The sequence below is a fragment of the Geodermatophilus sp. DSM 45219 genome, assembly GCF_900104025.1.
Classification (GTDB): Bacteria; Actinomycetota; Actinomycetes; order Mycobacteriales; family Geodermatophilaceae; genus Geodermatophilus.
In genome coordinates this window covers 280,677-337,677 of record NZ_FNIQ01000001.1, presented here as the reverse complement: position 1 = coordinate 337,677, position 57,001 = coordinate 280,677, and the positions used below count along the sequence as shown (strand labels likewise).

Genomic DNA, 57,001 nt, shown 5'->3' with positions numbered 1-57,001 from the left:
GTCGGCGCTGGCCGATGCGGGCGCCGGGGCGACGTTCTTCGTGCTGCTCACCCGGGTGCGCAGGTACCCCGGCCTCCTCGACGAGGTCGTCGCCGCCGGGCACGAGGTGGCGCTCCACGGCGTCGACCACCGGGCGCTGCCCACGCTGCCCCCGGACGAGGTGGCCCGGCTGGTGCGCGCGGGGAAGGCCGAGCTGGAGGACGCGACGGGGCGGCCGGTGCGCTGGTTCCGCCCGCCGTACGGCCGGCAGACGTTCGCCAACTGGCGCGCGGTGACCGGCGCCGGTCTGGTCCCGGTGCTGTGGGGGCCCACCACCTGGGACTGGCGGGACGTCCCGCCCGCCGAGCGCCTCGCCAAGGCCCAGCAGGGCGTTCGGCCGGGAGCGATCGTCCTGGCCCACGACGGCTTCGCCGGACCGGCGGACGGCGCCTGCGACGGGCCCCCACCGCAGCTGGACCGCGGCGAGCTGATCACCGGGGTGCTCGAGGGCTACGCCGAGCGGGGCCTGGTCGCACGCTCGCTGGAGCAGGCGCTGGTGTCCGGTGACCTGGTCCGGGAGACCTGGTTCCCCGGCTGAGCCGGCCCACCACGGAGGACGATCCTGCCCCCGGCCCCGCGAGGGCCGGGGGCACGATCGTGTCCGGTGCCGGTCAGCCCCGGCGCGCCACCATCTGCCGGCCCCAGGCCACGACGCCGGCCAGATCCCGCCGGACCACCGGCACCAGCGCGGCCAGGCCGTAGGCCGCCAGCCCCGCGAGGAGCCCGGCGGCGAGCCGGCCGGCCGAGGGCCAGCCGGCGGTCAGCTGGGTGGCGGCCAGGCAGGCCGACCCCGCGGTGACCGCGCACGCCGTGACCCGTAGGGCACCCAGGTACAGGTCGCGGACCGGCAGCACCGTGACCCGCGAGAGCCACCACAGCGACAGCGGCCACTCGAGCAGCGCCGCGGTCGCGTAGCCGGCGGCCACCCCGACGACGCCGAACAGGCTGCCGGCGCCGATGCAGGCGGCGCTGAGCACCAGCGTGACCACCGTGTACCGGAAGAGCGCACCGGACAGCCCGCGGGACAGGTAGACCCACAGGCCCACGAAGGAGAGCGTCTGGGCGCTGCCGGCCACGGCGAGCAGCGCCAGCACGGGGGCCACCTGTGCCCAGCGGTCGCCCAGCAGCAGGTCGACGAGGGGGCCGGCCGCACCGGCGGCCAGCGCCATCCCGGCCACCAGGGAGAACCCGAGTGCCAGCTGGCTGCGCCGCAGGTACTCGCCGGACCGCTCGAGGTCGTCCTGGAGCCGGGACAGCACGGGGACGGCGACCGTCGTCGCCGGTGAGCGCAGCTGGTTGAGCGGGGTCATCAGCAACTGGAAACCCCGGTTGTAGATGCCCAGGGCGGCTGGGCCGGCGGTGAGGCCCAGCACCAGGTTGTCCAGGTTGTTGCCGACGTAGTACACCAGCTGGGTGCCGGTGAGGCCGCTGCCGAAGCGCACCAGCGGCCACAGGCCCACACCCCGCCGCGGCCGCCCCGGCACCCAGCGCCCGAGGGCGACCACGAGCACGAGTGCCACGGCACCCTGGGTGAGCTGCTGGGCGACCAGCGCCCAGTACCCGGCGCCGGCCACGGCTGCGGTGACCGCCACGCCGAAGGCGACCAGCTGGGCGCCCAGGTCGACGCCGGCCACGGCCCCGAAACGCAGCTCACGGATCAGGCCGGCGCGGTACTGGGCGGCCAGCCCGTTGAGCAGGAAGGTCGACGACAGCCAGCGGACGATGTCGGCGAGCTCCGGCTCCCCGAAGGCCGCCGCCACCGACCCGGAGGCCAGCAGCGCCACCGCGGCCAGCGCCGTCCCCGCTGCGACGTTGAGCCAGAACAGGCCGTCCCGTTGCCGGGTGGTCAGGTCCGGGGTGCGGATGGCCGCGGTCGACAGGCCCAGGTCGCGGAAGACCTCGCCGATGCCCACGACCACCAGGCCCACCGCGAGCAGGCCGTAGTCCGCGGGACCCAGCAGCCGGGCGAGGACGGCGACCGAGGCCAGCTGCAGCAGGATCCGCGCCCCCTGGCCGGCCAGCGTGACGCCCGCCCCGCGCGCTGCGACCCGGCCCAGGTCGGTCCGCGCGGGCGGGTCAGCGACCGCTGACACGGGACCGCTGCTCGACCGGGGTTCCCGTGGCGACGCGGGCGTACTCGCCGGGGACGAAGCCGACGGCGCCGACGACCAGGCCGGCGTAGGCGGCCAGCGTGCCCACCGCCGCACCGCGCGCGGCGGCGTCCCGGCGGGCTACGGCGACGGCGAGCGCCCCGGCCGCGAGCGCCACGCGCACCGCCGCCTTGGCGAGGATCCCGGCGCGCGTGCGCAGTCGGCCGGCAGCCCCGGCGGCCAGGGACACCTCCGCGCGGCTCCAGGAGCCGGCCGAGCGGAAGCAGCGCCGCAGCACCCACGCGCGCGTGACCCGGTCGGCCGGCACGGACTCGACGGCCTCCGCCTCGTCGCACCAGCGCAGCTCGCCGCCCCGGTGCACCAGCTGGTGGGTGAACAGGGTGTCCTCGCCGCCGGTGAGCCCCAGCCGCTCGTCGAAGGTCAGCCCGAGCTCGCGGACCTGGCGGACGTCGAGCAGCAGGTTCCCCGCGCCTGCCCCGCCCAGCAGCGCGCCGGTGACCTCCCGGCGCCGGTCGAAGACGCCCGTGCCGGCCACCCAGGCGCTCGCCGGGGCCAGCAGCCGCGCCGAGACCGGACCCGCGACGGCGGCGCAGCCCCAGGTGCGCCAGCTGCCGACCAGCTGCGCGAGCCACCCGGCGGAGGGCAGCTCGTCGTCGTCGATGAAGACCAGGACGTCGGCCCCGGAGGCCTCGGCCAGCGCGCGGTTGCGGGCCGCGGAGATGCCCGGCCGGGGCTCGTGCGCGTACCGGACGCCGTGCCCGGCCCAGCGGAGCACGACGCCGGCCGCGCTGCCGTCGGGGTCGTTGTCCACGACGAGCACCTCCGCACGGGGAGCCACGGTCGCGGCCTGGGCCACCAGCTCGGCCAGCAGCGGTGGCAGCAGCTGCGTGCGCCGGTAGGTCAGCACGGCGACGACCGTGCCGCCCCCGGTGCCGTGTCCGGACACGCCCACCTCCCCGTCCTCCGCAGCCGTCACGCCACCCGCTCCACCCGTTGCGCCGGCCGCGACCGGGCGGTCACGTGCGGACCAGCGACGTCTGCGCCCGGCCGGGGTCCGCCGCGGCGTCGGGCGGGCCGTCGTCAGGGCGGGTGACGCGGGGACGGCGCGGCAGCAGGAGGAGCCCCAGGGCCAGGGTGATGGTGTCCGCGTTGCTCGCCATGGGGCCGAAGGCCAGGCCCCAGAGCGCCATCGGCGCGAGGAGGCACGCCAGGCCGGAGGCCTGCCGCCGGCCGAGCCGGTCGGCCAGCCCGACGACCACGAGGGCGCCCATGACGAGCCCCAGGAGGACGCCCGCCGGCCCGAGGGACGCCCACAGGTCGGCGACGATCGCGTGCAGCTCCACCCCGCCCGCGAGCAGGTAGTTCTGGACGTAGCTCTCGGCCGTCGGGATGTTCGTGACCGCGATGCCGGCCCTGGCGACCAGCAGGTCGTCCCCGTTGGGCACGGTCCCGAGCCCGAAGCCGAACGGGTGCGTGTGGGCCAGCGCCCAGGTGACCGTCCACTCCGGACGGCCCCCGAGGAGCAGCGAACCGGACTGCGCGATCTGGGTGGCCGTCCGCTGCTGGATCTCGGTGCCCAGCGCCCCGGCCAGCATCAGCTCGGTGAGCAGCCGGTAGCCGCCGGCGCCCAGCACGCCGATCACGGGCAGGGCGAGCCACCGTCGTCCCCGGTGCACGGGACGGTCCCGCCCGGGGCGCTGCTGCCAGAGGACCAGCGCGGCGGCCACCACGCAGAACCCGAAGGCGCTGCGGGCGTCGTTGGTGACGTTGAGCAGGCCCAGCACGGCCAGGACGGCGACGGTGGGAGCCGGCTTCCCCCAGCGGACGGCGAGCGCCACCCCGATCACCATCAGCGGGGACGACAGCTGGAACTTCCAGACGTTCTCCGCGCCCGACCCCTCGAGGACCTCGGTGGCCAGCATGGCCAGGCCGAAGACCACGCCCAGCACGGGCACCGGCAGCACGCCGCGGGCCCAGAGGAGCACGCCCACCCCACCCACCATGGCCAGGACCGTCGAGGTGGTCGCGGACGCCGTGTGCAGGACGAACCCGTGGTCGTCGGCGAACGACCACGCGAGCAGGGCTCCGGACAGCAGGCCCACGCCGGTCGAGGCGAGCAGCAGCGGCAGGCCCCGGTGCCGGCGGACCAGCGGCAGCCAGAGCGGCAGCAGGGCCACCGCCGCGAGGAGCCCCGTGGTGAGGCCCATCGGGAGCGAGCGGGTGAACCCGACCATGGCGACGGCCAGCACCGCGACGGCCTGGGGAGCCACCGGGGCGCGGCCGGCGGGCGCGGGGACCGAGGTGCCGGTCCGGCTGTCGATCCGCCAGGTCGCGTCCCCGCGGGCACCCGCGACCAGCAGCGCCCGCCACCGGCCCCCCGGAGGCAGCAGCCCGTCGACGGCCACGCCGGCGAGCTGGGCCCCGGACGCGCGGACGGCCGCGAGCGTGGCGGTGAGGTCCGCGGCCGTGGTGCGTCGCCCGTCGGCGACCACGAGCACCCGGTCGAACCCTGCCGCGGAGAGCGCACGGGGCGAGTCGAGGGCGACCACGTCCAGGCCGCGGGCGGTGAGCTCGCCGGCCAGTGACGTCGTGGCTGCGGCCGCGCCGACGAGCGCCACGCGCTGTGCGGCTCCGTCGTCGGAGGCGAGCCGGAGGGTCCACCGCAGCCGGGCCAGCTCCTCGGCCCGCTGGGGGAGGCCGCCGGACAGCCACCGTGCGGGACGGCGCTGCCCGGGCGGGAGGTCGGCGGGCAGCAGCCCGAGCACGGGCGCCGCGGTCAGACGGGCGACGTCGCCGCGCCCACGCACCCGCGGGCGGGCCAGTTCGGTCAGGCCGGCGGCCAGGCCGGCCGCGCCGGCCCCGGCGAGCGCCCCGAGCACGACCAGGACGGAGACCGGACGGGACGCCGGGACGGGCGCGGCGGCGTCGCGCACCGGCGTCACGCGCAGCAGCGACCCGTCGGTGCCGGGGAAGAGCAGGTCGGCGCGGCGCGCCACCTCGGCACCGACCTCCTGGACGACGGCGGCCGCCTCGGCCGGCGTGGCGCGGGTGGCGGAGACCTGCAGCACGCTCGTGCCGCTCCCGGTGGTGACCTCGAGGCCGGCCGCCAGCGCGGCGGGGGAGTCGGCCAGCCCGAGCGTGGCGGCCACCCGGGTGAGCACCGACGAGGACGACGCCAGCTCCGCGACCGAGGGCAGGACCGTCGTGCGCACCTCGGCGGCGGAGGAGGGGTCCTCGGGGTCCTCGACGACCGCGGCGTCGACGTACAGCGCGACACGCGCCTGGTAGGCGGTCGGGGTGAGCAGTCCGGCGGTGGCGGCGAGCAGCAGGCCGACGGCGGCGCCGGCCACCACCCAGACCCAGCGCCCGGTGATCGCCCGGACGTAGTCCCTCAGCTCCACGGTCACCCCCCTCCTGACGTCCGGCGGTCATCTTGACCCCGGCTCGCGGCCATCCGGCCGGTCCGGCGCAGATCGGGGCCCGGGCATGACCCCATCGGGTGGCACCGGCCGGGCAGCACCTTTCCGCGGCCCTCGCCAGCAGCACACTGCCGGTCGAGGAACCCTCGTCCGGCGCACCACCGGACGGGCCGACGTGGTCCCCGGACGGCAGCACCGCTGCGCCCGCGGAGACAGACGAGGAGTGCCAGCCGTGAACACCCGTGGGCCGTTGCAGGTGCTCCGCCGTCGGTGGATCGCGATCCTCGGCGTGACCGTCGTCGGCCTGCTCGGCGGCCTGGTGTACGCGTGGACCGCACCGGTCACCTACCAGTCCACGGCCGGGTCCTTCTTCTCCCTGGTGTCCGGGGACTCGGCCTCGGACCTGGTGCAGGGCTCCACCTACGCGCAGAACCAGGTCGAGTCCTTCGCCCAGCTGGCCGTCACCCCCGAGGTGCTGCAGCCGGTCGTCGACGAGCTCGGCCTGCCCGAGAGCCCGGCCGAGCTGGCCCGCAGGGTGGAGGTCACCGTGCCCACCAGCACGGTCATCGTCGAGGTGACGGTGATCGACGGCTCCGCCGAGCGCAGCGCGACGCTCGCCAACGCGGTGATCTCCTCGCTGGCCGACGTCGTCGAGCGGATCGCCCCGCAGGACGCGGCCGGCAACCCGACCGTCGTCGCCACCACGGTGTCGCCCGCGGAGGTGCCCTCCGGCGCCGCGTCGCCGGACCTGCCGCTGGCCCTGGCGGCCGGGTTGGTCGCCGGCCTGCTCGCCGGGGTCGGCCTGGGCTGGTCGCGCGAGGCCCTCGACACCCACGTCCGCGACGCGGAGGTGGTGGCGGAGCTGACCGACCTCCCCGTCCTCGGCAACGTGCCCGGCTGGCCGGCGGACACCGGTCGGGTCGTGGTGGCCGCCGCGCCGTACAGCCAGGCGGCGGAGAGCTTCCGCCAGCTGCGGACCAACCTGGCGTTCCTCCGCGTCGTCGGTGACACCGCGAGGGACGGCGGCGGCGCCCACGTGGTGGCCGTGACGTCCTCGCTCTCGGGCGAGGGCAAGTCGACGGTCTCGGCCAACCTGGCCACGACCCTGGCCGAGACCGGGGCGCGGGTCCTCCTCGTGGACGCCGACCTGCGCCGCCCGACGGTGGCCGACGTGCTCGGCATCGAGGGCGCCGTCGGCCTGACCACCGTGCTGGCCGGACACGCCGACGTGGACGACGTGGTCCAGGAGTGGGGCGGGGCGGGGCTGTCCGTGCTGCCGTCGGGGCCGGTGCCGCCCAACCCGGCGGAGCTGCTGAGCTCGCCGGCGATGCGCTCCCTGCTGGCCGACCTGCGCACCAGGTACGACCACGTCGTCGTGGACACCACGCCGGTCCTCCCGGTGGCCGACGCCAGCGTCCTGTCCCGGGTCGTCGACGGGGTCGTCGTGGTGGCCGATGTGCGCCGGGTCCGCCGGCGTCAGCTGTCCCAGGGCCTGGGTGACCTGGCTCAGGTCTCCGCCCCCGTGCTCGGCGTGGTCCTCAACCGCGTCCGCCGGGACGAGGAGTCCTACACCTACGGGCGCAGCGAGAGCGTCGCCGACCCGGCCGTCCCCGACGTGCCGGCTCCTCGCGGCCGGTCCGGTGACACCCGGACGGCCGGCGCCCCGCCGGTCGGGTGAGCGGGCCGGTGGCAGCTCCGCTGCTGGTCGTGTGCACCGGCAACATCTGCCGGTCCCCGGCCGCGGAGCTGCTGTTGCGGGCCGGGCTGGGCGACGCGGGGCCGGCCGTGCTCAGCGCCGGGCTGGCCGCCCGGGCCGGGGAGCCCGTCGCGGCACCGATGGCCCGGCTCCTGACCGCACGTGGTGTCGACCCACGGGGCTTCGTGGCCCGTCAGCTGCAGCTGCCGGTGCTGCGCTCGGCCGGGCTGGTGCTGACCATGACGGCGGGCCAGCGCGCGGCAGTGGTCGACCGCGCTCCGGCGGTCGTCCGGCGCACCTTCACGCTGCGGGAGTTCGCCGAGCTGGCCCGCCTGGGCGCCGACCTGCGCACGGAGCGGGACCCGGCCGCCCGGCTCACCGCCCTGGTCGCCGAGGCCCCCCGGCTGCGCGCCCTGCGCACCGGTCCCCGGGAGGACGACGTCGAGGACCCGTACGGGCGGTCCGAGGACGTCTACACCGGCGCGTTCGGCCGGATCGAGGCCGCCGTCGGCACGCTGCTCGACGTGCTCGTCCCGTCATCTGCTCGCTCAGCGTGACCGACCGGCACCGCGTCGGCCCGGCTGGACAGCGGTCACCGAGGAATGACCCCTTCGGGCGATGACGCTCAGTAGTCGCATCTGGTGCACTGGCCGGCGACATCGGCAGCACGGTCCTGCCACGGGGGGATGCACACATGACGCGAGTCGTCGGGTACGCACCAGGCGCCTACGACCTGTTCCACATCGGCCACCTCAACCTGCTCCGGCACGCGGCCGAGCAGTGCGACCACCTCATCGCCGGCGTCGTCTCCGACGAGGTGCTCGTCCTCACCAAGGGCCGCGCGCCGGTGATCCCGCTGGCCGAGCGGATGGAGATCGTCGGCAACCTGCGCATCGTCGACGAGGTCCACGCCGAGGTGGTCCCCGACAAGATCAGCACGTGGCGCGAGGTCGGCTTCGACGTCATCTTCAAGGGCGACGACTGGCGCGGCACGGAGAAGGGCCTGCGGCTGGAGCGGGACTTCGCCGCGGTCGGCGTCGAGGTCCGCTACTTCCCCTACACGGTGCACACGTCGAGCACGGCCCTGCGCCGGGCGCTGCTCGCCCTCGATTCCGGCCCGGCCCGCGACGGCCGCGCGGCGACCCTGGCCGCCGACGGTCGGCGATGAGCGTCCCGACCGGTGCCGCCGAGCACCTCGACGCCGAGGGACGCCGGCGGGTGCGGATCCCGCCGGTGCTCATGTACCACTCGGTGAGCCCGTCCACCGGACCCGACCCGCACCGGGTCCGGGTCTCCCCGGAGCTGCTGGACCGCCACCTCCGCCTGCTGGGCCGGCTCGGCCTGCGTGGGACCTCGCTGGGCGAGCTGCTCGCAGCCCAGGAGCGGGGCGCCGCGTCCGGGCTGGTCGGGCTCACCTTCGACGACGGCTACGCGGACTTCGCCGAGCACGCGCTCCCCGTCCTGGCCCGGCACCGGGCGACCGCCACCCTGTACGTCGTCGCCGGGTTGGTCGGCGGCCGCAACAGCTGGGACGAGGGCCCGCGGCTGGACCTGCTGGACGCCGACGGCGTGCGGGCCGTGGCCGCGGCCGGGCACGAGGTGGGCAGCCACACGCTCACCCACGCCGACCTCCGCGGCCTCGACGCGGCGACCCTGGCCCACGAGGTCGGCGGCAGCCGCGCGGTGCTGCAGGACGTGCTGCAGGCCGACGTCCCCGGCTTCTGCTACCCGTGGGGCCGCTTCGACGCCGCCGCGGCGGACGCGGTCCGGGCGGCCGGCTACGACCACGCCTGCGTCACCGGTGACCGCCTGCCCGGCGACCGCTTCACCCTGCCGCGCGCCTACGTCGCCCCTGGCGACGGGGCAGCGCTGCTGCTGGCCAGGCTCGCCCGCCACCGCTGGTGGATGCGCGGCGTGGACCCCGCCCCCGCCCGGGGAGAGCGGGCCGAGGAGCCGGGCCCGCGCCGGGGCCGGGCGGGAGAGGGTGGACGGTGACCACGGTCGCGACGGCTCGGCCGGCGGTGCGCACGCGCCTGGGGTCCCTGGGGCCGGTCCCGCTGCTGGCGGCGCTGGTGGCGGTGGACCTGGCGCTCGTCGGCGCCTCCGTCGTCCGCCTGGTCACGGCGGGCCCCAGCCCCACCGACCCGTGGCTGCTGGAGTCCGACGGCGGCTGGGCGGAGTACGCCGGCTACGCCCAGCAGGCCGGGCTCGCGGTGCTGCTGCTGGTGCTGTGCCGGGCCACCCGGCACGCGGTCTGGGCGGCCTACGCCGCGGTCTTCCTGTGCGCGCTCGCCGACGACTCCCTGCGGCTGCACGAGAGCAAGGGCGCGTGGCTGGCCGGGCAGCTGGCGGAGGACCTCTGGTTCCCCGCCGACGGGTTCCTGGGCCTGCGGGCGAACGACCTCGGGGAGCTGCTGGTCTGGGGACTGCTCGCCGCCGTCCCGGTGGCCGCCGCGCTGCTCCTGCACCTGCGCAGCGACCGCTGGAACCGCCGCGCCAGCCTCGGCATGGCGGGTCTCATCGCGGCGTACGTCTTCTTCGGCGCAGTCCTGGACCAGGCCCACGTGCTGTTCCTCGGGGGCTGGTTCGGCGACGTCCTCGGCACGCTGGAGGACGGCGGCGAGCTGCTGGTGCTGAGCACCACCGTGGTCTACGTCGTGGGGCGCCTCGTGGCCGTGCGACGGACCGGTGCGCCGGAGGGGGACGGCGCGGCGGAGCCGGCCGGGCGACGGGCGGTCTCCGCGCCGTCCCCGGCCGCCTGAGCCGGAGGGCGGGCTCCGCGACGGCCCCGCCGGTCCGGCGCCGACGGGACTAACCTGGAGGGCCGGCCCCCCGCGCACCCGGCGCGACGCGTGCGGCCGTCAGACCTCGGGAGACCTGCTCGTGACCCTCCGCGGCGTGCTCGACGTCGTCCTCACCGACCCCGGCATGGCCCGCGTCGTCGCCGCCGCCGGGAACGCGGAGCTGGCGGTCACCGCACCACCGTCCGCCCAGCCGCTGGTGGCCGCCGCCCTGGCGGCTGGGGGCGGGTCTGGCGGGTCGGGTGCAGAGCGCGGGGGTGCGGGCGTGCCCGTCCTCGTCGTGACGGCGGGGGAGCGGGACGCCGACGCCGTCGCCGACCAGCTCCGCTGCTTCCTGCCCGACCGGCGCACCGAGGTGTTCCCGGCCTGGGAGACGCTGCCCCACGAGCGGCTGTCCCCGCGCGCGGACACCGTCGGCTGCCGGCTCGCGGTGCTGCGCGACCTGACCCACCCCGGGCAGAACGGCACCATCGACGTGCTGGTCGCGCCGGTGCGCAGCGTGCTGCAGCCGCTGGCCCCGGGCCTGGGCGACCTGGTCCCGGTGGAGCTCGCGCCGGGCGACACCGCCGAGCTCGACGACGTCGCCCGTGCGCTCGCCGACGCCGCCTACACCCGGGTGGAACTGGTGGAGAAGCGCGGCGAGTTCGCCGTCCGCGGCGGGCTCCTCGACGTCTTCCCGCCCACCGAGCCGCACCCGGTCCGGGTGGAGTTCTGGGGCGACGAGGTCGACGAGCTGCGCTACTTCGCAGCGGCCGACCAGCGCTCCCTCGACGAGCGGCCCGACCGGCTGTGGGCCCCGCCGTGCCGCGAGCTGCTGCTCACCGACGAGGTGCGGGAGCGGGCCGCGGCGCTGGCCGTGGGGCACCCCGGGCTGCTGGAGGTCCTGGGCAGGCTCGCCGAGGGCATCGCGGTCGAGGGCATGGAGTCGCTGACCCCGGCGCTCATCGGCGACGTCCACATGCAGCTGCTCACCGACCTCGTGCCGGCCGGCACGCACGTGCTGGTCTTCGACCCCGAGCGGGTGCGCAGCCGCGCCGCGGACCTGGTGCGCACCGCCGAGGAGTTCCTCGCGGCCTCCTGGGCGACGGCCGCGGAGGCCGGGGAGGCGCCGCTGGACCTCGGTGCGTCGTCCTTCCGCGACCTCGCCGACGTCGAGGCCGCCGCCCGCGGCCGCGGCCTGCCGTGGTGGACGACCGGCGCGTTCACCCTCGCCACGGAGGACGACGACACGCACGTCGCCCTCGACGCGACGACCGTCGAGCGCTTCGCCGGCGACGTGCCGCGTGCCATCGACCAGCTGCGCACCTGGTCCCACGACGGCTGGCGCGTCGTCGTCACCTTCGCCGGGCCCGGTCCCGCACAGCGCGCCGCCGACCAGTTCACCGAGGCCGACCTGGGGGCCCGGCTGGTGCCCGACGTCGCCACCGCGCCCGAGCCGCGGATCGCCCACGTCACCCAGGGCAGCCTGGAGGCCGGGTTCGCCTTCCCGGGTGTGGGCCTGGCGCTGCTCACCGAGCACGACCTCACCGGCCAGCGCGGCACCTCGATGCGCGACGCGGTGAAGATGCCCGCGCGCCGGCGCAACGCCGTCGACCTGGTGCAGCTGCAGCCCGGCGACCTCGTCGTCCACGAGCACCACGGCATCGGCCGCTACATCGAGATGGTCAGCCGCACCGTCAACGGCGGGCAGCGCGACTACCTCATCGTCGAGTACGCGCCGTCCAAGCGGAACCAGCCGCCGGACCGGCTGTTCGTGCCCACCGACGCCCTGGACCAGCTGACCCGCTACGTCGGCGGCGAGGCCCCGGCGCTGTCCAAGCTCGGCGGCGCCGACTGGCAGAAGACCAAGGGGCAGGCCCGCAAGGCGGTCAAGCAGATCGCCGCGGAGCTCATCCGGCTGTACTCGGCGCGGATGGCGACCAAGGGGCACGCGTTCGGCCCGGACACCGTCTGGCAGCGCGAGCTGGAGGACGCCTTCCCGTTCCAGGAGACCCCCGACCAGCTGGCCGCGATCGACGAGGTCAAGACCGACATGCAGCACCCGGTCCCGATGGACCGGATCATCTGCGGCGACGTCGGCTACGGGAAGACCGAGATCGCCGTCCGGGCGGCGTTCAAGGCGGTGCAGGACGGCAAGCAGGTCGCCGTCCTGGTGCCGACGACGCTGCTGGCCAACCAGCACTACAAGACCTTCTCCGAGCGGTTCGCGCAGTTCCCGGTGACGGTGGAGGTGCTCTCCCGCTTCCAGTCCGACGCCGAGTCGCGGGAGGTCCTGCGCCGGCTGGCCGCCGGCGAGGTCGACGTCCTCGTGGGCACCCACCGGCTGCTGCAGCCGACCACCCGGTTCAAGGACCTCGGCCTGGTGATCGTCGACGAGGAGCAGCGCTTCGGGGTCGAGCACAAGGAGTACCTGAAGACCATGCGGACGGCGGTCGACGTCCTGTCGATGTCGGCCACCCCGATCCCGCGCACGCTGGAGATGTCGCTGACCGGCATCCGCGAGATGTCGACGATCCTCACGCCCCCGGAGGAGCGGCACCCGGTGCTGACCTACGTCGGTGCCTGGGACGACAAGCAGATGGCCGCCGCGATCCGCCGCGAGCTGCTGCGCGACGGGCAGGTCTTCGTCATCCACAACCGGGTGCAGTCGATCGACAAGGCCGCGGCGAAGATCCGTCAGCTGGTCCCCGAGGCGCGCGTCGCGGTCGGGCACGGGCAGATGAAGGAGCACGAGCTCGAGCGGATCATGGTCGGCTTCTGGGAGAAGGAGTACGACGTCCTGGTCGCGACGACCATCGTCGAGTCCGGCCTGGACATCCCGAACGCCAACACCCTGATCGTCGACCGCGCCGACACCTTCGGCCTCTCCCAGCTGCACCAGATCCGCGGCCGGGTGGGGCGTGGCCGCGAGCGGGCCTACGCCTACTTCACCTACGACCCGTCGCGGCCGCTGACCGAGACCTCGGTCGACCGGCTGACCACCATCGCGCACAACACCGACCTCGGCGCGGGCATGGCCGTGGCGATGAAGGACCTGGAGATCCGCGGCTCGGGCAACCTGCTCGGCGGCGAGCAGTCCGGGCACATCGCCGGCGTCGGGTTCGACCTGTACGTGCGGCTGGTGGGCGAGGCGGTCACCGACTACCGGGCGCAGCTCGACGGCGAGGAGCCGCCGGCCGAGCCGGCCGACGTCCGGGTGGACCTGCCGGTCGACGCGCACCTGCCGCACGACTACGTGCCCGGCGAGCGGCTGCGGATGGAGGCCTATCGGAAGGTGGCCTCGGTGCAGTCCGACGAGCAGGCGCAGGCGGTGCTCGACGAGCTCACCGACCGCTACGGGACCCCGCCGGCGCCGGTGCTCAACCTGCTGGCCGTGGCCCGCTTCCGGGCCGCGGTGCGGCAGTGGGGCATCACCGAGGTGTCGCTGCAGGGCCGGGCGATCCGGATCAGTCCCGTCCCGCTGCCGGAGTCCAAGCAGATGCGGCTGGCCCGGCTCGCCGACGGCGCCACCTACAAGGCCGCGGCCGACACCATCTCGCTCAAGGTGCCCGTCGGCCCGGACCGGCGCACCCCGCTGCGCGACGTGGCGCTGCTGGACCACCTGCAGTCGCTGCTGACCGCCCTGCTGGCCCAGCCGGTCGCTGCCTAGCCGGACCCCTCACCTCATCGCCGCGGAGACGCGGGCGGCGAGCGTGCCCACGTGCTGCTCGCTGAGCATGCCCACCCGGTCGTCGTCGACGTCGCCGTGGTGACCGGGGACGACGACCACGGTCAGGTCCGCCGCGGCCCGCCGCCAGGCGCCCATGGTGCCGCGGACGCCTGCCCGGGACCCCTCGGCCAGGAAGAACGTGACCGGCGCGGCGACCGGCCCGGGCCGGAACGCCTCGCCGACCGCCTCCGACCGGGCGAAGAACGCCAGCTCGGGGTCGGGCACGGCGACCGGCGCCGGTGCGGTGCCGGCGGGCACCCGGCGCAGCCGGCGGCGCAGCGTCCGGAACCGCCACGTCCAGCGCTGGAGGGCGAGCTCCCGCGGGCCGAGCGCGGCCTGCGGCGGGCGGACGTCGAGCAGGCCCAGCCAGGCGACCGGCTCGCCGGCTGCCTCCAGGGACGTCGCCACCGCGGTCGCCACCAGGCCGCCGAAGGAGTAGCCGACCAGGCTGTACGGGCCCTCGGGCTGCACCTCCCGCAGCCGCTCCAGCGCCCGCGCGGCGACCTCCTCGATCGGGACGTGCTCCCCGTCCGGGCCGGTCAGCCGCGGCTGCAGGCCCAGCACCGGCCGGTCGGTCGCCAGCCGGCCCACCAGCCCGGCGTAGAGGTTGAGCTGCCCCCACGCGTCGGCCACCAGCACGACCGGCCGGCCCGTCCCGGCGCGCAGCACCGTTGCGCCCACGTCGTCCGGTGACCCGGCGGCGGCGACCGCCCGGGCCAGCCCGCGCGGGGTCGGCTGCCCGGCGAACACCGGCAGCGGCACGTCGGCGCCCAGGTCCAGCCGCACCCGCCGCAGCAGGCTCAGCACCTGCCGGGACGTCCCGCCCAGGTCGGCGAAGTCGTCGTCCGGGCCGATGCCGCCGGTACGCAGCACCTCGCTCCACAGGGCGGTGACCGCGTGCAGCAGCGGGTCGCCGTCCGTCGTCCCGGTGTCGGCGGGGGTGGTGCCGGCCGCGGCGACGGCGGCCCGGATCGCCTCCAGGCACGCCGGTGAGCGCAACGCGCTGGCGTTGGCCACCGGGTCGCCGTTGACCGCGTCGCGGGCGGCCCGTTCCGACCGCTTGCCGTTGTGGGTCAGCGGCAGCTCCGGGACGGCGGCCACCAGCGCCGGCACGTGGGCGGCGGAGGCCTGCTCGCGCAGCCGGCGGCGGATCGTGCGGTCCAGGCCGCCGTCGAGCGCGGCCCCCTCGCGCAGGACGACGAGCAGCACCATCCGCGTGGCGCCGGGGCGGTCGGGGTCGCGCTGCTCGACGGCCATGGCGTCGGCGACCTCGGGCAGGCCGCGCAGCACGGCGTAGACCTCGCTCGGCCCGATGCGGACGCCGTCGACGTTGAGGACGCCGTCGGAGCGTCCGTGCAGCCGGGCCGAGCCGTCGGCGTCGATGTCGACGAGGTCGCCGTGGGTCCACATCCCCGGGTGCTCGGCGAAGTAGGACGCGGTGAAGCGGGCGCCGTCGGGGTCGCGGAGGAAGCCCACCGGGCGGGAGGGGAACGGGTTGCGGCAGACCAGCTCGCCGACCGCGCCGACGACCTCGGTGCCGTCCTCGGCGACCGCGGCGACGTCCAGCCCCAGGCTGCGGGCCTGCGCGCGGCCGCGGCGCACCGGCTCTCCCGGGCTGCCCAGGACGAAGCAGCCGATGATGTCGGTACCGCCGGAGATCGACTGCAGCGGCACCGGGCCGACGTGCTCGGCGACCCAGTCGAACTGCCAGTCGTGCAGCACCGCGCCGGTCGAGAGCACCGCGCGCAGGCGGGACAGGTCGACCTCGGCGGCCGGTGCGTAGCCGGCGTCCTGGCACAGCTGCAGGTAGGCCGGGCTGGTGCCGAGGACGGTGACGCCGTGGTCGGCGACCAGCCGCCACAGCGTCTCCGGGCCGGTGACCGGGCCGTCGAAGGTGACCACGTGCGCGCCGACCGCGAGCGCGGACAGCTGCCAGTTCCACATCATCCACGCGGTGGTGGTGTGGAAGTAGAGCGTGTCGGCCGGCGTCAGGTCGCCGTGCAGCCGGTGCTCCTTGACGTGCTCGAGCAGCGTGCCGCCCGCGCCGTGGACCATCGCCTTGGGCGGGCCGGTGGTGCCGGAGGAGAACATGACGAACAGCGGGTGGTCGAACGGCCGGCGCTCCCACGCCGGCGCCGGCCCGGCCCCGGCGACCAGGTCGGCGAGCCGGTCGGCGGGCAGCGCGCCGCCGGGCAGCGGCAGGTCGTCCAGGACGACGAGCCGGCGGGCCGTGGGCAGCCCGGCGACCAGCGCCTCCGCCGTCCCCTCGCCCGTGGCGGCGCGGTCGAGGACGAGCAGCGCCGGCTCGACCTGCTCGAAACGGCCCAGCAGGGCCGGGGCGCCCATGTCCGGCGCGGCGGTGGACACCGCGGCGCCCAGGGCCGCCGCGGCCAGGGCCACGACGATCGTGCCCGCCGCGTGCGGGGCGACGAGCACGAGCCGGTCACCGGCCCGCAGGCCCGCCGCGGCCAGGGCGGCCGCGGTCGCCTCGACCTCGGCGCGCAGCTGCCCGCGGGTCAGCGTGTCGGCCGGGCGGCCGGCGTGCACGGCGGTCACCGCGGGGGCGTCGTCGGGGACGCCGGGCAGCGGCCGCAGCAGCGCCTCGGCGTAGTTCAGCCGGACGTCGGGGAAGAAGCGCGCGCTCCGCACGTCGCCCTCGGTGAGCACGACGTCGGCCGAGCCGGACCAGGGGAGCTCCGTCCAGTCCAGCAGCGTGCGCCAGAAGCGCCCGGGCTGCGCGACGGAGTAGGCGTGCAGGGCGCCGGGGGCGTCCAGCGCGACGCCGGCCGCCTCCTCGCAGCGGGCCCGGAACAGCGCGAGCTGGGGGACGGCGGGGGCGAGCGTCATCTGCGGGTCTCCTCGTCGCGGGCCGCCAGGCTGGCCACCCATCCGTCGGGCACGGGCACGTCCCGGACCGGCCAGCCGGCCACCTCGCCCGCGGTCCGCCCGACGACGGTCACGACGGCCGCCGGGTCGTCGCGCAGGCCGGTCCCGCGGGCCTTGAGGACGGCCTCCTTCTGCGTCCAGGCGCGGGCCACCGCGTCCGGGCGGGCGGCGGGTGGCAGGGCGGTCAGCGCGGCCTGCTCGCTGCCTGCCAGCCAGCGCTCGTCGAGGACGTCCGGCGTCCACGGGGCCACCCGCTCCACGTCCACGCCGACCCGGCAGCCGCGGCCCACGGCGACCAGGCCGAGCCGGCCGTCGGCCGAGCAGCTCGCGTCCAGCCCGGTGGCCGCCGGCAGCTGCGGCCGGCCCGCCGCGGTCGCGGTCAGCGGCACCCGCTCCGGGCGGGTGCCCAGCTCCGCGGCGAGCGCGGTGCGCAGGGCGGCCCGCAGCAGCACCCGGCGCCGGTGGACGGCGGGGGTGCCCCGGCGGGCGCGGGCCCGCTCGGCGGGGGTCAGCAGCGCCTCGGCGCGGGCCAGCGCGTCGCCGTCCGCGGTCAGGTCCACGAGCCCGACCGCGACGTCCGGCCGCGGCGCCGGAGGGGGCGCGGGGACGGTCGGCGGCATGGCGCGATGCTGGCAGCCGGGGCCTCCGCGGGGATCCCTCGTCGGGGGGAGGCGACCGGGCGGACACCCCTCCGGGCGACCGGCTCCTGCGCCGTCGGTCACATCCGGTGTGGCACGCTCCGGACCGTGCAGACGCGTCGCCTGACCGCATCGCTGGCCGTCCTGGTCGCGCTCGCCGGGGTGGCCGGCTGCCGCACCGACCCGAGCGTGGCGGCCTACGTCGGCGAGGAGCAGGTGACCGTCGACGAGCTGGAGACCGCGGTCGACTCGCGGCTGGAGGACCCGGCCCTCGCCGAGGCCGCCGCGGGGCGCGAGGACGAGTTCACCCGGCTGGTGCTGACCCGGCTGGTCCAGGCCGAGCTCTACGACCGGTTCGCCGAGCGCTACGGCGTCACGGTGGACGACGGCGACGTGCAGGCCCGGCTCGACGAGCTGCTGGCCGGTGAGGACCCCGAGGCCGTCTACGCGCAGGCCGCCTCGCAGGGCGTCGCGCGCGCCGACGTCCGGGAGACCGTCCGCCAGCAGCTGCTGCGCCAGCGGGTCGCCGAGTCCCAGGGACTGGCCGGTGCGGCTTCCGAGGAGCAGCTGCGGGCCGCCTACGAGGAGCAGCTGCCCGCGCTGTCGCAGGTGAGCCTGGGCTACGTCAACGTGCCCGACCAGGCCGCCGCCGACGCCGCCGTCGCCGCGCTGCAGGCGGACCCGGCCGCGTATCCGGCGATCGCCGCGCAGTACCCCGGCGAGGCCACGCTGCCGGAGGTGGCGCCGCGGTCGGCGGAGCTGGTGCCGCCGCCGCTGGCCGACGCGGTCGCCTCGGCCGCGCCGAACACGGCGACCTCGCTCACCGTGCCCGACCTGCCCGGCGTCCTCGTGGTCTTCGTCGGCGAGCCGGTGGTGCCGACCTTCGAGGAGGTCCGCCCGCAGCTGGAGGAGGCCGCACAGGGCGAGACCGACACCGCTGCCCAGGAGCTGGTCGCCCAGGTCCGCGAGGGCGTCGACATCACGGTGAACCCGCGCTTCGGTGTCATCGAGGAGGGCGCGATCGTGCCGTCCGACGGCGGGGTGGTCGACCTGCTGGAGGAGGCGGGCGGCACCGCGCCGGCGGCTGCCGGAGACTGAGCGGGTGCCCGTCGCGCTCGCCGTCGTCGTCCTCCCCGCCCTCCCCGGACTGCTCGGCCCGGCCGCCTGGCGGGCGCTGTCGGGCCGCCGGCCGGTCGTCGCCCTGCCCGGCGCCGCCGCGACCGCCGACGCGCTGCGCGCCGACGGATGGGCGGTGGACGACGTCCCGGACGCCGCCGCCGCCGCCGCCCGGCCCGACAGCGTGGTGGCGCTCGTGCCCCCGGGCAGCGACGTCGACGCCGGCGAGGTGCTCGACGCCCCGGTGCCCCCGGGCGCCCGGCTGCTGGACGTGGTGCGGGTGATGGACGTGCTGCGCTCGCCCGGCGGGTGCCCCTGGGACGCCGAGCAGACCCACTCCTCGCTGCGCGGCTACCTGCTGGAGGAGGCCCACGAGGCCTACGACGCGATCGTCGACGACGACCCGGCGGCCATGCGCGAGGAGCTCGGCGACGTGCTGCTGCAGGTCGTCTTCCACGCCCGCGTCGCCGCCGAGGCCGGCCCCGGCCGGCGCTTCGACGTCGACGACGTCGCCGGCGACCTGGTCGACAAGCTGGTCCGGCGGCACCCGCACGTGTTCGGGGACGCCGGTCCGCGGGACGTGGCGCAGGTCGAGGCCGGCTGGGAGGAGATCAAGAAGGCGGAGAAGCAGCGGCGCTCGCCGACCGAGGGCGTCTCGCGCTCGCAGCCGGCCGCCTCCTGGGGAGCCGCGCTGGTGCGCCGCGCCGCCCGCGCCGGCCTGCCGACGCCGGAGGCCGCCGAGCTCGGCTCGGACAGCCCCGAGGCGCTGGGGGAGCGGCTGCTCGCCGTCATCGCCGCGGCCGAGCAGCGGGGCTGGGACGTCGAGGACGCGCTGCGCGAGGCGGTCCGTCGCTACGCCGGCGAGCTGGACGCCGAGGCGGAGGCGCGCGCGACGGGCTGACCGGCACCGTCCGCGCCGCGCTCTCGCGCCGTTCCTGTCACTGCCGCGCCGTTGCACTCGCGCAGGAGCGGGAGGAACCGCGCGGGAGTCGGCACCGGCACCGCATCGCGGCCTCCCGACGCCGAGATCGAGCGCCGCCGGCTCCGCGCCGCTCGCCGGCGGGCTGGCTAGGCTGCTCCCGTGCCCAGCATCGACGCCGTAGGCGCGCGGGAGATCCTCGACTCGCGCGGAAACCCCACCGTGGAGGTCGAGGTCGCCCTCGACGACGGGACGATCACGCGGGCCGCCGTGCCCAGCGGCGCCTCCACCGGCGCCTTCGAGGCGGTGGAGCTGCGCGACGGCGGCGAGCGCTACGGCGGCAAGGGGGTGACCAAGGCCGTCGACGGCGTCCTGGACGTCATCGGCCCCGAGCTGGTCGGCTTCGACGCCAGCGAGCAGCGGCTGGTCGACCAGCGGCTGCTCGACCTGGACGGGACGCCGGACAAGTCCCGCCTGGGCGCGAACGCGATCCTCGGCGTGAGCCTCGCCGTGGCCAAGGCCGCTGCCGAGTCCGCCGGGCTGCCGCTGTTCCGCTACGTCGGCGGGCCCTCGTCGCACCTGCTGCCGGTGCCGATGATGAACATCCTCAACGGTGGCGCCCACGCCGACAGCAACGTCGACGTGCAGGAGTTCATGATCGCCCCGATCGGCGCGCCGACCTTCGCCGAGGCGCTGGCCATGGGCACCGAGACCTACCACGCGCTGAAGTCGGTGCTGAAGGGCCGCGGGCTGTCCACCGGCCTGGGCGACGAGGGCGGCTTCGCCCCCGACCTGCCGAGCAACCGGGACGCGCTCGACCTGATCGCCGAGGCGGTCGAGAAGGCCGGCTACACGGTGGGGTCGGACATCGCGTTCGCCCTCGACGTGGCCGCGACCGAGTTCCACACCGAGGGCGGGTACGACTTCGAGGGCCAGTCCCGCTCGGCGGAGTACCTGGTCGACTACTACCGCGGCCTGGTCGACGCCTACCCGATCGTCTCGATCGAGGACCCGCTGTCCGAGGAGGACTGGGACGGCTGGGTCTCGATGACCGCCGCCCTGGGCGACCGGGTGCAGATCGTCGGCGACGACCTGTTCGTCACCAACCCGGCGCGGCTGGCCGACGGCATCGCCCGCAAGGCCGCCAACGCGCTGCTGGTCAAGGTCAACCAGATCGGCACGCTCACCGAGACCCTGGACGCGGTCAACCTGGCGCACCGCAACGGCTACCGCTGCATGATGAGCCACCGCTCGGGTGAGACCGAGGACACCACGATCGCCGACCTCGCCGTCGCCACCGACTGCGGGCAGATCAAGACCGGTGCGCCGGCCCGCAGCGAGCGGGTGGCCAAGTACAACCAGCTGCTCCGCATCGAGGAGGAGCTGGACGACGCCGCCCGCTACGCCGGTGCGGCCGCCTTCCCGCGGCTGGGCGCGGCGGCCGGCGAGTGACCGGCCGCGTCCGACGGTGAGCGCGGCCCGCGGCCGCCGCGGTGCGCCGGGGGCCGCGGCCCCCGGCCGGCGGCGGTCGACGGGACGGCCGCTGTCGAACGCGGCGTCCCGCCCGGTGCCGGCCGGCTCCCGCTCGGGTGCGGGCAGCCGGCCGGAGGCGCGGCGGCCCGTCCGCCGTCCGGCCCGCACGGCGTCAGGAGGCCCGCCCCGCCGGCCGCTGCTCACCGGGCGCGCGGTGCTGCTCGCCGGGCTGGTCCTGGTGCTGCTGCTGACGCTGGCCGGCCCGGTGCGCCAGTACCTGGCCGGCCGCGCGGAGCTCACCCGGCTGGCCGCCGAGGGCACCACCCTGGACGAGCGGGTCGCGGAACTCGAGGAGCAGCTGGAGCGGCAGGACGACCCGGCCTACACCAGCCGGCAGGCCCGCGAGCGGCTGGCCTACGTGCTGCCCGGGGACCGCCTCGTCGTCGTGGTCGACGGCGAGGCCGTCGAGGGCGACGCCGGCACGGTGCCCGAGCCCGACGGCGACCTGCCGTGGTACGAGGCGCTGCTGCAGTCGGTCGCGGTGGCCGACGGCGACGAGGAGCCCGGCGAGTGACGGAACCGATCACACCCGAGGAGCGGGAGGTCGTGGCCCGCCAGCTCGGGAGGCCGCCGCGTGCCCTGCGCGCGGTGGCGCACCGCTGCCCGTGCGGCCAGCCCGACGTGGTGCAGACCGACCCGCGGCTGGAGGACGGCACCCCGTTCCCCACCACCTACTACCTGACCTGCCCGCGGGCCAGCGCCGCGGCCAGCCGGCTGGAGTCGGCCGGCCGGATGCGCGAGTGGCAGGCCGACCTGGCCACCGACCCCGAGCTCGCCGCGGGCTACCGCGCCGCCCACGAGGCCTACCTCGCCGAGCGCGACGCGCTCGGCGAGCTGCCCACGCGCGCCACCGCCGGCGGGATGCCCGACCGGGTCAAGTGCCTGCACGCGCTGGCCGCCCACGCGCTGGCCGCCGGCCCCGGGGTCAACCCGGTCGGCGACCGGGCCGTGGCGGGGATGGGCGAGTGGTGGGCGAACGGCCCCTGCGCCCCGGCCCACGAGGACGGCGGTCGGGCGAGCACCGCAGGGAGATGCCCGGAGCCGACGGGGAGTGCGCATCGCAGCGAGCGCCAGGGAGCGAGGAGCGGAGCGACCGCGGAGGCGACCGACGGCGTGGGCCGAGGAGCCGAACGAGGCCGGAGTCGAGCCGGAGACCAGGAGGACGACCGATGACCCGCGTCGCCGCGATCGACTGCGGGACCAACTCCATCCGCCTGCTGGTGGCCGACGTCCCGCCGGAGGGGCCGCACACCGACCTGCTGCGCCGGATGGAGGTCGTCCGGCTCGGCCAGGGCGTCGACGCGACCGGCCGGCTGGCGCCCGAGGCCATCGAGCGCACCCGCGTCGTGCTGGCGCAGTACGCCGCGCAGGCCCGGGACCTCGGCGCGACCGCGGTGCGGATGGTCGCCACCAGCGCCAGCCGGGACGCCGCCAACCGGGCCGACTTCGAGGGCATGGTGCTGGCCACCCTCGGGCAGCTGCCGGACGTCGTCCCCGGTGACGAGGAGGCACGGCTGTCCTTCCTGGGCGCCACCGCCTCGCTGGACGCCGCGGTCGCCGCGCACGGCCAGCCGCGGCCGCACCCGCCGTACCTGGTCGTCGACATCGGCGGCGGGTCGACGGAGTTCGTGCTCGGCGACGCTGGCGGGGTGCGCGCCGCCCGGTCGGTGGACGTCGGCTGCGTGCGGCTCACCGAGCGGCACCTGCACGGCGACCCGCCCTCGGCCGACCAGATCCAGCGCGCCGAGGCCGACATCCGCGCCGCGCTGGCCGACGTGGCGGCCGCCGTCCCGGTCGGTGAGGCCGCCACCCTGGTGGGGCTGGCCGGCTCGGTCACCACGGTCGCCGCGCTCGCGCTGGGCCTGCCGGCCTACGACCCGGTGGCCATCCACGGCTCGCGGATCCCGGTGTCGGCGGTCCGCGCGGTGACCGCCGGGCTGCTGACGGCCAGCCGGGAGCGACGCGCCGCCCACGCGGTGATGCACCCGGGCCGGGTCGACGTCATCGGCGCCGGCTCACTGGTCCTGCGGGTGCTCATGGACGCCTTCGCCCTCGACGACGTCGTGGTCAGCGAGCACGACATCCTCGACGGCATCGCGCTGCAGCTCGCCCGCGCCTAGGCCCGGGCCGAGGCGCGGGCGCGCAGCGTGCGCACGCCCTGCATGACGGTGCGGGCCAGGTCGCGCGCCCGGCCGCGCAGCGCACGCCGGGCGAGCGCCATCACCGTGGAGCCGGCCGTGGCCGCGGAGAAGTACCCGGCGGACCCGAGCGGCCCGGGTCGGGCGAGCAGCAGGCGGGTGGCCCGCACCTCGTCCGGGCGCCAGCGGAGCTTGTAGTCCTCCTCGCCGCGCAGGAACGAGTAGCCGCCGACGTGGCGCCGCGTCGCGCGCGCCAGGGCGCCGCTGACCAGCAGGACGGCGGTGTCGACGTGCTCCCGCAGGGCGGGGGAGATGCCGGCCAGGTAGTAGGCGAGCTGGGTGTGGCCGACCAGGTCGACCTCGCTGGCGACGAGCTCGCCGTCCAGCCGGTACTCGACGACCACCGCCTCGCCGCGCCGCACCATCCGGGGGAGCGCGTCGGCGAGGTGGGCCCCGAAGCGCTCGGTGAGGTGCTCGGGGTTGCCGCGGCGGCCGGCCCACTGGGCCTCGTGCAGGCGGATCAGGTCCTCGACCGCCCGCGGGACGTCGTCGGGCGCCACCTCCGTCTCCTGCACGCCGAGCCGCTCGATCTTGCGGAGCTTCCGACGCAGCGTGCCGGCGGTCCGCGACGGGACCCGGGAGAGGACCTCGGTCACCGGCAGCGCGGGCAGCTCCAGGCTGAGCGAGGCCCCGGCCCGCCGGACCGCGCCCGGCCAGTGCTGCGCCCACTGCTGCGCCGCGGCGCCGGGCAGCACCTCGGGCAGGTCCAGCACCCGCCAGCCGGGCACCGCCAGCACCGCGGCGACCAGGCGGGGGCCGGCGTCCGGCACGGAGGGGTCGAGCAGCACGTCGGTGGAGTCGGAGATCTGCCCGCCGAGCGGGACGAGGACCCGCGCCGGCCCGCGACGGACCCGGTGCAGGGCGGCGGCCGCGACGAGGGCGTCGCCGTCCCACACGGTGACGACGGCGAGCCGCCCGGCCGGGACGTAGGCCCGGGCCCAGGCGCTCGTCCAGGCATGGGTCTGGAACGGGGTGGCGGACGGGCTGCGCGCCCAGAGGTCGTCCCAGGCGCCGGCCAGGTCCGCGAACCCGGCGTGGTCGGAGACGACCGCCGCGCACTGGACCGCCGCCGTCCTCCCACCGGGGACGGCCGCCACCTCGACCGCGGCGCCCACCCCGGGCACGCGCTCGGACACCGGTGCCGATCCGTCCACCGTCACACTCCTCACCCACCGCGGCGGACCGTCAGCAGTCCGGTCGCCGACCGGGCTACGACGCTAGAGGCGCGCCGGAGCGCTGACGACTCCCGAAAGGGGGAGACGCGGCAGCGGGATCAGGGGGAGCTCTCGTTGAGGTCGGGGGGCAGCTTCCCGGTCAGCGACTGGTAGGCCGCCGCCGCGCCGCGGGCGGCGACCAGCCGGCCGGCCGCCACGGCGACGCCGGACACCGCGGCCCACGCCAGGGCCTCGCCCCAGCCGACGCCGGGGGCGGCCGGGTTCTTCGGCGGGGGAGTGCCGCGGACGGCGTACCAGGCGGCGTCGCTGAGCTTCCGGACGGCGATCCCCGCCGGGACCGCCGTCCCGGTGCCCAGGAGCTTCCAGGTCAGCGGCGTCTTCTGCTTCGTCGTCCGGGCCACCCCGTGATCATGCCGCCCCGCGGCGCCCCCGCGCTCGCCCGGGTGGTCTGCTGGGACCATGAAGGACCCCGCTGCCCCCCACCACTCGCAGGCTCGCGACGGGACCCTGCAGCGGGGCCGCCCTGCCGACGCCGACGGCTTCCCCGTCACCCGCAGCCCCGCCGGCGTCGTCCGCTCGGCCCGGGGCGCCCGCGACCTCGCCGTCCTCGAGGCCCGGGTCTCCGGCTGCCGTGCCTGCCCCCGCCTGGTCGCCTGGCGCGAGGAGGTCGCCCGGGTCAAGCGGGCCTCCTTCCGCGAGGAGGACTACTGGGGCCGGCCGGTGCCCGGACTCGGGCCGGCCGACGCCCGGATCGCCGTCGTCGGTCTCGCCCCGGCGGCGCACGGCGGCAACCGCACCGGCCGGGTGTTCACCGGCGACCGCAGCGGGGACTGGATCTTCGCGGCGCTGTGGCGGGCGGGCCTGGCCAACCAGCCGACGTCGACCCACGTCGGGGACGGTCTGGAGCTCACCGACGTGCGGGTCGCCGCGGCCGTGCGCTGCGCGCCGCCGGCCAACGCGCCCACCCCCGAGGAGCGGGACACCTGCTCGCCCTGGCTGGCCCGCGAGCTGGCGCTGCTGCCACGGCTGCGGGTCGCCGTCGTCCTCGGCGGGTTCGGGTGGACGGCGCTGTGGCCGGTGCTCGCCGGGGCCGGCTACGTGCTGCCCCGCCCGCGGCCGGCCTTCGGGCACGGCGTCGAGGTCTCGCTCGAAGGACCGCGCGGGCCGCTCACCCTGCTGGGCAGCTACCACGTCAGCCAGCAGAACACCTTCACCGGCAAGCTGACCGAGCCGATGCTCGACGCCGTCCTCTCCCGCGCGACGGAGCTGGCCGCGACCGTGCCGGGACCGGGTCCGCGGCCCTAGGCTGACGGCCATGGCAGACCGACCCGTGATCCTGGTCGTCGGCGGCGGCTACGTCGGCCTCTACACCGCCCTGCGACTGCAGAGACGGCTGTCGCGGGGGCGGGCGGAGATCGTCGTCGTCGACCCCCAGCCGCACATGACCTACCAGCCCTTCCTCCCCGAGGCCGCGGCCGGCTCGGTGGAGCCGCGGCACGTCGTGGTGCCGCTGCGCCGGACCCTGCCGCGCTGCCGGGTGGTCACCGGGGCGGTCACCGGCCTGGACCACGCCAGGAAGCGGGCCCGCATCGCCCCGATCGAGGGTGAGCCCTACGAGCTGTCCTACGACGTGCTGGTCATGGCCGCGGGCTCGGTGGCCCGCACGCTGCCGATCCCCGGGCTGGCCGAGCACGGCATCGGGTTCAAGAACGTCGGCGAGGCGATCTACCTGCGCAACCACGTGCTGGCCCGGCTGGACGCGGCCAGCTCGACCGACGACCCCGAGGTCCGCCGCCGGGCGCTGACCTTCACCTTCGTCGGCGGCGGCTACGCGGGGGTGGAGGCCTTCGCCGAGCTGGAGGACATGGCCCGCTACGCGATCACGCACTACTACCCGCGGCTGTCGACCGCCGACATGCGCTGGGTGCTGGTCGAGGCGATGGGCCGGATCCTGCCCGAGGTCGACCTGGACATGGCCGCCTGGACGGTCAAGCAGCTCACCGCGCGGGGGATGGACGTGCGGCTCAACACCCGGCTGGAGTCGGTCTCCGACGGCTGCGTCGTGAAGCTGTCCGACGGTGACGAGTTCGCCAGCGACACCCTGGTGTGGACGGCGGGCACCAAGCCCAACCCGATGCTGAAGGAGACCGACCTGCCGGTGGACGAGCGCGGGCGGGTCGTCTGCGAGCCCACCCTGCAGGTGCGCGGGCTGCCCGACGCGTGGTCGGCCGGCGACCTGGCCGCCGTCCCGGACCTCACCAAGGAGAGCCCCGGCGCCACCACCGCGCCCAACGCGCAGCACGCCGTCCGGCAGGCCAAGCGGCTGGCCGACAACATCGTGGCGACGCTCGAGGGCCGTGAGCCGGAGCCCTACCGGCACGCCTACGCGGGTTCCGTGGCGAGCCTCGGCCTGCACAAGGGTGTTGCCCAGGTCTACGGGGTGAAGCTCAAGGGCTGGCCGGCCTGGTTCATGCACCGGACCTACCACGTCAGCCGGGTGCCCACCTTCAACCGCAAGGCCCGGGTGGTCGCGGACTGGACGCTGGCCGCGGTGTTCCGCCGCGAGGTCATCTCGCTGGGTCAGCTGCAGGACCCGCGCCGTGAGTTCGTCGAGGCGGCGAACGCCGGCCCGACCGGCTCGCTGCCGCCGCCCTCGGCGGAGGACAAGGCGCAGTCGGGCACCGTACGGGCGAGCTGACCGCCGGGCTAGCGTGCTCGGCGGCCCCCGTAGCCCAACTGGCAGAGGCAGGCCCCTTAAAAGGGTTCCAGCGTCGGTTCGAACCCGACCGGGGGCACTGGCAGTTGGTGAAGAACACCGGCCGCGAAGCCAGCGCGATCCGTCAGCTGCGCGGCGAGGTCACCAAGGGTGGCACCAGCCGCCAGGAGGTCACCTCGTACGTGGGGAGCCACTACGTCGGGGTCTACATCGTGGAGAACGGCATCTGCGTCGCCCGCGACCGCCAGCCGGTGATCATCCAGCCGCGGTCGGCCGCCTAGGGGTCGCCGGGGTGATCGCAGCGCCTCGGAGCAGATCGCGGGCGCTCCGAGCGAAGGTGATGCGGAGGCCCACATCGAAGCGCAACACCCCGCCACGGCACCATGACGACCATGTCCGCGGCCGATCTGCGTGAGCGACTGTGCGCAGCGTTCGCCTGGCGCGGTGACCGGGGCGACGACGGCTTTCGAGCCGACGTCACCGGATGGTGGCGGGATCCGGCGCTGCTGCAGGACCTGGGAGCTGGGCTGGCCGGGCTGTTCGCCGACGAGGCGCCGACAGTCGTCCTCGGACTGCCGTCCCGCGGCGTCCTGCTGGGCGCCTTGGTGGCCCGCGAACTCGGGGTGGGACTGGTTGAGGTCCGTAAAGACCCCAGCCCGGCGGCGGACAGCGACCAGTGGCTGACGGTGACGACCCCTCCGGACTACCGCGATCGCCACCTCGAACTTGGCTTCCGGCGGACGCTCGTCCGGACGACCGACCGAGTTCTCCTGGTCGACGACTGGGTCGCCACTGGTGGGCAGGCACTCGGCGCGCAGCGCCTGGTCGACGCGGCGGGCGCAGCGTGGCTGGGAACGGCCGTCGTCGTCGACGCGCTCGTCGAGCACCGCACCAGACGAGCGCTGGGCGTCCGGGCGCTGGTACACGAGAGAGATCTGGGCTGACGCCCCCGGGAAGAAGAGGCCGCTCGTGTAAGAACTCCGCCACAATCGTGTGAGAAGTCGGCCGAACGGCCGGCTGCGCTGCTGGTCAGAGCAACGGTCAGCACCCCACCGGCCCACCCCCCGTCCGAGTGTCCAGCGGACGTCCAGGAACGCGCAGGGCCCTCGATGCGTTGACCTGGACGAGTGGGGTGCAGGACCGTGGGCCCCACGACAGCCCGGTCACCTCGAGGAGATGACGATGCCCAGCCACAACCCGGTCTTCGGCCGGGGACTCCCCAACGCGGGCCAGCAGTCCGCCCCCTGGGGCGGCGCGCCGCAGTACGGGGCTCCCCAGTACGGAGCTCCCCAGTACGGCGCCCCGCAGTACGGCACGCAGGACCCGTACGCGGCGCCCTCGCCGTACGCGCAGTCCCCCTACGCGCCACCGGCCACCCGCTACATGACCATGGACGACGTCGTCCAGAAGACGGGCCTGTCCTTCCTGGTCACGGTCCTGTCGGCCGCCGTCACCTGGGTGCTGCTGCCGGAGAGCCTGGCCTTCGGCCTGGCGATCCCGGCGGTGCTGGTCGCCCTGGTGCTGGGCCTGGTGATCTCGTTCAAGCAGATCGCCAACCCGGTCGCCACGCTGTCCTACGGCGCCCTGTACGGCATCGCGCTCGGCGCCATCAGTGAGGCGTTCAACGCGATCTACCCCGGCATCGTGATGCAGGCGCTGGTGGGCACCTTCGGTGTCTTCTTCGGCATGCTGGTCGTCTACAAGACCGGCGCCATCCGGGTCACCCCGAAGCTGACCCGCTGGATCGTCGGCGCGATGTTCGGTGTGCTCGCGCTGATGCTGGTCAACATCGTCGCCAGCTGGATCGGTGGCGGCGACGGCCTGGGCCTGCGCAGCGGCGGCACCCTGTCGATCGTCTTCAGCCTGGTCGTCATCGGCGTCGCGGCGTTCTCGCTGCTGCTCGACTTCGACATGGCCGACGAGGCGATTCGGCGGGGCGCCCCGGCGAAGTTCGCCTGGTACATCGCCTTCGGCCTGCTCATCACGGTCGTCTGGCTGTACCTGGAGATCCTGCGGCTGCTGTCCTACTTCCAGGACGAGTGAGCCCGTAGCACCACACGACAGAGGCCCGGTCCCCGCGAGGGGGCCGGGCCTCTGGCCGTTGGTGGCCGGGATCGGTCGGCGGGCTCAGGAGAGGCGCTCGAGCACCATCGCCATGCCCATGCCGCCGCCGACGCACATGGTCTCCAGGCCGAAGGTCTGGTCCCGGGTCTGCAGGCCGTTGATCAGCGTGCCGGTGATGCGGGCACCGGTCATGCCGAACGGGTGGCCGACCGCGATCGCCCCGCCGTGCACGTTCAGCTTGTCGATGTCGATGCCCAGGTCGCGGTAGCTCGGGATGACCTGCGCGGCGAAGGCCTCGTTGAGCTCCACCAGGTCGATGTCGCCGATGCTCATCCCGGCCCGCTGCAGCGCCAGCTTCGACGCGTCCACCGGGCCGTAGCCCATGATCTCCGGCGACAGGCCGGTGACCGCGGTGGAGACGATGCGGGCCAGCGGGGTCAGGCCGAGGTCGCGGGCCTTGGTGTCGCTCATGACCACGACCGCGGCGGCGCCGTCGTTGAGCGGGCAGGCGTTGCCGGCGGTGACCCGTCCGTCGGGGCGGAAGACCGGCTTGAGGCCGGAGATGCCCTCCAGCGTGGTGCCGGCCCGCGGGCTGTCGTCCGTGCTGACGACGGTGCCGTCGGGGGTGGTGACCGGGGTGATCTCCCGCTGCCAGAAGCCGTCGGCCAGGGCCTGCTCGGCCAGGTTCTGGCTGCGGACGGCGAACTCGTCCATCTCCTGCCGGGAGACGTCCTTGAGCAGCGCCAGGTTCTCGGCGGTCTGCCCCATCGCGACGTAGACGTCGGGGACCTCGCCGTTCTCCCGCGGGTCGGTCCAGGAGTCCGCGCCGCTCTCGGCGGTCTTGGCCACCCGGGCCTGCGCGTCGGCGAAGGCGGGGTTCTGGCTGTCGGGCAGCGAGTCGCTGTTGCCCTTCACGAAGCGCGACACCATCTCCACGCCGGCGGAGACGAACACGTCGCCCTCGCCGGCCTTGATGGCGTGCATGGCCATGCGGGTGGTCTGCAGCGACGAGGAGCAGTAGCGGGTGATCGTCGTCCCCGGCAGGTGGTCCATGCCCAGCAGGACGCTGACGACGCGGGCCATGTTGTGGCCCTGCTCGCCGCCGGGGAGGCCGCAGCCGAGGACCAGGTCGTCGATGTCGGTGGGGTCGAGGGCCGGCACCTGGTCCAGCGCGGCCCGCACGATGGTCGCGGTGAGGTCGTCGGGTCGCACGTCCTTCAGCGAGCCCTTGAACGCGCGGCCGATGGGCGAGCGCGCGGTCGCGACGATGACGGCTTCGGGCATGGGTCCTCCACGATGAGGGGATCCGGCGACGGGGCGCCGGACGTCGGGGCGCCCCCGAACCTACTCCCCGGTACGTACGCCCCCGGCCTCAGCCGACCGAGCCCTGCTCCGCCCGCTCGGCCTGCTCCGGCGTCGGGATGTCCGGGGGACGGCGGCGGCGCAGCCGGGCCCAGGGACCCCGCGGGCCGGTGTCCTGACCGCGGACGGCGGTCGCCTGCACCTCGGTGCCGGTGCGGCCGGCGGCCCGCGCCGCGGCCCGGGCGACGGGGCGGACGGTGTCGCGGCGCAGGTTGCGCAGGCCGCGGTCGGCGGCGGCCGGCCAGACGCCGAGCGCGTCGGCGATCGACGGCAGCAGGACGGCGGCGGCCTGCGCGTAGCCGTGCGCGCTCGGGTGGAACTCGTCGGCGCTGAACAGGTCCTGGTCCTCGGCGAACGAGGGGCCGAGCACCGAGCCCAGTGACACGGTGCGCCCGCCGGCCTCGACGACGGCGATCGTCTGCGCGGCGGCCAGCTGCCGGCTCCACCGGCGGGCCAGCCAGCGCAGCGGCCGGCCGATCGGCCGCACGGTGCCCAGGTCCGGGCAGGTGGCGACGACGACCTGCGTGCCGGCCTCGGTGAGCCGGCGGACGGCGTCGCGCAGGTGCCGCACCGAGACCCCCGGCGCGGTGCGGCTGGTCACGTCGTTCGCGCCGATCATGATCAGGGCGACGGCCGGGTGCTCCAGCAGCGCCTTGTCCACCTGCTCGTCCAGCTGCCAGGACTTGGCACCCGAGACCGCGAGCCGCACCAGCCGGACCGGGCGCTCGGCCAGCTCGGCCAGGGCCGCGGCGAGCAGCACGCCGGGGGTCTGGGCGGCCCGCTGCACGCCCAGCCCGACGGCGCTGGAGTCGCCCAGCACGGTGAACACGATCGGACGGCCGCGGCCGCGGCCGTAGACACCCTCGCCCGATGGCGGGTCGACGCGCAGGTTGCTGGACTCGACCCGGCGCCGGGCGGCGCGGGCCTGCTGCCGCAGGACGGCGAGCATCCCGGCACCGGCCAGGCCCAGCCCGCCGCCGCCGTAGGCGGCGCCCGTGGCCAGCCGCCATGCCGTGGCCGCTCGAGTCACCGCCGCCCCCGTCCCCTCGTCGGACACCTGTCCCCGAGGCTAACCGCCCCCTACGGTCGCTCCGTGGCTGAATCCCCCGCAAGGGTCACTCCTGGTGACCGCTCGCAGCAGATCGTCGACGTGCTGGTCGACGCGTTCTCCGAGCTGATGACCGCCGACGCGGACGCCTTCCGCACCAAGTTCCGCAAGATGGCGGCCGACCCCTTCGCCTTCTACCGGGGCACCGCCTGCCTCTTCTACGCCGACATGGCCCAGCTGGAGGACCGCTGGTGCGACGAGCGCACCGGCCGGGTGTGGATCCAGGGCGACCTGCACGCGGAGAACTTCGGCACCTACATGGACGGCGCCGGCCGGATCGTCTTCGACGTCAACGACTTCGACGAGGCCTACGTGGGGCACGTGAGCTGGGACCTGCGCCGGTTCGCCGCGAGCTTCGCGCTGCTGTCCTGGCGCAAGGCATTCGGCGACGACGTCATCTCCGACCTGCTGCGCGGCTACCTCACCGCCTACCTCGACCAGGTCCGGCACTTCACCCGCCTCGACGACGACAAGTCCTTCGCGCTGGTCAAGGAGAACACCGAGGGCGCGGTGCACCGGGTCATCCTGGAGACCAGCGCCCGCAGCCGGGCCGCGCTGCTGGACCGGATGACCGTCGTCGAGGACTACCGACGGAGGTTCGCCGACGGGCCGCGCACCCGGCGCCTGGACGACGCCGAGCGGGACACGGTGCTGGCCGCCCTGGACCGCTACCGGGGCACCGTCTTCCCGCCGCGACGGCGGCGCGACGTCGCCTACGACGTCAAGGACGTCGTCGCCACCGGCGGATTCGGCATCGGCAGCGCCGGGCTCCCGGCGTACAACGTGTTGCTCGAGGGCTACGACCAGGCGCTGGAGAACGACGTCGTCCTCTCGCTCAAGCAGGGCAACGTGCCGGCGCCGAGCCGGGTGGTACGGGACCCGGACATCCGGGCGTCCTTCGAGCACGAGGGCCACCGGACGGCGATCTCGCAGCGGGCGCTGCAGGCCAACGCCTCGCAGTTCCTCGGGCACACCGAGATCGGCGGCGTGGGGTTCGTCGTCCAGGAGCTCTCGCCCTACGAGTCCGACCTGGACTGGGACGACCTCACCGAGCCCGAGGACATCGCGCCGGTGCTGGCCCAGCTGGGCCGGGCGACGGCGAAGATGCACTGCGTCGGCGACGCCGACAGCGACCACACGCTGGTGCCGTTCCAGACCGAGGAGGCCATCGTGGAGATGATCGGTGACCGCGAGGAGGAGTTCGTCGCCGACGTGGTCGCCTTCGCGCACGACTACGCGCACCGCACGCAGGACGACTTCCGGCTGTTCGTCGACGCCTTCCGGGCCGGCGCGATCCCGGGGATCAGCTCGAGCGGCTGGCGCGCCCTGCGACGCTGACGCCCCCGGCCACCCCCTTGGGGTCAGGGGTCCCCTCCGGCGGCGCCGCGGAGCGGGGCGCCGGCCCTAGCGTGCTGGCCATGAGAGCGCCTGTCCGAGCCGTCCGAGGGGGCTGGCCCGCCGCCTGGGAGCGCCGCGCCCCGCGCCTGTTCCGCACCGACCCCCGGGTCCTGCTGGAGGAGGACCCCTCGGCGGAGGACTTCCGCGCGGTCATGTCGATCATCCACGTGGGCGAGACCATCAAGATCACCCAGGCGGACCGGCACGCCCCGGCGGACGCGCTCCTGCGCGACCACCTCGACCTCGCCGGCGCCACGGTCGTCGACATCGGCGCCTCCGACGGCTCGACCTCGGTCGACCTGGTCGCGAAGCTGCCGGACCTCGGGTCGTACGTGATCGCCGACCTCTACCTCGAGCTCTCCGCGGTCGAGGTCGGCCGGCACGTGGTCCTCTTCGACCCGCACGGCACCTGCGTGCTCGTGGCCGGCCGGCGGCTCGTGGGCTGGCCCTCGCTGTCGCGCGTGGTCCGGGTCCTCGCCGCGCCGCTGGTCGCGCGGGCACGACGGCGTCCCGCCCGTCCGGTGCTGCTGCTCGGGCCGGCGGCCCGCCGGCTGGTCCGCGAGGACCCCCGCGTGACCACCCGGGTCCACGACGTCTTCCAGCCGTGGACCGGACCGGCCCCCGACGTGGTCAAGGTGGCCAACCTGCTCCGCCGGCTCTACTTCGGCGACGAGGACATCCGGCGCGCCCTGCGGGTGCTGTTCGCCGGGCTGCCCGAGGGCGGCCACCTGCTGGTCGTGGACAACCCGCGCGTGCCGGGGATCGACGTGCGGGGCGGCCTGTACCGGCGGAGCGGGGACTGCTTCGTCCCGGTGGCCCAGACCGAGCACCCGCCGGAGATCGCCGACCTCATCGCGTCCCCCGAGCTCGTCCGGGGCTGACCCGGACCCCCCGGTTCAGGGCTCCAGGGCCACGACCATCCCGACGTGCGGGCCCACGCCGGGCTTGTCGTACTCGCCGGTGACCACGGTGAACCCCATCCGCTCGTAGAACCCGGCGGCGGTGGTGCGGGCGTCGCACCAGACCAGGTCCCCGCCGCGCGCCGCGACGCGCGCCAGGCCCTCGGCGACCAGCACCCGGCCGACCCCGAGCCCGCGGACCCCGGGGGTGGTGGCCATGCCGCGCAGCTGCCAGGGCGCCCGGGCGTCCGGCCGCCACGGGCAGGGCGCGGGGGAGTAGCGCACGACACCGACCACCCGGCCGCCGGCATCGCGCGCGGCCAGGTGGACCGTGGCCGGGTCGTCGTCCCCGGGCATGCCCGCCGGGCCGCCGCCGCGCAGGACGGCGCTGCGCAGCGGCAGGACGACGTCGAGCGGTACCTCCGCGACGCTCACGGCGCTCGCCCGGTCGGTCACCCGCCCAGTCTCGCCGTTCAGCGGGCCCGGCGGCCCCGCCGGGTGCGGAGGTAGTCCGCGACCACGTACTCGCCCAGCCGCTCGCTGTCCGGGGTGAACACCCGCCCACCGGCCCGCTGGGTGATGTCGTGGACGAAGTGCACCAGCCCCGGCTCCGGGTCCAGCGCGAAGACGTTCATCGTCGCCCCCGACCGGGCCACCCGCTCCACCTCGGCCACGGTGCGGGCGATCGTCTCGGGCATCGGCGGCCAGCAGAAGAACGGCGTCCCGTCGTCCTCCAGGTGGGCGGTGGGCTCGCCGTCGGTGACCACCAGCACCACCGGCTCGGCGTCCCGGTGCCGGGCGAGGAAGCGGCGGGCCAGGATCAGCCCGTGCTGCAGGTTGGTGCCCTGCAACGTGTCCACCGACAGCTCCGCGAGCGTCTCCGGGCGCAGCACCTGCGCGGTGGAGGAGAAGCCGATGATCTGGATGGCGTCCTGCGGGAACCGGGTCGTCACCAGCGAGTGCAGCGCCATCGCCGTCGACTTGGCCGCGCCCCAGGTGCCGCGCAGCGCCATCGAGTAGGAGAGGTCGACCAGCAGCGCGACCGCGGCGCCGGTGCGCCGCTCGGTCTCCACGACCTCGAAGTCCTCGACGGCGATCCGCACCGCGCGATCGGAGTCGGCACGCGGCTCGTGCGCGGTGCGCAGGACGGCGTTGCGCACCGTGCGGACGACGTCCAGCGGCTGCTCGTCACCGAACCGCCACTCCCGCGAGCTACCGGTCAGCTCCCCGGCGGACCCGGCGTCGGCCACGTCGTGCTCGCCCCGGCCGGTCGCGTCCAGCTCGGCGAACACCCGGCGCAGCGCCGTGGCGCCCAGCCGGCGGACCGCCTTGGGCGAGAGCTCCAGCTTGCCCTCGGAGCGGTTCAGGTAGCCCTGCCGCTCCAGCTCGCGCTCCATCTGGCGCAGCGCGGCGAGGTCGTCGACCGCCGGGCGGCCGAGTGCCCGCTCGAGCAGCTCCTCGTCGACGTCGGCCAGCGAGGCGCCGGCGTAGCCCTGGGAGAGCTGGTTGGACAGCGCCTCCAGGTCGGCCAGCTCGGCCACCGCGCTGGTCGCGTCGCCCATGCCGAGGGACTGCTCGCCGTCGGGCACCTGGCCGCGCTGCCCCCATGGCAGGTCGGGCCGGGCCTGGCGCAGCGCGTCCTGCAGGTGCGCCATCTCGCTGGCCAGGCCCATGTCCTGCATCGTCTGGGCCATCAGGTCGGCCAGCTCGGCCCGCTGCTCGGGGGAGAGGCCGGCCATCATCCGCTCCTGGGCGGCGGCCCGGCGGGCGAGGGAGTCGATCAGCTCCTCGACCGACTGCGGGTCGTCGGGGAAGAACTGCCCGTGCTTCTCCATGAAGTCGGCGAAGCGCTGGTCGGTGTCCTCACCGCGGTTGTGCGCGTCGATCAGCTGCGAGAGGTCGGCGACCATGTCCTTGACCGCCTGCATGTCCTGCCCGCTCGCGTTCTCCAGCGCCTGCTTCATCGAGGCGAAGGAGCTGTCGAGCACCTCGCGGCGCAGCAGGTCCTGGATCTGCTCGTAGGCCTGCCGCGCCTCGGCCGAGCGCCAGTCGTACTCCTTGAGCGCGCGGACCGCCCCCGCGGTGTCCTCGGGCAGCGCGTCGAGCTCGGCCTCCTTGAGCCGGGCCATGTCGTCGGGGTCGGGGAACAGCTCGCGCCGCTCGGCCTCGACCGCGCGGTCGAGCAGCTCGCGGACCTCCTGCAGGGTGCCGTCCATCCGGCCGGCGTTGCGGGCCTGCCGCAGCCGCTCGCGGACCGACCGGCGCAGCTCGTCGAGCCCGCGCCGGCCGTCCATGCCGCGGCGCAGCAGCTCGCGCAGCGCCTCGCGCACGCCGCTGCCGCCGAGCACCGAGTCGCCGATCTCGTCGACCGCGCTGCCCAGGTCGTAGGGCGGCGCCAGCGGGTCGGGCCCGCCCCGCCAGCGCCCGTACCGGTAGCCCTTTCCGGGCCGGCGGACCACCTCAGGCCCCGTACACCGTGCGGGCGCCGTCGGTGTCCTTGGCCAATCGGCGGGTGAGGTAGAGCCCCTCGAGGGCGAACTCCACCGCGGCGGCGGCCTGCTCGGCCGACTGCTCGCCCTCCGGCACGCCCAGCCGCCCCAGCAGCTCGGCCAGCTTCGGGATGGTGCCCAGCTGGCCCAGCAGCGCCGCGGCCGGCACCAGCTCGCCGGACTCCACGGTCTCCCCGCCGGTGAAGTGCTCCTGCAGGCCGGTCAGGTCCAGCCCGGCGCAGCGGGCCCGGAAGGTCTGCGCGGTCGCCTGCCGGAGCAGGTGCTCGAGCACCTCCATCTCCCGTTCGTCGTCGGGGTCGGAGCCGGAGTCGGCGAACTCGACCTTGCCCCGGCTGGCCGGGACGACGCTGGGCAGGTCGACGACGCGGGCGACCGGGCGGCTCTCCCCGGCGACGGCGGCCCGGCGGACGGCGGAGGCGGCCACCGTCTCCAGCCCGGCGATGGCGAAGCGGGCGCTGACGCCGGAGCGCTGGTCGACGTGGCTGGAGTCGCGGACCAGCCGGGTGAAGCGGGCGATGATCTCCACCAGGTGCTCGGGGACCAGCGGCGTCTCCAGCTGGTCGCCGCCGGGCCAGGCGGTCCCGGCCTCCTGGTGCAGCAGCCGCACCTCGTCGGCCAGCTCGATCGGGTAGTGGGTGCGCACCTCGGCGCCGAAGCGGTCCTTGAGCGGGGTGATGATCCGGCCGCGGTTGGTGTAGTCCTCGGGGTTGGCGCTGGCGACCAGCAGCAGGTCCAGCGGCAGCCGCACCCGGTAGCCGCGGATCTGGATGTCGCGCTCCTCGAGCACGTTGAGCAGCGCGACCTGGATGCGCTCGGCCAGGTCGGGCAGCTCGTTGACGCTGAAGATGCCGCGGTTGGTGCGCGGCACCAGGCCGTAGTGCACCGTCTCGGGGTCGCCCAGCGTGCGGCCCTCGGCGACCTTGATCGGGTCCACGTCGCCGATCAGGTCGCCGACGCTGGTGTCCGGCGTCGCCAGCTTCTCGCCGAAGCGGTCGCTGCGGTGCAGCCAGCCGACCGGCGTGGCGTCGCCGTGCTCGGCGACCTGCCGGTGCCCCCAGACGCTGATCGGGGCCAGCGGGTGCTCGTTCAGCTCGCTGCCGACGAGGACCGGCGTCCACTCGTCGAGCAGGCCGACCAGGGTGCGGATCAGCCGGGTCTTGCCCTGCCCGCGCTCGCCGAGCAGGACCAGGTCGTGGCCGGCGATGAGGGCGCGCTCGACCTCGGGGACGACGGTGTCCTCGAACCCGACGATGCCGGGCAGGGACGGCTCGCCGGTGGCCAAGCGGGCGAGCAGGTTGGCGCGGATCTCGGCCTTGACCGGCCGGGGGGTGGCGCCGCTGGCGCGGAGCTCACCGAGAGTCGTGGGAGCGGGGGGAGCGGAGGCGGGAACGCCGGGGTCCGTCACCCCCGCCACGGTACGACGAGCTCGGCGGGGTGGGCACCCGTTCGGCTGCTCCCACCTGGCCGCATCCCCTGCGAGGATCCCCGGCATGGTGGCTGGGGAGGTGCGGCGGGACGACGTCGCGCTGGTGGGCGGAGCGGACGTCGAGGCCGCGGCGGCGGTGCTGGAGGGCGTCGTCCGGCGCACGCCGCTGGAGCACTCGCGCGCGCTCGCCGACCGGGTCGGCGGGCCGGTGTGGCTCAAGTGCGAGAACCTGCAGCGGACCGGCTCGTTCAAGATCCGCGGCGCGTACACCCGGCTGGCGCGGCTGACCGACGCCGAGCGGGCCCGCGGCGTGGTGGCGGCCAGCGCCGGCAACCACGCGCAGGGCGTCGCGCTGGCCGCGCAGCTGCTGGGCATCCGGGCCACGGTGTTCATGCCGGAGAGCGCGCCGCTGCCCAAGGTGGCGGCCACCCGCGGCTACGGCGCCGAGGCCCGGCTGGGCGGCGCCTCGCTCACCGACGCGCTGGCCGCGGCCGCCGAGCACGCGCAGCGGACCGGCGCGGTGTTCATCCACCCGTTCGACCACCCCGACGTGATCGCCGGTCAGGGGACGGTCGGCCTGGAGGTCCTCGACCAGTGCCCCGACGTCCGCACCGTCGTCGTCTGCACCGGCGGCGGCGGGCTGGTGTCGGGCATCGCGGCGGCGGTGCGGGCCCGCCGTCCCGACGTCCGCGTGGTCGGGGTGCAGGCCGCGGCGGCGGCCGCCTTCCCCGGGTCGCTGGCCGCCGGCCGGCCGGTCGCGCTGTCGGCGATGACGACCATGGCCGACGGGATCGCCGTCGGCGCGCCGGGGGAGCTGACGTTCGCGCACGTCCGCGACCTTGTCGACCAGGTGCGCACGGTCAGCGAGGAGGACCTGTCCCAGGCGCTGCTGTTCTGCCTGGAACGGGCCAAGCTCGTGGTCGAGCCGGCCGGCGTGGCCGCGGTGGCCGCCGTGCTGGCCGATCCGGGCGCCTTCGAGCCGCCGGTGGTGGCGGTGGTCTCCGGCGGCAACATCGACCCGGTGCTCCTGCTCAAGGTGGTGCAGCACGGCATGGCCGCGGCCGGGCGGTACCTGTCGCTGCGGCTGCGCGTGCCCGACCGGCCGGGCTCGCTGGCGGCGGTGCTCGGCGAGCTCGCGCAGGTCGGGGCCAACGTGCTGGAGGTCGAGCACGAGCGGACGGCGACCCGCCTGGGCCTGGGCGAGGTCGAGGTGTTCGTCGTCCTGGAGACCCGCGGGCCCGAGCACGCCGGGGAGGTCCTGGCTCGGATGGACCGGGCCGGCTACACGGTCACCACCGGCTGAGGGGGTGGGCCCGGAAATCCGGTCGGAACCGTCGGTCCTCGCATCTACCGTTCCTGTCATGGACGACGCGATCGTCGTCGAGGGGCTGGTCAAACGCTTCGGCGAGACCACCGCCCTCGACGGAGTGGACCTGACCGTGGCCGAGGGCTCCGTCCTCGGGCTCCTCGGCCCGAACGGCGCGGGCAAGACGACGGTGGTGCGGATCCTGACCACCCTGCTGCGCGCCGACGCCGGCCGCGTGCGGGTGGCCGGCCTCGACGTGGTGGACGACGCCGACGCGGTGCGCGCCTCGATCGGGCTGACCGGCCAGTACGCCGCCGTCGACGAGTACCTCACCGGGTTCGAGAACCTGGAGATGGTCGGCCGGCTCTACCGGCTGGGCAGGCGCGAGGCGCGGGCACGGGCCGGTGAGCTGCTGGAGCGCTTCGACCTGGTCGACGCGGGCGACCGGCCGGCCAAGACCTACTCCGGCGGCATGCGCCGGCGGCTGGACATCGCCGCCTCGCTGATAGCCCGCCCCCGCATCCTCTTCCTCGACGAGCCGACGACGGGCCTGGACCCGCGCAGCCGGCTGGGCATGTGGGAGTTCATCGCCGACCTGGCCGACGGCGGGACGACGATCCTGCTGACCACGCAGTACCTGGAGGAGGCCGACCGGCTGGCCGACCGGATGGTGGTGATCGACCGCGGCCGGGTCATCGCGCGCGGCACCGCCGACGAGCTCAAGGCGCAGGTCGGCGGGCAGCGGCTGGAGTTCACCGTGACGACGGCGGCCGTCCTGCCCGACATCCTGGCGCGGCTGCGGGGGCTGGCCGTCGACGAGCCGCACGTCGACGAGCAGGCGCGCCGGCTGAGCCTGCCGGTCAGCGGCGGCGCGGAGGTCCTGGCCGAGGCCCTTCAGCGGCTCGACGGCCACACCGCGGAGATCGTCGACGTCGGCCTGCGCCGGCCCGACCTCGACGACGTCTTCCTCGCCCTCACCGGGCACGCGGCGGAGGAGACCGCCACCGACGACCAGCCGGTCGAGCCGGCTCCCACCGGGGGGATGGCATGAGCAGCCTCGCGGCGACGCTGTCCGACAGCGTCGTCATCACCAAGCGCAACCTGATCAAGGTCAAGCGGGTGCCCGACCTGATCGTCTTCTCGACGCTGTCGCCGATCATGTTCGTGGTGATGTTCCGCTACGTGTTCGGCGGCGCGATCGGGGGCCTGCCGCCGGGGGTCTCCTACGCGGAGTTCCTGCTGCCGGGGATCTTCGCGCAGACGGTGGTCTTCGGGAGCACGATCACCGGCGCCTCGCTGGCCGACGACCTGCAGAAGGGCCTGATCGACCGGTTCCGCTCGCTGCCGATGGCCCGCTCCGCCGTCCTGGTGGGGCGCACGGTCGCCGACCTGGGGCTCAACGCCATCTCCATCGCGGTGATGGCGCTGACCGGTCTGGTCGTCGGGTGGCGGATCAACTCGTCGTTCGGCGAGGCGGTCGGCGGCTTCCTCGTGCTGCTGCTGTTCGCCTACGCCATCTCCTGGCTGATGGCCGTGGTCGGGCTGCTGGTGCGCACCCCGGAGGTGGTCCAGAACGCCAGCTTCATCGTCATCTTCCCGTTGACGTTCGTGGCGAGCACCTTCGTCCCGCTGGAGACCTTCCCGTCCGTGCTGCGCACCTTCGCGGAGTGGAACCCGGTGTCGGCGGTCGCCCAGGCGGCCCGGGAGCTGTTCGGCAACTTCCCGGCCGGCGCTCCGGTGCCCGATGCCTGGTCGCTGCAGAACCCGGTGCTGTACACGGTGATCTGGACGGTGGTCATCCTGGCGGTCTTCGTGCCGCTGTCGGTCCGGCTCTACCAGCGCACCGCCACGCGATGACGTCGCGGTCCTGCCGGACCGCACCGGGGCCAGGCGTCGTCCCCGGCGGGCGCTGACCCCACCGTCGCACCCGCCGGGGACCCCCCGGGCCCGACACCGGCCAGAACGCGTCTCGGCGGTCGGGCGGTGGACACGGGGGCTCAGGACCGGCCCGGTCCTGGGCCCCGTGTCCACCGGTCGGCCCACCACCGAGCGATGCGGTGGCGGAGGATGGCGGCGATGAGCGCCGTCCCCGCCTCCGCCCCGTCCGCCGACAACCCGCTGCTCGAGCCGTCGCCGCTGCCGCTGCAGCTCCCGCCGTTCGCCGGCACCACCCTCGAGCACTGCCGTGAGGCACTGCTGGCCGGGATGGCCGAGCAGCGCACCGAGGTCACCGCGATCGTCGCCTCGACCGAGCCGCCGACGTTCGAGAACACCGTGGTCGCCCTGGAGCGCTCGGGCCGGCTCCACCGCCGCGCCGGCGCGGTGTTCCACAACCTCTCCTCGTCGGTCGCCACCGACCGGATGCGCGAGATCGAGCGGGAGCTGGCGCCGCTGGAGTCGGCCCACGCGGACGCGCTGCGGCTCGACCCGGGCCTGTTCGCCCGGATCGACGCCGTCCACACCGCGCGGCACGACATCGATGGAGAGGGGCTGGCCCTCGACGCCGAGGCGGTCCGGCTGGTCGAGCGCTACCACCTGGACTTCGTCCTCTCCGGCGCCCGGCTCGACGCGGCCGGCCGGGCCCGGCTGACCGAGCTGAACCGGGAGCTGTCGGAGCTGTCGACCGCGTTCGGGCAGAACCTCCTGCTGGCCACCGAGGCCGCCGCCGTCGTGGTCGACGACGCCGCCTCGCTGGACGGGCTCGGCCCCGAGGAGGTCGCCGCGGCGGCCCGCGCGGCCGAGGACCGCGGCGCGACCGGCTTCCTCATCCCGCTGCTGCTGCCGACCGGGCAGCCGGTGCTGACCAAGCTGCGCGACCGCGAGCTGCGCCGCCGGGTGTTCGAGGCCTCGGTCGGCCGGGCGTCGCGGGGCGAGCACGACAACGGGCCGGTCGCCGTCCGGATCGCCCGGGTCCGTGCCGAGCGCGCCCGGCTGCTCGGCTTCGCCACCCACGCCGACCTGGTCCTCGCCGACCAGACCGCCGGCAGCACCGAGGCGGTCGACGCGATGCTGGCCCGGATGGTCGGGCCGTCGCTGGCCAACGCGCGGGCCGAGGCCGCGGCCCTGGCCGACGTCGCCGCCCGCGACGGCGTGACCGAGCTGGCCCCGTGGGACTGGGCCTTCTACAGCGAGCGGGTCCGCGCCGAGCGGTACTCGGTCGACACCGCGGCGCTGCGGCCGTGGTTCGAGCTGGACCGGGTGCTCGTCGACGGCGTCTTCGCCGCGGCCGAGCGCCTCTACGGCTACCGCTTCACGCCGCGGCCGGAGCTCGACGGCTACCACCCCGACGTCCGCGTCTGGGAGGTCACCGACGCGGACGGCGCCACGGTGGGGCTGTACCTCGGCGACTTCTACGCCCGGGACGGCAAGCGCGGCGGGGCCTGGATGAGCTCGTTCGTCACCCAGTCGCGGCTGCTGGACACCAGGCCGGTGGTGGTGAACGTCCTCAACGTCACCCGGGGCGCCGACGGACAGCCGACGCTGCTCACCCTCGACGAGGTGAACACCCTGTTCCACGAGTTCGGCCACACACTGCACGGCCTGAGCTCGGCGGTGACCTACCCGCGGTTCGCCGGCACCAGCGTGCCGCGGGACTTCGTCGAGTTCCCGAGCCAGGTCAACGAGATGTGGGCGCTGTGGCCCGAGGTCCTGGCCGGCTACGCGCGGCACGTCGAGACCGGTGAGCCGCTGCCGGCGTCCGTGGTCGAGGCGATCGAGGCCGCGCAGCTGTGGGGCGAGGGCTTCGCGACACTGGAGTACCTGGCGGCGACGCTGCTCGACCAGGCCTGGCACCGGATCACGCCGGAGACCGAGGTCGGCGACCCGCAGGAGTTCGAGCGATCCGCGCTCGAGGCCGCCGGCGTCGCCTACGACCTGGTGCCGCCGCGCTACCGGACGACGTACTTCCAGCACGTCTTCGCCGGGGGCTACGCGGCCGGCTACTACTCCTACATCTGGTCGGAGGTCCTCGACGCCGACACCGTGGAGTGGTTCAAGGAGAACGGCGGCCTGCGCCGGGAGAACGGCGACGTCTTCCGGTCCCGGCTGCTCGCCGTCGGCGGGTCGGTGGACCCGCTGGCGGCCTTCCGCGCCGTCCGCGGCCGGGACGCCGACCCGACGCCGCTGCTCCGCCGCCGCGGGTTGTTGCCGGCTGGCTGAGCGCTCCAGCAGCTCCATCGCGGGCGTTCCCGCGCATCGCGGGTGCTGCAGCCCCGGCAGTGCACGCGGAACGCCGGCAATGGCGGCGAGGTCGGGTCCCTACGACCAGGGCAGCGAGAGGACGACGTCCAGGTCGTCGGGCGCGTCGCCCTCGCGGACCAGCCGGTTGGGCTGGCGGTGGCCGCACGCGGTGCAGCGGTGGACCACCTGCCAGCCCTTGCCCGACTTCTCCACCAGGCCGACCGGCTCCATCGGCGACCGGCACTCGCTGGCCCGGTCGCCCGGCAGGTCGTCGACGTGCAGGGACCACAGGCACACCGGGCAGTGGTTGCGGTAGTGCCCGTCGGTGTTGGCCGGCACCGACGACCCGCAGTGGACGCAGGCGAACCCGGTGTTCTCCGCCCGCCGGGAGCGCGCGGGGCGGGTCACCGGTCCGCCTCGCTGGCGCTCGTCGACCCGGTGCCCCGGGGTGCCGCGTTCCTGCGTGACCTCGCAGGCTCGGTCACGGGCTCAGGGGACGAACGGCTCGACGGCGACGACGTCGACGGTGATGTCGCGGCCGTTGGGCGCCTGGTAGGTCACCGTCGCACCGGGCGCGGCGCCCATGATGGCCGAGCCGAGCGCGGATTCCGGGGAGTAGACCTGCAGCCCCGTGGTCCCGACGATCTCGCGGGAGCCGAGGAGGAACTTCTCGGTCTCGTCGTCGCCCTGGAAGCGGATGGTGATGACGGTGCCGGTGGCGGCGTGGGTCGCCGTCGTCGGCGCGTTGCCGACCTTGGCCTTCCGCAGCAGGTCCTCCAGCTGGCGGATGCGGGCCTCCTGCTTGCCCTGCTCGTCCTTGGCGGCGTGGTAGCCGCCGTTCTCACGGAGGTCGCCCTCCTCGCGGCGGGCGTTGATCTCCGCGGCCATGGCCGGGCGGCCCGCCACCAGCTGGTCGAGCTCGGCCTTCAGCCGGTCGTGGGCCTCCTGGGTCAGCCAGACGCCCTGGTGCTGCTCGTCAGTCGGGGTGGACACGACAGTGCTCCTGAAATGTCGGTGGCCGCTCCCCGTCCGGGGAACGGCCGCGTTCAGAACGGCCAACGTAACACCGTCGGCGGGGGTCGGGGCTGCACCCACTCCCCGGCCTCCGGGATCCGGAACGCCAGCGTACCGGGGAGTGACGAGCGCCACGATCGCCCGATCGTGGCCCCGGCGGCGGCGGCACCCGGTGCTGCCGGTGGATGATGGGCGGGTGACCGACGCAGACCAGTTGCGCCTGCTCGCCGTGCACGCCCATCCCGACGACGAGTCGAGCAAGGGCGCCGCGACCATGGCCAAGTACGTCGCCGAGGGCGCCCGCGTCATGGTGGCGACCTGCACCGGCGGTGAGCGCGGGTCCGTGCTCAACCCGGCGCTGGACCGGCCCGACGTCTGGGAGCGCCTGCCGGAGATCCGGCGGGACGAGATGGCCCGGGCGCGGGAGGTCCTCGGCGTCGAGCAGGAGTTCCTCGGCTTCGTGGACTCCGGTCTGCCCGAGGGTGACCCGCTGCCGCCGCTGCCCGACGGCTGCTTCGCGCTGGTGCCGACCGAGGAGGCGGCCGCTCCGCTGGTCGAGCTGATCCGCCGGTTCAGGCCGCACGTCGTCACGACCTACGACGAGCGCGGCGGCTACCCGCACCCGGACCACATCAAGACCCACGAGGTCTCGGTGCACGCCTTCGACGCCGCCGGTGACCCGGACCGCTACCCGGAGCTCGGCGAGCCGTGGCAGCCGCTCAAGCTCTACTACCACATGGGTTTCACGCTGCCCCGGACGCGGGCGCTGCACGAGGCGATCCTGGCCTCGGGGGCGGAGTCGCCCTACGCGGAGTGGCTGGAGAACTGGGACCCCGATCGGGACCTGTCCCACCGGGTCACCACGAAGGTGCCGTGCGCGGAGTACTTCGCCGTCCGGGACGCCGCGCTGATCGCGCACGCCACGCAGATCGACCCGAACGGCCGCTGGTTCGCCTGCCCGCTGGAGGTCCAGCAGCGGGTGTGGCCGACCGAGGACTACGAGCTGGCCCGCTCGGTCGTCGACTCGCCGGCGCCCGAGGACGACCTGTTCGCCGGCGTGCGCAGTGAGGTGGGTGTGCGATGACCGGTCTGGTGCTCCTGGCCGCCGACCAGCAGCTGCCGGAGGACGTCGGCAAGGCCGGCCCCATCGGCGCGCTGCTGACCGTGCTGCTCTTCATCGCGATCCTGCTGCTGGTGAAGTCGATGACCACCCACCTCAAGCGGGTGCCGAAGAGCTTCGACGCGGCGGACGACGGGCCGCGGGTCGTCGTCCCCGACAGCCCGGCCGAGCTCGTCGACCCGCGCCCCGAGCCGGGGCAGCAGGTGCTCGACACGCTGCGGCGCGCGCCCCGGGCGATCGAGGGGCCGCGCCCGCACGACGACCGGCCGGGCGCCGCAGGGGGCTGACCGGCCGGTCGCCGCTGATGGCTACCAGCGGTGGGCCACGTCGATGACCAGGCGGGGCGTGTCGTCGGAGTTCGGCGTCCCGGTCACGCTGAACACCCGGAACGGCAGCCGGGCGCGCACGCCCAGGGCCAGCGTCGTCGAGCCCTCGAACGACCCGGCGTAGGCGACCTGCCGGAAGGTGCGGAACCCGGCGACGTCCACGGCCTCCCGCCGGTCCGCCGGCAGGTACGTGGGCCGGCCCTGCTCGTCGTACGCCGGGGCGCGGACCACGATCTCCAGGTCGGCCGCCCCGCGGACGGGCACCGCGTCGCCGGAGCCGTCCTGCCGCACGACCGGCACGTAGCGCACCGAGTACGAGCCGAAGGTGGTGTCCTGGCCGCCCACGTCGACCACCAGCCGGTCGAAGCAGCCGTGCCGTCCGGCCCGGACGTCGTAGAGGACCTCCCGGTCCGCGGCCGACGCGCTCTTCGGCTGCGAGCCCCACGTGATCCCGCAGTACGGACTGGCACCCGCCTGAGCGGGCGCGACCACCCCCAGCGCGGAGAGGACGGAGACGGCGAGGACGAGGAACCGGATGCGGTTCATGGCGGGCCTCCTGGGGTCGGTGCCGACGGCAGGATCCGCCCGACACGCGCATCGGCACCACGGCTGTCGACATGTCGACTCGACGAACTGTCACGGGACTCCCCGGCAGGAGTTGCCAGCTGCATCGGCGCGCCTCCCGCCCATACCCGTCACCTCGTGCTAAGCGACCCCTCCGGGTGACCCCGTCGTCGCCCCCGGTCGCTGCGGGCACTGCAAGGGGTGAGGATCCCGGGATGGCCCAGCGACGGCACGACCCCGAGCGCGACGTCCCCCCGCCCGGGTTCGGCCGAGCCGGCACGCGCGCCCTCGAGTTCGCGGAGAACGTCGTCTACGGCGGCATCGCGCTGCTGCTCGTGGTGGGCGCACTGGCGCTGCTCGTGCTGGCCGGGCGGACGGCGTGGACGCTGACCTCCGACCTCTCCGAGCAGCCGATGCTCGACCTGCTCGACGTCCTGCTCCTGGTGTTCATCGTGGTCGAGCTGCTGTTCGCCGTCCGCACGACGGTGGAGAAGCGCGAGCTCGTCGCCGAGCCGTTCCTGATCATCGGTGTCATCGCCTCGATCAAGGAGATCGTCGTGCTGTCGGTGGAGGCCGCCGGCGTCGTCGGCGAGGGCGCGGTGTTCAGCGACCGGATCACCGAGATCGGCGTCCTGGGGGTGCTCGTCCTCCTGCTCGGCGCCACCTCCTGGCTGCTGCGCCGCAAGGAGCGGGAGCCCGACGAGGGGGAGGGGTCCGACCCCGTGCCGTCCCGGGCGCCTTCCGCTCCCGGCGGAACGCCGGTCCCTTCCTGACCGGGCCTCGGCGGCTTACCGTGTAAGTGTGTAATCACCTCACGGGAGGCCATGGGAGGCCGCTGTGCACGGACACCACCGTTTCTCCGACACCCCCTTCGGCGGCATGCGCGGGGGCTTCCGCGGCCCCGGCTTCCGTGGTCGTGGCCCCGGCGGCCGCGGCCGCGGTGCCGACGCAGCACCGCCGGTCGAGCGCGCCGAGGTCGCCGGCTGGTTCGCCGGCCGGCTGCCGGACGACTGGTTCACCGGCCCGGTCGAGCTGACCGTCGACCGCGACGAGATCACCGTCGTCGGCACCCTGGCCGAGCCCGAGGCGGGGGAGGGTGACGCCGCGGCCGCACGTGCCGGCCGCATCGCCCGCTTCCGCGAGGAGACCCGCGAGCAGCGCATGGCCGTGGCCGACGCCGCACAGGCCCGGTACGGCCGCTCGGTCGCGTGGGGAGCGGCCTGCGGCGACGTGCGGGAGGTGTTCACCAACCTCTCGGTCCCGGTCATGACGCGGCTGCGGCAGCCGGAGCGGCTGGTCCTCGACACGCTCGTGGACGCCGGCGTCGCCCGGTCGCGGTCCGAGGCGCTGGCCTGGGCGGTGCGGCTGGTCGCCCAGCACGCCGACGACTGGCTCGGTGAGCTCCGTGCGGCGATGGCGTCGGTCGAGGAGGTCCGCGCCCGCGGCCCGGAAGTCGGCTGAACCACCGTCGGGGGACACTGGGCGGCGTGCCAGCCAGTGCCGCCGTCCCCGCCGACACCGACGTCCTCGTGGTCGGCGCCGGCCCGGCCGGCGCGGCGGCCGCGGCCTGGTCAGCGCGGGCCGGGCACGACGTCGTCCTGGCCGACGCCGCGGTCTTCCCCCGCGACAAGGCCTGCGGCGACGGGCTGACCCCGCGGGCGATCGCCGAGCTCGACCGCCTGGGCCTGGGCGACTGGGCGCGTTCACGGGCCCGCAACCGGGGCCTGCGCGCGGCCGGCTTCGGGCACACCTGGGAGCTGCCCTGGCCCGGCGGGGCGTTCCCCGACCACGGCAGCGCGGTCCCGCGCACCGAGCTCGACACCCGGATCCGCCAGGTGGCGCTGGACGACGGCGCCGTCCCCCTGGAGGGTGCGCGGGCCGTGGACGTGGTGCGCGACGGGGACCGGGTGACCGGCGTGGTCTTCGAGACCGCGGCCGAGGAGACGGTCACCGTCGGCTGCCGGCGGCTGGTCGTCGCCGACGGCGTCCGTTCGCCGCTGGGCCGGGTCCTCGGCCGCGAGTGGCACCGCGACACCGCGTACGGCGTCGCCGCCCGCGGCTACGTGCGCTCCGGGCGGGCCGACGACGAGTGGATCTCCTCGCACCTGGAGCTGCGGGGCACCGAGGGCGAGCTGCTGTCCGGCTACGGCTGGGTGTTCCCGCTGGGGGCGGAGTCGGGGCAGGTCAACATCGGGGTCGGCACGCTGGCGACCGCCCGCCGTCCCGCCGGGGTGCAGCTCAAGGCGCTGATCGAGGTCTACGCCGACGCCCGCCGGGACGACTGGCAGCTCGAGGGTCCGGTGGAGGCGCCCGCCTCGGCGCTGCTGCCGATGGGCGGGGCGGTGTCCGGCGTGGCCGGGCGCAACTGGGCGCTGGTCGGGGACGCGGCGGGGTGCGTCAACCCGCTCAACGGTGAGGGGATCGACTACGGCCTGGAGACCGGCCGCGACGTCGTCCGGCTGTTCGGCGAGGACGACTGGACCGCCGCCTGGCCGGCCACCCTGGCCCGCCGGTACGGGGAGGCCTTCTCCATCGCCCGCCGACTGGCCGGGCTGCTCACCGTGCCCCGTTTCCTGCCCGCGGCGGGGCCGGTCGGCATGCGCTCGCGTGCGCTGATGACCGTGGCGCTGCGGGTGATGGGCAACCTGGTCACCGACGAGGACCGCGACCTCGTCGCCCGCACCTGGCGCACCGCCGGCCGGCTCAGCACCCGGGCCGACACCCGCCCGCCGTTCGCCTGAGCGGGGCGTGAGGGGCAGGGGACCGGCGGCGGAGCCGCGGTCCCGAGGAGTGGGGGCCGGAGGCCTCCGCGATCGAGGGACGCAGCGGCTCAGAGCAACAGGGGCACGGCACGTGGCCGCGGTGCGGTCCGGAGGACCGCGATGTCACGGCACGGCACCTGGCCGCGGTTGTCTGACCGGAGGTCAGACGAATGGGCTCGAGTACATCGCGAAGTAGACGGCGATGTAGTGGCAGATCGCGGCGACGACGGTCATCGCGTGGAAGACCTCGTGGTACCCGAAGACATCGGGCCAGGGGTTGGGGCGCTTCACCGCGTAGGCCACCCCGCCCACGGTGTAGAGCACGCCGCCGACGGCCAGCAGCACCAGCGACGTCACCCCGGCGAAGTGCAGGATGTCGGTGAGGATGAAGACCGCCACCCAGCCCAGCCCGATGTAGAGGGGCACGCCGACCCAGCGGGGTGCGGTCGGCCAGGTGAGCTTGAGCGAGACGCCGGCCAGCGCGCCGGCCCAGACCCCGGCGAGCACCCAGTAGCCGGTCGGCTGGTCGACCGCGAGCAGCGCGAACGGGGTGTACGTGCCCGCGATGAACAGGAAGATCATGGAGTGGTCGAGCCGTTTCATGATCTTCCAGCCGCGCGGTGACCAGCGGCGGCGGTGGTAGAGCGCGCTGATGCCGAACAGGCCGCAGATCGTGGCGCAGTAGACGGCGACCGAGAACCCGGCACGGGCGCCGAGCACCGACCCCAGCGGGATGAGCACGGCGCCGGCGACGATCGCGCCGAAGAACGCGAACAGGTGCAGCCAGCCGCGCATCCGCGGGCGGGTGTCGGGGTGGTCCCAGTCGCTGTCGTGGTCGAAGTCGGCGCGGGTCCAGGTCCGTTCGACCTGTTCGCCCTCACCGACGACGGTGGCCAGCGCCGGGCCGGCGGGCGCGTCGATCTGGGCGCCGTCGGCCTCGACCCGGACGGCCTCGCCCTCTCCGCGGGGGTCGCTCATGCGCCGAGGTTACGAGGCCGTAGGGAGCGGGGCGACGGGAGCGGGCTGTGAGGTGCCTGGCAACGGCGCGGGGCCTCGGTGCAGGTGGACGACGGGTGCGCGGGACCCCGCGGAGTGGGCTTACTGTGACCCACCGTGGGGGTCCGACGGTGGGTACGCGAGGTCCTCACCCAGCTGTACGAGCGCCGGCTCGCCCGGGCTCTGGAGGGTGCTGACATCCCCTGCCACGTCGGGGTGATCGTCGACGGCAACCGGCGGTGGGCGCGGGCCATCGGCCTGGAGGACCCCAACGCCGGGCACCGCCGCGGGGCGGACAAGATCGCGGACTTCCTCGGCTGGTGCGACGAGGCCGGCGTCTCGGTGGTCACGCTCTTCCTGCTCTCGACCGACAACCTGTCCCGGCCCGAGCCCGAGCTGGTCCCGCTGCTGCGCATCATCGAGGGCGTCGCCGAGGACCTGGCCGCCCCCGACCGGCGGTGGCAGCTGCGGCCGGTCGGGGCCCTGGAGCTGCTGCCGGCCGAGACGGTCGCCGTCCTCAAGCAGGCGGAGGAGGCGACCCGGGACCGGCCGGGCGCGTCGGTCAACCTGGCGGTCGGCTACGGCGGTCGGCGGGAGATCGCCGACGCCGTCCGCTCGCTGCTGGCCGAGCACGCCGCACGGGGGACGACGCTCGACGAGCTGGTCGCCTGCCTCGAGGTCGAGCACATCGCCGAGCACCTCTACACGCGCGGCCAGCCCGATCCGGACCTGGTGATCCGCACGAGCGGGGAGCAGCGGCTGTCCGGCTTCCTGATGTGGCAGACCGCGCACTCGGAGTTCCACTTCACCGACGTCTACTGGCCCGACTTCCGCCGGGTGGACTTCCTGCGGGCGCTGCGGGCCTACTCCGCCCGGCACCGGCGCTTCGGCGGCTGAGAAACTGCCCGCCATGGCCCGCGCGCTCGACGTCCCCCTGGAGTACGTGCGGCTCGGGCTGCGCTTCGACCGGCTGGAGTCCGGGTTCGTCGACGCCTACACCGGCGACAAGCGGGTCCGCGCTGCGGTGGAGGCGGAGCCCGCACCCACTCCGCAGGGGCTGCGCGACCAGGCCCGCGGGCTGCTGCACGAGCTCGCCGCGGCCGACCTGCCCGCCGACCGCACCGGGTTCCTGCGCGGCCAGCTCACCGCGCTGGAGTGCACCGCGCGGAAGATGAGCGGCGAGCCGGTGGCCTTCCTCGACGAGGTGCGCAGCTACTTCCAGGTCGACCTCACCCTCGGCGACGCCGCCGCGTACGGCGCCGCGCACGCCGAGCTCGACGCGCTGCTCCCGGGCAGCGGTCCGCTGGCCGACCGCTACGCCGCGCACCGCCGCCGCGAGGAGTGCCCGCCCGGGCGGCTGGCCGAGGCGGTGCACGCCCTGTCCAGCGCGCTGCGCGACCGGGTGCGCGCCGGGTACGGGCTGCCCGAGGTGGAGACGGTCCGGTACGAGGTGGTCACCGACCAGCCGTGGTCGGGCTTCAACTACTACGAGGGCGACTACCGCTCGCGGGTGGCGATCAACGCCGACCTGCCGCACCGGCTGGGCCAGCTGCCGCACCTGGTCGCCCACGAGGCCTACCCGGGCCACCACACCGAGCACTGCCGCAAGGAGCTGGGCCTGGTCGAGCGCGGCTCCCGGCTCGAGCACACCGTCTTCCTGGTCAACACCCCCGAGTGCCTCATGGCCGAGGGGCTGGCCGACCTCGGCGTGCAGGCCGCGATCGGGGACGGCTGGGGGCCGTGGGCGGCCGAGGTGCTCGGCGACCTGGGCCTGCACTTCGACGGGGACCTGGCCGAGCGGATCGCCGCGGCCGCCGCGCCGCTGAACCGGGTGCGCCAGGACGCCGCCGTGATGCTGCACGACCGCGGCGCCGGGGCCGACGAGGTGGCCGCCTTCATCCAGCGCTGGTCGCTGGTCAGCGCCGACCGGGCCCGCCAGCAGCTGCGGTTCCTCACCCACCCGCTGTGGCGCGCCTACACGACCACCTACGTGGAGGGCGCGGACCTGCTCTCCCGCTGGCTGGACGCCCGCCCGGCCGACCAGCCGGTGGCCGACCGCTTCCTCCGCCTGCTCGACGAGCCCCTCACCCCGGCCGCGGTCGCCGGCGAGCTGCGGGCCGCCTGAGCAGGCGGTGCGGATGACGTGGCGGGGGTGACATGGCACGGCACAGCCCGGAGGAGGCCCGTGACCTGGGCCTGTGGACGGCGGGGTGGCTGGCCGTGCTGCTGGTCGGCGGGCTCTGGTGGCTGGGCGACCTGAGACTGCAGTGGCCGGTCCTGCTGGTGCCGGTGATCTGGGTGCTGGTCGCTGTCCGGAGGCGTGACCGGCGCTGAGGCGCCTGGTGCCGCTGGTGCCCCGATGGGGGGACACGCCCGCTGGAGGACACGTTCCTGTCACCTCGCGGGCCTACCGTCCGCGGTGGAGGGCGAGCTCACCTCGCCGTCCACGGGAGGCCCGGTTGGTGCTGACGATCTCGTCGACCAGGGGGGCCGGTACCCGGCTCCTCGGCCGGGGCCCGGCCACCTTCGAGCCGGGGCGCGCACTGCGCCCCACGGGAGTCGACTCGTGAACACTCGGCGCACGTTCGTCCTCGACACCTCCGTCCTGCTCTCCGACCCCGGTGCGCTGCTGCGCATGGGCGCCCACGACGTGGTCCTCCCGCTCGTCGTGATCGGGGAGCTGGAGGACAAGCGCAACCACCCCGAGCTCGGCTGGTTCGCCCGGCAGGCGCTGCGGATGCTCGACGACCTGCGGGTGCGGCACGGGCGGCTGGACGCGCCGGTCCCGGTCGGTGAGGACGGCGGCACGCTGCACGTCGAGCTCAACCACAGCGAGCCGTCGGTGCTCCCGGCCGGTTTCCGCAACGACAGCAACGACAGCCGGATCATGGTGGTGGCGCTCAACCTGCGCGCCGACGGCCGCGACGTCTGCCTGGTCACCAAGGACGTGCCGCTGCGGGTCAAGGCCGCGGCGGTGGGCCTGGACACCGACGACTACCGGGCACTGGACGCCGTCGACGCCGGCTGGACCGGGATGGCCGAGCTCTCCCTGGACGACGCCGAGCTGGCCGCCCTCTACGACGACGGCGAGGTGTACGCGCCGGCCGCGGCCGAGCTGCCCGCGCACACCGGGCTGGTGCTGCTGTCCTCGCGCGGGTCGGCACTGGGGCGGGTGACGCCGGACAAGCACGTGCGGCTGGTGCGCGGCGACCGCGAGGCCTTCGGCTTGCACGGGCGCTCCGCGGAGCAGCGGATCGCCCTGGACCTGCTTCTCGACCCCGAGATCGGCATCGTGTCGCTGGGCGGGCGGGCCGGCACCGGCAAGTCGGCGCTGGCGCTGTGCGCGGGCCTGGAGTCGGTGATGGAGCGCCGGGCGCACGCGAAGGTCGTCGTCTTCCGGCCGCTGTACGCCGTCGGCGGGCAGGAGCTCGGCTACCTCCCCGGCAGCGAGGGCGACAAGATGTCACCCTGGGCGCAGGCGGTCTACGACACCCTCGGCGCGCTGGTGTCCAAGGTCGTGCTGGAGGAGATCGCCTCGCGCGACCTCATCGAGGTGCTGCCGCTGACGCACATCCGCGGGCGGTCGCTGCACGACTCGTTCGTGATCGTCGACGAGGCGCAGTCGCTCGAGCGCGGGGTGCTGCTGACCGTGCTCTCGCGGCTGGGCTCGGGCTCGCGGGTGGTGCTCACCCACGACGTCGCCCAGCGGGACAACCTGCGCGTCGGCCGGCACGACGGCATCGCGGCGGTGGTCGAGCAGCTCAAGGGCCACCCGCTCTTCGCGCACGTGACGCTCACCCGCTCCGAGCGCTCGCCGATCGCCGCGCTGGTCACCGAGATGCTGGAGGACCTCCCGCGCTGACGCCGGCCGGCTCCGCGTACGGCGCGGTGACTCTCGCGCGGTTCCTCCCGCCGTCGCGCTGCTGCATCAGCGCGTGAGTGAGGGGAACCGCGCGAGAGTCAGCGGCCGCCCCGGGCGAAGGCCCGCAGGAGGCGATCGCCGACGCCGCGCGGGCGATCGAGGTCGTCCCATGTCCAGCGGACGACCTGCCAGCGGTGGTCGCGCAGCTCGTCCTCCCGCCGCTTCTCCCTGAAGACGACGTCACCTGGCTCCTGCCCCGGTCCCAGGAGCCGACCGTACTTCACCCGCCCGTCGAACTCCCCGAGGGTGCGGTGCACCTCCCAGCCGAAGTCGCAGCGGGCCATGACGCTGCCGTCGCGGCGGCGGACCCGCACCTGCAGGTCGGGCGGCCGGAGTCCCAGCCGGTGGATCAGCACCCTGCTGCGGCTCTCACCCACGCTCTCGCTGAGCGGGTCGGCGAAGTCGACCACCCGCGCGGCGGCGCGGATCCCGGGGATCCGACCCATCCGCGTGACGCAGTCCACGAGGTCCTGCCGGGTGGTGCTGCCCGACCGGAGCGCGTGGTCGGCGAGCACGACGGCGGACTCGAAGGGCACCGACCGGGCGACGTCCACCACGGTCCGCGTGACGCTCGTGGTCTCGACCCCGTCGACCAGGGTGAGGTGGTTCTCCGGCACCCGTGCCACGTGCTGTCGCAAGCGCGTGCTGCCGGTGCCACTCACCGGCGGGCGGCGAGTGACGTGGACGCGGGCGAGCAGCACCCCCCACACGGGCAGGCCGTGCAGGACCGCGGCCGAGAGGTGGCTCACCACCGCGGGTACCCGGAGTCCGGGCATCGTGGCCAGCACGGTGAGGCGATGTCTCGCGGCGGCGTCCGTGGGCAGGTCCGCCGGCGAGTGCGCGTAGGTACCGCGCTGCAGGCGGCGGAGCTCCCCGCGGCGCACCATCCGGGCGAGCTCCGCGTCGTCGAAGCCCCCGGTCAGCGCGTCCGCCCGGCGCAGGAGGAACGGCGGCTCGTGATCCGGGGCTGTCACGCCTCCAGCCTGGTGGCCACGCCGGGGCCGGGGGAGCGATCAACCGGATCTGTGGACGGCGACCACTCTGGCGCTGTTCCCGACGTCGTGGCGCTGCTGCAGCAGCGCGCGTGCTTCAGGAACCGCGCGAGAGTGCCGAGCCGGGCGGCGGTCGCCGGGGTCAGACCGTCGGGGTGAGATCGTCCTCGGCAGGGGTCGGGGCGGCCGGCGGGCGCGGGATGGCGGCCCAGCGCAGCAGCGCCACCGCAGCCCAGCCCGCCGCCAGGCACCACGGCAGCCGCACGACGACGTCGTCGCCGGACAGGTCACCGCGCAGCCCGAGGGCCAGCACCGGCAGGGCCAGGAGGAGCGACACCGCCAGCACGTCCCAGCGCAGCGGGCTCATGCCCCCGCGGTCTCCAGCCGCTCGCAGAGCAGCGACGCCCAGCGGTGGGCGGTCGCCCGCGCACCGTCGAGGAGGGCCACGGGCGTGGCGGTCCGGCCCAGGACGGCGGCCGGGTCGGCGGTCAGGTCGGTGTCCTGGACCATGAGCGCGTCCACGCGGGGCAGCGCGTCCAGCCACGGGCCGACGTCCTCGGGCTTGCGGGTGGCCTCGACGACCGCCCACACGCCGACCGGTGCGAACACCGCGACCATCTGCTCCAGCCAGGCACCGCCACCGGCGCGCAGCGGGACGTCGACCGCCACGATCGTCAGCGCGCTGGACCGGTCGGCATTCTGCTTGCGCTCCAGCGCGGTGTCGATGCTGGTGATCCGGTTGCTGCGCGGGGCCAGCGCGGCCAGGTCGCCGCGGGAGGCCCACTGCAGCTGCTCGCCGTCCAGCCGCAGCGAGGCGGCCAGGGAGCGTGCGGCGGCGAGGGTCTCGACGCCGGGCCCCACGACCAGCAGCACCTCACCGGCACCGGAGGGCAGCGCCGGCGCCGCGGGGAGGCCGGCGGCCAGTGCGCGGGTCAGCGCGGCGTAGGCGCCGGACCGGGTGACCTCGACGGCGAAGTCCTCGCCGAGCAGCTGCTCGGGCACGCCGAGCTCCAGCAGCCGGCAGATCAGGGCGTCCTCGGCCGCGCCGGGGAGCGGACCGCTGGCGACCGCGGACGTCGACCGGCCCCGCACCGAGGGCACCACCATCGGCGCGGACCGGCGCCATGCGGCGGCGCGCTTGTCCACCGGCAACCGGGTCACGGTGGCCAGCCGGGAGTCCGCGGCCGGCTGCGACGCACGGGCGACCGACTGGCCCGGGCCGCGGCCGATCGCCGGCGGCACCGGCGGCCGCGACAGCAGCGGCGGGACGGCCAGCGCGGTGCCCGGCGCCCGCGGCGGGAGCAGCGACAGCGGCGGCAGCACCGTGGTGGCGTCGAGGGGGAGCGGGGCCGGGTCGCTGGCGGTCGGGGCCAGGACGTCGGCGTCCACCTCCCACTCGTCGGCCTCGGCGGTCGCGTCGACCCACACGGGGATCTCGGCGGTGTGCGCCTCGGCGAACTCGTCCCACGCGCCGTCGGCCGCGTCGGCGTCCTGCTCGGCCGGCGCGGACCCGGCCAGCACGCCCCGCAGCAGCTGGGTCAGCGCCGCCTCGGAGGTGTCGTGGGCCAGCGCCGCGCGCAGCACCTCGGCGATCGCCTCCTCGCGGGAGGTGACCGGGCCGGTGCTGAGGTCCGGCTCGTGCACCCACTCCGGGACGGTGACCGGCTCGGGCAGCGGGGGGACGGTGGCCGCGGCGGGCCGGGCGGCGGGGGCCGACGGGGGGACGACGGCCGGCGCGGGCGGGGCCGCCGGCGGCAGCTCGGCCTCCCAGGCGGGGGCCGGTGCAGCCGGGGCCGGCGTGACCGGAGCCGGAGCGGGCGGGACGACGGCAGCGGCGGGAGCAGCGGTAGCGGGCGGGGGCGCCGCCGGGGCCGGAGCAGGTGCGGCAGGAGCAGCGGGCGCCGGAGCAGCAGCCGCGACCGCCGCGATCGCGTCGTCCACGGCCTCGCGCACGTCGACGTCGCGGGCGACCATCTGCGCCAGCGCCGCGGTGAACGGCGAGGGTGACAGCGGGGCGTCGTCCACCACGGGAGCGGGCGCCGGGGCCGGCGCGGCGGCCGCGGCCGGCGCCTTCGGAGCCGCCGTCCGGAAGCCCTT

General features: G+C 75.6%; 51 protein-coding genes, 1 tRNA gene and 1 pseudogene (2 of these 53 only partly in view). 34 read left to right on the top strand and 19 right to left on the bottom strand.

Annotated elements, in window-relative coordinates:
* Positions 1-577: the 3' portion of a polysaccharide deacetylase family protein gene (locus BLR12_RS01655; protein ID WP_091372593.1), read on the top strand. 167 nt of this gene lie to the left of the window's left edge; 577 of the gene's 744 nt are visible here — the last part of the coding sequence; the start codon falls outside the window, past its left edge; it ends in the stop codon at positions 575-577.
* Positions 578-650: 73 nt separating this feature from the next.
* Here BLR12_RS01655 and BLR12_RS01650 read toward each other — a convergent pair whose 3' ends face one another.
* From BLR12_RS01650 to BLR12_RS01640, 3 genes are all read right to left on the bottom strand, one after another.
* Positions 651-2,132 (bottom strand): lipopolysaccharide biosynthesis protein, encoded by a 1,482-nt coding sequence (locus tag BLR12_RS01650; protein WP_091372589.1) that lies wholly within the window; start codon positions 2,130-2,132, stop codon positions 651-653.
* Positions 2,116-3,102: a glycosyltransferase family 2 protein gene (locus BLR12_RS01645; protein WP_218120497.1), complete on the bottom strand. Its 987-nt coding sequence runs from the start codon at positions 3,100-3,102 to the stop codon at positions 2,116-2,118. The genes BLR12_RS01650 and BLR12_RS01645 overlap by 17 nt, the downstream gene beginning before the upstream one ends.
* Before the next feature lie 64 nt (positions 3,103-3,166).
* Complete coding sequence (locus BLR12_RS01640; RefSeq protein WP_091372586.1) at positions 3,167-5,557, bottom strand: YveK family protein; 2,391 nt, start codon at positions 5,555-5,557, stop codon at positions 3,167-3,169.
* Between the two features lie 244 nt (positions 5,558-5,801).
* Here BLR12_RS01640 and BLR12_RS01635 point away from each other — a divergent pair, with 244 nt between their 5' ends.
* From BLR12_RS01635 to mfd, 6 genes are all read left to right on the top strand, one after another.
* On the top strand, positions 5,802-7,247 hold the full coding sequence (locus tag BLR12_RS01635) for a tyrosine-protein kinase domain-containing protein (RefSeq protein ID WP_176832302.1): 1,446 nt from the start codon (positions 5,802-5,804) through the stop codon (positions 7,245-7,247).
* A gap of 8 nt (positions 7,248-7,255) precedes the next feature.
* Positions 7,256-7,822, top strand: coding sequence for an arsenate reductase/protein-tyrosine-phosphatase family protein (locus BLR12_RS01630; protein ID WP_218120496.1), 567 nt, complete (start codon positions 7,256-7,258; stop codon positions 7,820-7,822).
* Positions 7,823-7,959: 137 nt separating this feature from the next.
* Entirely contained in the window at positions 7,960-8,433 is a 474-nt protein-coding gene (locus tag BLR12_RS01625) for an FAD synthase family protein (protein WP_091372578.1), read from the top strand.
* On the top strand, positions 8,430-9,260 hold the full coding sequence (locus tag BLR12_RS01620) for a polysaccharide deacetylase family protein (RefSeq protein WP_091372575.1): 831 nt from the start codon (positions 8,430-8,432) through the stop codon (positions 9,258-9,260). The genes BLR12_RS01625 and BLR12_RS01620 overlap by 4 nt, the downstream gene beginning before the upstream one ends.
* Positions 9,257-10,027, top strand: coding sequence for a hypothetical protein (locus BLR12_RS01615; RefSeq protein ID WP_091372572.1), 771 nt, complete (start codon positions 9,257-9,259; stop codon positions 10,025-10,027). The genes BLR12_RS01620 and BLR12_RS01615 overlap by 4 nt, the downstream gene beginning before the upstream one ends.
* A gap of 121 nt (positions 10,028-10,148) precedes the next feature.
* The gene (gene mfd, locus BLR12_RS01610; protein WP_091372569.1) at positions 10,149-13,715 is read left to right on the top strand and encodes a transcription-repair coupling factor; all 3,567 of its coding nucleotides are present in this window, start codon (positions 10,149-10,151) and stop codon (positions 13,713-13,715) included.
* 9 nt (positions 13,716-13,724) lie between these two features.
* On the opposite strand, the gene BLR12_RS01605 is transcribed toward mfd, so the two are convergent.
* Complete coding sequence (locus BLR12_RS01605; RefSeq protein WP_091372567.1) at positions 13,725-16,622, bottom strand: acetoacetate--CoA ligase; 2,898 nt, start codon at positions 16,620-16,622, stop codon at positions 13,725-13,727.
* The gene (locus BLR12_RS01600; RefSeq protein WP_091372564.1) at positions 16,619-17,281 is read right to left on the bottom strand and encodes a 4'-phosphopantetheinyl transferase family protein; all 663 of its coding nucleotides are present in this window, start codon (positions 17,279-17,281) and stop codon (positions 16,619-16,621) included. The genes BLR12_RS01605 and BLR12_RS01600 overlap by 4 nt, the downstream gene beginning before the upstream one ends.
* A gap of 126 nt (positions 17,282-17,407) precedes the next feature.
* Between BLR12_RS01600 and BLR12_RS01595 the strand changes: the two genes are divergently transcribed.
* The 6 genes from BLR12_RS01595 (at position 17,408) to BLR12_RS01570 (ending at position 22,987) form a co-directional block, all read left to right on the top strand.
* Positions 17,408-18,397 carry a peptidyl-prolyl cis-trans isomerase gene (locus BLR12_RS01595; protein ID WP_176832301.1) on the top strand — a complete coding sequence of 330 codons (990 nt, stop codon included), beginning with the start codon at positions 17,408-17,410 and terminating at the stop codon, positions 18,395-18,397.
* A gap of 4 nt (positions 18,398-18,401) precedes the next feature.
* Entirely contained in the window at positions 18,402-19,316 is a 915-nt protein-coding gene (locus BLR12_RS01590) for a nucleoside triphosphate pyrophosphohydrolase (protein WP_091372559.1), read from the top strand.
* Between the two features lie 180 nt (positions 19,317-19,496).
* Positions 19,497-20,786: a phosphopyruvate hydratase gene (gene eno / locus BLR12_RS01585; RefSeq protein WP_091372556.1), complete on the top strand. Its 1,290-nt coding sequence runs from the start codon at positions 19,497-19,499 to the stop codon at positions 20,784-20,786.
* Between the two features lie 16 nt (positions 20,787-20,802).
* A complete protein-coding gene (locus BLR12_RS01580; RefSeq protein ID WP_091374191.1) occupies positions 20,803-21,381 on the top strand; it encodes an FtsB family cell division protein in 579 nt (192 codons plus the stop codon).
* Positions 21,378-22,040, top strand: coding sequence for a DUF501 domain-containing protein (locus BLR12_RS01575; protein WP_091372555.1), 663 nt, complete (start codon positions 21,378-21,380; stop codon positions 22,038-22,040). The genes BLR12_RS01580 and BLR12_RS01575 overlap by 4 nt, the downstream gene beginning before the upstream one ends.
* Entirely contained in the window at positions 22,037-22,987 is a 951-nt protein-coding gene (locus BLR12_RS01570; RefSeq protein WP_091372552.1) for a Ppx/GppA phosphatase family protein, read from the top strand. The genes BLR12_RS01575 and BLR12_RS01570 overlap by 4 nt, the downstream gene beginning before the upstream one ends.
* Here the strand turns inward: BLR12_RS01570 and BLR12_RS01565 are convergent.
* Both BLR12_RS01565 and BLR12_RS01560 read right to left on the bottom strand, forming a co-directional pair.
* A complete protein-coding gene (locus BLR12_RS01565; protein WP_091372550.1) occupies positions 22,984-24,219 on the bottom strand; it encodes a GNAT family N-acetyltransferase in 1,236 nt (411 codons plus the stop codon). The two genes, BLR12_RS01570 and BLR12_RS01565, sit on opposite strands and share 4 nt — an antisense overlap.
* Before the next feature lie 119 nt (positions 24,220-24,338).
* Positions 24,339-24,641 (bottom strand): DUF4235 domain-containing protein, encoded by a 303-nt coding sequence (locus tag BLR12_RS01560; protein ID WP_091372547.1) that lies wholly within the window; start codon positions 24,639-24,641, stop codon positions 24,339-24,341.
* A 58-nt stretch (positions 24,642-24,699) separates the two neighbouring features.
* On the opposite strand from BLR12_RS01560, the gene BLR12_RS01555 reads away from it, so the two are divergent.
* The 6 genes and pseudogenes from BLR12_RS01555 (at position 24,700) to BLR12_RS01530 (ending at position 28,999) form a co-directional block, all read left to right on the top strand.
* Positions 24,700-25,545 carry a uracil-DNA glycosylase gene (locus BLR12_RS01555; RefSeq protein ID WP_255363235.1) on the top strand — a complete coding sequence of 282 codons (846 nt, stop codon included), beginning with the start codon at positions 24,700-24,702 and terminating at the stop codon, positions 25,543-25,545.
* Between the two features lie 10 nt (positions 25,546-25,555).
* Positions 25,556-26,938: an NAD(P)/FAD-dependent oxidoreductase gene (locus BLR12_RS01550; protein WP_091372544.1), complete on the top strand. Its 1,383-nt coding sequence runs from the start codon at positions 25,556-25,558 to the stop codon at positions 26,936-26,938.
* 23 nt (positions 26,939-26,961) lie between these two features.
* A tRNA-Leu gene (locus tag BLR12_RS01545) sits at positions 26,962-27,035 on the top strand.
* Positions 27,034-27,237 (top strand): annotated as a pseudogene (locus tag BLR12_RS01540) (hypothetical protein); the annotation flags it as partial. The gene BLR12_RS01545 and the pseudogene BLR12_RS01540, both read left to right, overlap by 2 nt.
* Before the next feature lie 111 nt (positions 27,238-27,348).
* Positions 27,349-27,900, top strand: coding sequence for a phosphoribosyltransferase family protein (locus BLR12_RS01535; protein WP_091372540.1), 552 nt, complete (start codon positions 27,349-27,351; stop codon positions 27,898-27,900).
* Between the two features lie 238 nt (positions 27,901-28,138).
* On the top strand, positions 28,139-28,999 hold the full coding sequence (locus BLR12_RS01530) for a Bax inhibitor-1/YccA family protein (protein ID WP_091372537.1): 861 nt from the start codon (positions 28,139-28,141) through the stop codon (positions 28,997-28,999).
* Positions 29,000-29,083: 84 nt separating this feature from the next.
* Here the strand turns inward: BLR12_RS01530 and BLR12_RS01525 are convergent, their stop codons facing one another.
* Entirely contained in the window at positions 29,084-30,304 is a 1,221-nt protein-coding gene (locus tag BLR12_RS01525; protein WP_091372534.1) for an acetyl-CoA C-acetyltransferase, read from the bottom strand.
* An 88-nt stretch (positions 30,305-30,392) separates the two neighbouring features.
* Entirely contained in the window at positions 30,393-31,439 is a 1,047-nt protein-coding gene (locus BLR12_RS01520) for an SGNH/GDSL hydrolase family protein (RefSeq protein WP_255363234.1), read from the bottom strand.
* A gap of 36 nt (positions 31,440-31,475) precedes the next feature.
* On the opposite strand from BLR12_RS01520, the gene BLR12_RS01515 reads away from it, so the two are divergent.
* Positions 31,476-32,828 carry a DUF2252 domain-containing protein gene (locus BLR12_RS01515; protein WP_218120495.1) on the top strand — a complete coding sequence of 451 codons (1,353 nt, stop codon included), beginning with the start codon at positions 31,476-31,478 and terminating at the stop codon, positions 32,826-32,828.
* 80 nt (positions 32,829-32,908) lie between these two features.
* The gene (locus BLR12_RS01510; RefSeq protein WP_091374179.1) at positions 32,909-33,769 is read left to right on the top strand and encodes a hypothetical protein; all 861 of its coding nucleotides are present in this window, start codon (positions 32,909-32,911) and stop codon (positions 33,767-33,769) included.
* Between the two features lie 15 nt (positions 33,770-33,784).
* Here BLR12_RS01510 and BLR12_RS01505 read toward each other — a convergent pair whose 3' ends face one another.
* Genes BLR12_RS01505 through BLR12_RS01495 form a run of 3 tightly spaced genes read right to left on the bottom strand, consistent with a single transcriptional unit; the run spans position 33,785 to position 37,702 of the window.
* A complete protein-coding gene (locus BLR12_RS01505; protein WP_091372532.1) occupies positions 33,785-34,243 on the bottom strand; it encodes a GNAT family N-acetyltransferase in 459 nt (152 codons plus the stop codon).
* A 17-nt stretch (positions 34,244-34,260) separates the two neighbouring features.
* Complete coding sequence (locus tag BLR12_RS01500; protein ID WP_091372529.1) at positions 34,261-36,246, bottom strand: VWA domain-containing protein; 1,986 nt, start codon at positions 36,244-36,246, stop codon at positions 34,261-34,263.
* A 1-nt stretch (position 36,247) separates the two neighbouring features.
* Complete coding sequence (locus BLR12_RS01495; RefSeq protein WP_255363233.1) at positions 36,248-37,702, bottom strand: sigma 54-interacting transcriptional regulator; 1,455 nt, start codon at positions 37,700-37,702, stop codon at positions 36,248-36,250.
* An 85-nt stretch (positions 37,703-37,787) separates the two neighbouring features.
* On the opposite strand from BLR12_RS01495, the gene ilvA reads away from it, so the two are divergent.
* The 4 genes from ilvA (at position 37,788) to BLR12_RS01475 (ending at position 43,187) form a co-directional block, all read left to right on the top strand.
* Positions 37,788-39,026: a threonine ammonia-lyase gene (gene ilvA / locus BLR12_RS01490; protein ID WP_218120494.1), complete on the top strand. Its 1,239-nt coding sequence runs from the start codon at positions 37,788-37,790 to the stop codon at positions 39,024-39,026.
* 58 nt (positions 39,027-39,084) lie between these two features.
* Complete coding sequence (locus BLR12_RS01485) at positions 39,085-40,080, top strand: ATP-binding cassette domain-containing protein (protein WP_091372523.1); 996 nt, start codon at positions 39,085-39,087, stop codon at positions 40,078-40,080.
* Positions 40,077-40,886: an ABC transporter permease gene (locus tag BLR12_RS01480; protein ID WP_091372521.1), complete on the top strand. Its 810-nt coding sequence runs from the start codon at positions 40,077-40,079 to the stop codon at positions 40,884-40,886. Before BLR12_RS01485 ends, BLR12_RS01480 begins: the two co-directional genes overlap by 4 nt.
* A 219-nt stretch (positions 40,887-41,105) precedes the next feature.
* A complete protein-coding gene (locus BLR12_RS01475) occupies positions 41,106-43,187 on the top strand; it encodes a M3 family metallopeptidase (protein ID WP_091372517.1) in 2,082 nt (693 codons plus the stop codon).
* 99 nt (positions 43,188-43,286) lie between these two features.
* On the opposite strand, the gene BLR12_RS01470 is transcribed toward BLR12_RS01475, so the two are convergent.
* Together BLR12_RS01470 and greA are read right to left on the bottom strand one after the other, a co-directional pair.
* Entirely contained in the window at positions 43,287-43,616 is a 330-nt protein-coding gene (locus tag BLR12_RS01470; RefSeq protein WP_091372514.1) for an RNHCP domain-containing protein, read from the bottom strand.
* Positions 43,617-43,697: 81 nt separating this feature from the next.
* Positions 43,698-44,201, bottom strand: a complete 504-nt coding sequence (gene greA / locus BLR12_RS01465) for a transcription elongation factor GreA (protein ID WP_091372512.1) — start codon at positions 44,199-44,201, stop codon at positions 43,698-43,700.
* Between the two features lie 217 nt (positions 44,202-44,418).
* Here greA and mca point away from each other — a divergent pair, with 217 nt between their 5' ends.
* Together mca and BLR12_RS01455 are read left to right on the top strand one after the other, a co-directional pair.
* Complete coding sequence (gene mca / locus BLR12_RS01460; RefSeq protein WP_091372508.1) at positions 44,419-45,306, top strand: mycothiol conjugate amidase Mca; 888 nt, start codon at positions 44,419-44,421, stop codon at positions 45,304-45,306.
* Positions 45,303-45,629 (top strand): hypothetical protein, encoded by a 327-nt coding sequence (locus BLR12_RS01455; RefSeq protein ID WP_091372505.1) that lies wholly within the window; start codon positions 45,303-45,305, stop codon positions 45,627-45,629. Before mca ends, BLR12_RS01455 begins: the two co-directional genes overlap by 4 nt.
* A gap of 21 nt (positions 45,630-45,650) precedes the next feature.
* Here BLR12_RS01455 and BLR12_RS01450 read toward each other — a convergent pair whose 3' ends face one another.
* Complete coding sequence (locus tag BLR12_RS01450) at positions 45,651-46,214, bottom strand: AMIN-like domain-containing (lipo)protein (protein ID WP_091372504.1); 564 nt, start codon at positions 46,212-46,214, stop codon at positions 45,651-45,653.
* A 233-nt stretch (positions 46,215-46,447) separates the two neighbouring features.
* Between BLR12_RS01450 and BLR12_RS01445 the strand changes: the two genes are divergently transcribed.
* The 3 genes from BLR12_RS01445 (at position 46,448) to BLR12_RS01435 (ending at position 48,973) form a co-directional block, all read left to right on the top strand.
* Positions 46,448-47,005 carry a phosphate-starvation-inducible PsiE family protein gene (locus BLR12_RS01445; protein WP_091372501.1) on the top strand — a complete coding sequence of 186 codons (558 nt, stop codon included), beginning with the start codon at positions 46,448-46,450 and terminating at the stop codon, positions 47,003-47,005.
* A 64-nt stretch (positions 47,006-47,069) separates the two neighbouring features.
* A complete protein-coding gene (locus BLR12_RS01440; RefSeq protein WP_091372497.1) occupies positions 47,070-47,693 on the top strand; it encodes a hypothetical protein in 624 nt (207 codons plus the stop codon).
* 26 nt (positions 47,694-47,719) lie between these two features.
* Positions 47,720-48,973, top strand: coding sequence for a geranylgeranyl reductase family protein (locus BLR12_RS01435; protein ID WP_091372493.1), 1,254 nt, complete (start codon positions 47,720-47,722; stop codon positions 48,971-48,973).
* A gap of 183 nt (positions 48,974-49,156) precedes the next feature.
* On the opposite strand, the gene BLR12_RS01430 is transcribed toward BLR12_RS01435, so the two are convergent.
* On the bottom strand, positions 49,157-49,972 hold the full coding sequence (locus BLR12_RS01430) for a PAQR family membrane homeostasis protein TrhA (protein WP_176832300.1): 816 nt from the start codon (positions 49,970-49,972) through the stop codon (positions 49,157-49,159).
* Positions 49,973-50,107: 135 nt separating this feature from the next.
* On the opposite strand from BLR12_RS01430, the gene BLR12_RS01425 reads away from it, so the two are divergent.
* The 4 genes from BLR12_RS01425 to BLR12_RS01415 all read left to right on the top strand — a co-directional run bounded on the left by BLR12_RS01425 (position 50,108) and on the right by BLR12_RS01415 (position 53,852).
* The gene (locus BLR12_RS01425) at positions 50,108-50,887 is read left to right on the top strand and encodes an isoprenyl transferase (RefSeq protein ID WP_091372491.1); all 780 of its coding nucleotides are present in this window, start codon (positions 50,108-50,110) and stop codon (positions 50,885-50,887) included.
* A 13-nt stretch (positions 50,888-50,900) separates the two neighbouring features.
* Positions 50,901-52,115, top strand: coding sequence for a DUF885 domain-containing protein (locus BLR12_RS01420; protein ID WP_091372488.1), 1,215 nt, complete (start codon positions 50,901-50,903; stop codon positions 52,113-52,115).
* Between the two features lie 32 nt (positions 52,116-52,147).
* On the top strand, positions 52,148-52,324 hold the full coding sequence (locus BLR12_RS24215) for a hypothetical protein (protein ID WP_176832299.1): 177 nt from the start codon (positions 52,148-52,150) through the stop codon (positions 52,322-52,324).
* 232 nt (positions 52,325-52,556) lie between these two features.
* Positions 52,557-53,852, top strand: a complete 1,296-nt coding sequence (locus BLR12_RS01415; protein WP_091372486.1) for a PhoH family protein — start codon at positions 52,557-52,559, stop codon at positions 53,850-53,852.
* 98 nt (positions 53,853-53,950) lie between these two features.
* Here BLR12_RS01415 and BLR12_RS01410 read toward each other — a convergent pair whose 3' ends face one another.
* The 3 genes from BLR12_RS01410 to BLR12_RS01400 form a co-directional block, all read right to left on the bottom strand.
* On the bottom strand, positions 53,951-54,886 hold the full coding sequence (locus BLR12_RS01410) for a type IV toxin-antitoxin system AbiEi family antitoxin domain-containing protein (RefSeq protein WP_091372483.1): 936 nt from the start codon (positions 54,884-54,886) through the stop codon (positions 53,951-53,953).
* A 160-nt stretch (positions 54,887-55,046) separates the two neighbouring features.
* Complete coding sequence (locus BLR12_RS01405; protein ID WP_091372481.1) at positions 55,047-55,271, bottom strand: hypothetical protein; 225 nt, start codon at positions 55,269-55,271, stop codon at positions 55,047-55,049.
* On the bottom strand, positions 55,268-57,001 hold the 3' portion of the coding sequence (locus tag BLR12_RS01400) for a hypothetical protein (protein ID WP_091372479.1). 369 nt of this gene lie beyond the right edge of the window; the window shows 1,734 of its 2,103 coding nt (coding positions 370-2,103); the start codon falls outside the window, past its right edge — the gene reads right to left on this strand; its stop codon occupies positions 55,268-55,270. The genes BLR12_RS01405 and BLR12_RS01400 overlap by 4 nt, the downstream gene beginning before the upstream one ends.

Excerpts from the sequence above, each read along its gene's own strand:
- BLR12_RS01485 (WP_091372523.1), top strand. The coding sequence starts at position 39,085 with ATGGACGACGCGATCGTCGTCGAGGGGCTGGTCAAACGCTTCGGCGAG.
- BLR12_RS01570 (WP_091372552.1), top strand. The coding sequence starts at position 22,037 with ATGACCCGCGTCGCCGCGATCGACTGCGGGACCAACTCCATCCGCCTG.
- BLR12_RS24215 (WP_176832299.1), top strand. The coding sequence starts at position 52,148 with ATGGCACGGCACAGCCCGGAGGAGGCCCGTGACCTGGGCCTGTGGACG.
- BLR12_RS01455 (WP_091372505.1), top strand. The coding sequence starts at position 45,303 with ATGACCGGTCTGGTGCTCCTGGCCGCCGACCAGCAGCTGCCGGAGGAC.
- BLR12_RS01445 (WP_091372501.1), top strand. The coding sequence starts at position 46,448 with ATGGCCCAGCGACGGCACGACCCCGAGCGCGACGTCCCCCCGCCCGGG.
- BLR12_RS01510 (WP_091374179.1), top strand. The coding sequence starts at position 32,909 with ATGAGAGCGCCTGTCCGAGCCGTCCGAGGGGGCTGGCCCGCCGCCTGG.
- BLR12_RS01420 (WP_091372488.1), top strand. The coding sequence starts at position 50,901 with ATGGCCCGCGCGCTCGACGTCCCCCTGGAGTACGTGCGGCTCGGGCTG.
- ilvA (WP_218120494.1), top strand. The coding sequence starts at position 37,788 with ATGGTGGCTGGGGAGGTGCGGCGGGACGACGTCGCGCTGGTGGGCGGA.
- BLR12_RS01405 (WP_091372481.1), bottom strand. The coding sequence starts at position 55,271 with ATGAGCCCGCTGCGCTGGGACGTGCTGGCGGTGTCGCTCCTCCTGGCC.
- BLR12_RS01430 (WP_176832300.1), bottom strand. The coding sequence starts at position 49,972 with ATGAGCGACCCCCGCGGAGAGGGCGAGGCCGTCCGGGTCGAGGCCGAC.
- BLR12_RS01600 (WP_091372564.1), bottom strand. The coding sequence starts at position 17,281 with ATGCCGCCGACCGTCCCCGCGCCCCCTCCGGCGCCGCGGCCGGACGTC.
- BLR12_RS01525 (WP_091372534.1), bottom strand. The coding sequence starts at position 30,304 with ATGCCCGAAGCCGTCATCGTCGCGACCGCGCGCTCGCCCATCGGCCGC.
- BLR12_RS01535 (WP_091372540.1), top strand. The coding sequence starts at position 27,349 with ATGTCCGCGGCCGATCTGCGTGAGCGACTGTGCGCAGCGTTCGCCTGG.
- BLR12_RS01550 (WP_091372544.1), top strand. The coding sequence starts at position 25,556 with ATGGCAGACCGACCCGTGATCCTGGTCGTCGGCGGCGGCTACGTCGGC.
- BLR12_RS01555 (WP_255363235.1), top strand. The coding sequence starts at position 24,700 with ATGAAGGACCCCGCTGCCCCCCACCACTCGCAGGCTCGCGACGGGACC.
- BLR12_RS01620 (WP_091372575.1), top strand. The coding sequence starts at position 8,430 with ATGAGCGTCCCGACCGGTGCCGCCGAGCACCTCGACGCCGAGGGACGC.
- BLR12_RS01480 (WP_091372521.1), top strand. The coding sequence starts at position 40,077 with ATGAGCAGCCTCGCGGCGACGCTGTCCGACAGCGTCGTCATCACCAAG.
- BLR12_RS01625 (WP_091372578.1), top strand. The coding sequence starts at position 7,960 with ATGACGCGAGTCGTCGGGTACGCACCAGGCGCCTACGACCTGTTCCAC.
- BLR12_RS01530 (WP_091372537.1), top strand. The coding sequence starts at position 28,139 with ATGCCCAGCCACAACCCGGTCTTCGGCCGGGGACTCCCCAACGCGGGC.
- BLR12_RS01475 (WP_091372517.1), top strand. The coding sequence starts at position 41,106 with ATGAGCGCCGTCCCCGCCTCCGCCCCGTCCGCCGACAACCCGCTGCTC.
- BLR12_RS01450 (WP_091372504.1), bottom strand. The coding sequence starts at position 46,214 with ATGAACCGCATCCGGTTCCTCGTCCTCGCCGTCTCCGTCCTCTCCGCG.
- BLR12_RS01605 (WP_091372567.1), bottom strand. The coding sequence starts at position 16,622 with ATGACGCTCGCCCCCGCCGTCCCCCAGCTCGCGCTGTTCCGGGCCCGC.